Raw genomic sequence first — 54,912 nt, 5'->3', positions numbered from 1 at the left:
GCGCTGGAAGCGTTCGCGCATCGCCGCGTTGTGCTCGAAGCCGCCGGAGCCGACGATCACGCCCCGGCGGGCACGGACCAGGCCGGGGGCGCCGTCGCGGGTGACGACCGCTCCGGTGACCGTGCCGTTCTCGACGTGCAGGTCGGTGAGGGGCGTGTTCAGCCACACCGGCACCCCGGCCGACCGCAGTCCGGCGCGCAGCCCGGCCGCCAGCGACTGACCCATGGTCAGCGGCTTCTCACCGCGCAGCGCCGCCGCCGTGCCCCGGGCCAGGCACTGTGCCGCCACGGCCGCGCCCTTGGCGTTCACGGCGGCCAGGGTGACCCACTTGTAGTCGGCGCTGAAGACGACCATCCCGGCGGGCACGTCCATGTACGGCGGGTTCAGCCGGGCCAGCTCGGGGCCCAGGATGCGGCCGTCGAGCTGGTCGGGCTCGATGGAGCGGCCGTTCGGCAGGCCGCCGGGCAGCTCCGGGTAGTAGTCGCTGTAGCCCTCCATCCAGCGGAAGCGCAGGGGGCTGTGGGCCATGACGTAGGAGAGCGTGGCCGGGCCGTGGGCGAGGAAGGCGCGCTGCCGGTCGGCGGGGACGTCCGGGCCGACGACTGCCGAAAGGTAGGCGGCGGCCTTCGCGGGGGTGTCGGGGACGCCGGCCGCCAGGAGCACCGGGTTGTTGGGGATCCAGATCCCGGCGCCGGAGCGGGCGGCCGAGCCGCCGAAGGTCGGGGCCTTCTCCAGGACGACGCAGCTCAGCCCCTGCCCCGCGGCGGTCAGAGCGGCGGTCATCCCGGCCGCGCCGGAGCCGATGACGACGACGTCGTACGTGCCGAGCGGGGGTAAGTCGGCGGCCCGGGCGCCCTGTTGCACTCCGGCGGCGACCGCGAGCCCGGCACCGGCGGCTCCGGCCAGCACTCGTCTTCGGGAAGGAGCCCGCGAAGGAGACCGGGAAGGGGAACCAGCGGGTGGTGCGGCGTTCGTGTCAGTGGTCATGACGGCTCCAGCGCGACAGACGGGGGTGGGGAATGTCGCGCGGGCACCCCGCGAAGTCAAGAGCCAGACCTGGAAGTCAGGAGACCGACCTACTCGAGGCCGATGGCCGCGCAGTCCGCCTTGTACTTCGAGGTGCAGATGTCCTTCACCGTGTAGACGCCGTCCGTGATCACCGTCTCCTTGATGTTGTCCTTGGTGAGGGCGACCACCGGCACCAGCATCGCCGGGACGTTCTTCGCCGTGGGGCTGTCGACCGTCTCCCGGGTCAGCGCGGCGAACTCGATCTGACGGCCCTGGACCTTGGCCACCGCGATCTTCGCGGCGTTGGTCGCCTCCAGCAGGAAGGACTTGTAGACGGTCATGTACTGCTCCCCCGACACGACCCGCTGCACCGCGTCCAGGTTGGCGTCCTGCCCGGTCACCGGCGGCATCTTGGTGGCGCCGGCCTCCTTCATCGCCTCGATGACAGCACCCGCCATGCCGTCGTTGGCGGAGTAGACGGCGGCGATGTTGTTCAGTCCGTAGGCCTGGATGGCCTTCTCCATGTTCGCCTTGGCGATGGAGGGCTTCCACTCCTTGGTGTCGTACTGCTTGACGATGTCCACCTGGCCCTGGAGCTCGCTCAGCGCGCCGTCCTTGAACCGGGCCGTGTTGGGGTCGCCGGGGTCGCCGTTCATCATGACGACCTTGTCGTTCTGGGACTTCTCGCCGAGCTCGCTCATGATGGCGCGGCCCTGCACCTGCCCGACGAGTTCGTTGTCGTGGGAGACGTAGGCGTCGATCGGGCCCTCGGCGAGCCGGTCGTAGGCGATGACCGGGATGCCGGCGTCCTTGGCCTTCCGCACGTCCGAGGCGATCTTCTTGGAGTTCAGAGCGTCCACCAGGATGACGTCGACCTTGTCGTCGATCATCTTCTGGAACTGCGCGCTCTGTCTGGACACGCTCGCCTCGGCGTTGGCGTAGCGGACCTTGCCCTTTTTCTCCGTGAGGGACGCGACCTCGTCCCTGATCAGGGGGTAGTCGAACTTCTCGAAGCGAGCCGTGTCCCGGTCGGGCAGCAGCAGGCCCACGGTGATGTCGTTGCCCTTCTGCACGGCGGTGTCGTCACTCCCGTCGTCGCCGCACGCGGTGAGGGACAGAGCCGATACGGAGACCGCCAGGGCTATGGCGACAGGGCGCCCAGCGGTCCGACGGGTGTTACGCGCTTTCACTGGTGGTGCCTTCCGATGAGGGGGAGCATCGCGACGGGATTGCTCGAAAGCCAAAGGGGAGACGGCGTGCGGCGTCAAGAAAATCGTGTGAAGACATCGCAAAGGCCCGCCTCACGCCCGGCCGCCTCAGCGTGCGTACAGCCCCTCGACTTCCGCCGTGAACGCGCGCAGTACCGCATGGCGGCGGAGCTTCATCGAGGGGGTCAGATGGCCCGCCTCCTCGGTGAAGTCCTCGGGGAGGATGGCGAAGGCGCGGATGGATTCCGGGCGGGAGACCATCTTGTTGGCCTCGTCGACGGCGCGTTGGAGGACGGCGCGCAGATCCTCGTCGTCGACGAGGAGTGTGGCCGGTACGGGGTGTTTGCCGTTCATCTGGCGCCAGTGGGTGATGCCGTCCGGGTCGAGCGTGATCAGGGCCGAGACGAAGGGCCGGCCGTCGCCCAGGACGAGGCACTGGGAGATCAGCGGGTGGGAGCGCAGCCAGTTCTCCAGGGGGGCCGGGGCGACGCTCTTGCCGCCCGCGGTGATCAGCAGTTCCTTCTTGCGGCCGGTGATCGTGAGGTAGCCCTCGTCGTCCAGTTCGCCGATGTCGCCGGTGGCGAGCCAGCCGTCGGGGGCGGCGGGGACGACGCCGCCGGCCTGGGGGTCCCAGTAGCCGCGCAGCACATGGTCGCCTGCGAGGAGGATCTCGCCGTCGGCGGCGATACGGACGCGGGTGCCGGGCAGCGGCCAGCCGACCGTGCCCAGGCGCGGTTTGAGGGGTGGGGTGACGGTCGAGGCGCCGGTGGTCTCGGTCAGGCCGTAGCCCTCGAAGATCTCGATGCCGGCTCCGGCGTAGAACGCGGCGAGGCGGCGGCCGAGCGGTGAGCCGCCGCAGATCGCGTAGCGGACCCGGCCGCCCATGGCGTTGCGGATGCGGCGGAAGACCAGGGGGTCGTAGAAGACCCGGGCGGTCCTCAGGGCGCGGGAGGGGCCCGGGCCGGTGCCCGTCTGCTGGGCCTCCATCGCCTCGCCGTAGCGTCGCGCCACCGAGACCGCGCGGTCGAACGACGTCACCCGGCCGCCGGCCTCGGCCTTGGCGCGGGCCGAGTTGAAGACCTTCTCCAGCATGTACGGGATGGCCAGCAGACAGGTCGGCCTAAAGCTCGCCAGGTCCGGCAGCAGGCGGTCCGCCTTGATGCTCGGAGCGTGGCCCAGCCGTACGCGGGCGCGGATGCAGGCGATCGCGACCATGCGGCCGAAGACGTGGGACATGGGCAGGAACAGCAGGACCGAGGCCTCTTCGCTGGTCTTCGTCTTGAAGACGGGGTAGAGGAGCTCGATCGCGTTGTCCACCTCGGCGAAGAAGTTGCCGTGGGTGAGCGCGCAGCCCTTGGGGCGGCCGGTGGTGCCCGAGGTGTAGACGAGGGTGGCGAGCGTGTCGGGGCCGAGCATGCCGCGCCGCACCTCCACCTCCTGGTCGGACAGGTGCGCCCCGGCCTCCGCGAGCCGGTCCACGTGGCCCTTCTCGACGACCCACATGTGGTGCAGGTCCGGCAGGCGTTCGCGCTCGGGGCCGAGGGCGGCGGCCTGCCCGGCGGTCTCGGTGACCAGGGCGACCGCGCCCGAGTCCTGGAGGATCCAGCGGGCCTGGAAGACGGAGGACGTGGGATAGATGGGCACGGTGACCAGTCCGGCCGACCAGGCGGCGAAGTCCAGGACCGTCCACTCGTAGATCGTGCGGGCCATCACGGCGACCCGGTCGCCCGGCATCAGGCCCTCGGCGATCAGCCCCTTCGCCACGGCGAGCACCTGGGCGGCGAACTCGGCCGCCGTGACGTCGCTCCAGTTCCCCTCGGCGTCCTTGCGGCTGAGCGCCACGGCACCCGGCTCCGCGCTCGCGTTGTCGAACGGCAGGTCGGCGAGCGACCCGTGCGTCCACGGCGGCGCCAGCGGCGGTACGGCGGCCTCCCGCACCACCCCGTCCAGCCGCCGTGTCTCGGGTTCGACCAGGACCGGCCCTCCGTACACGTCGTCGCCGTAGGCGGAGGAGGGATACGCAGTGGACACGGGCGGCTCCTGGGGCGTGCAGCTGGAAACTGCTTGCTGCATGACGTACGTGCCTCGCACGCCGAGGCGCTCAACCGGCTGAACCCGCAGAAAGGGGTTACTGCCGGTAGGAACGGGATCGTACGGCCCTCACGTGGCGGGTTTGTGCGGGTTCGGGGATGGTCCGGAGCCGGGCCTGTGCAATCTCGGGGGTTACGTGAGGGACTTTCAGTTTCGGCACGTCCCGCGCTCTCACGCCCTCTCCAGGATCGCCGTCACCCCCTGCCCGCCCGCCGCGCACACCGAGATCAGTCCGCGTGCGGGCGCGTCCCGTTCGGCGAGGAGCCTGGCCAGCGTGGCCACGATCCGGGCGCCGGTGGCGGCGAAGGGGTGACCGGTCGCGAGGGACGAGCCGGCGACGTTCAGCCGGTCGCGGTCCACCGTGCCCAGACCCCGTTTCTCCCAGGCGGCGAGTGTCGCCAGCACCTGGGAGGCGAACGCCTCATGGATCTCGATCAGTTGGAAATCGGCCAGATTCAGTCCGGCCCGCTCCAGCATGCGCGGGACCGCGTACGCCGGTGCCATGAGCAGGCCGTCCTCGCCGCCCGCGACATCGCCGCCCGCGAAGTCCACGGCAGCCGTCTCGTACGCGCTCAGGTACGCCAGCGGTGTCAGGCCGCGCTCCCGGGCCCACTCCTCGCTCGCCAGCAGGACGGTGGCGGCCCCGTCCGTCAGCGGGGTCGAGTTCCCGGGCGTCATGGTCGGGTCGGGGTGGCCGAGGCCGAACACCGGCCTCAGGGCGGCGAGTTTCTCCGCGGTCGAGCCGGGGCGCAGGTTCTGGTCGCGGGCGAGGCCCCGGAAGGGGATCACCAGGTCCTGGAAGAAGCCGCGTTCGTACGCCGCCGCCAGCCGCTGGTGGCTCGCCGCGGCCAGTTCGTCCTGGGCCTCACGGTCGATGCCCCAGGCCCGGGCGGTGACGGCGGCGTGTTCACCCATGGACAGGCCGGTGCGGGGCTCGGCGTTGCGCGGGATGTCGGGGACGAGGTGGGCGGGGCGCACCTTCGCCAGGGCCTTCAGGCGGGCGCCCGCCGACTTCGCGCGCCTGGCCTCCAGCAGGATGCGGCGCAGGGTGTCGTTGACACCGAGGGGCGCGTCGCTGGCCGTGTCGGAGCCGCCCGCGACCGCCGACTCCGTCTGGCCGAGGGCGATCTTGTTGGCGGCGGCGATGACGGCCTGGAGTCCGGTGCCGCAGGCCTGCTGGACGTCGTAGGCCGGGGTGCGCGGGTGCAGGGCCGAGCCGAGGACCGTCTCGCGGGCGAGGTTGAAGTCGCGGCTGTGCTTGAGGACGGCGCCGGCGACGAACTCGCCCACCGCGCCGGGCCCCTGGAGTCCGTACCGCTCGACGAGGCCGTCGAGGGCGGCGGTGAGCATCTGCTGGTTCGAGGCGGTGGCGAAGGGGCCGTCGGAGCGGGCGAAGGGGATGCGTGCTCCGCCGATGATCGCCACGCGCCGTACCGACGGCGCGATCCGCTGAGGGCTCATCTCGACCTGCTCCTCGCCTGTGACGTAGCATTACCTCCGGTAACCTTACTCCAGAGTAAGGAACAGGGAGCATTCTCCGGCAGCTGGGAGTTGGAATGGCCGACCGCTATCTGCGCTTCACCGGTACCGCGCCCGGCCGTTTCCTCACCCTCCGCCTCGGCCTGCCCCAGCCCGCGGCGCTGACCCGCTGGTCTCCCGAACGCCCGGCCCTGGACGGCGGCCTGCGTCACCTCACCGCCGGCCGGTCCGGCCTCGGCCTCGCACCGGTCCTCGCCCGTACGGGAATCGCCCCGGCCGGCCCCGACCGGGCCGCCGCCGTCGTCCTGGACGCGAGCGGGGTGCGGGACGTCGAGGGACTGGCAGAGGTGCACGCGGCTCTGCATCCGGCCGTACGGTCGGTCGCGGCGAGCGGGCGCGTGGTCGTGCTCGGCGCGCCGCTCGACCCGGCCGACCATCACCAGGCAGCCGCCCAGCAGGCCCTGGAGGGTTTCACGCGCTCCCTCGGCAAGGAGATCGGCCGGGGCAGGACCGTGAACCTGGTCCGGCTGACGGACGCGTCCGCCGCGGAGTCCACCCTGCGTTTCCTGCTGTCGCCCAAGTCCGCGTACGTCAGCGGGCAGGTGATCGAGGTGGGCACGCCCCAGGAGTCCGGGGAACCACAGGCGGCGCCGGACGGGGACCGTCCCCTGACCGGCCGGACCGCCCTGGTCACCGGTGCCGCGCGCGGTATCGGTGCGGCCGTCGCCGAGACGCTCGCCAGGGACGGCGCCCGGGTCGTCGTCCTCGATGTGCCGGGGGCCGAGCAGGACGCCCGGCGCGTCGCCGACCGGCTCGGCGGCACCGCCCTGCTCCTCGACATCACGGCCGCCGACGCGGGCACGCGGATCGCCGAGGCCCTGCCCGACGGCCTGGATCTGCTCATCCACAACGCGGGCATCACCCGCGACCGGCGGCTGGTGAACATGCCGGCCGAGCGCTGGATCTCGGTCCTGGAGGTGAACCTGGCGAGCGTGCTGCGCACGACGGACGCGCTGCTGAAGGCCGGGACGCTGAAGCGGGGCGGCCGGATCGTGGCGACGGCCTCGATCGCGGGCCTCGCCGGCAACGCGGGGCAGACCAACTACGGGGCGAGCAAGGCGGGCGTCGTCGGCCTGGTCCGCTCCCTCGCGCCACGCGCGCTCGCTGAGCACGGGGTGACGGTCAACGCGGTCGCGCCGGGCTTCATCGAGACGAAGATGACGGCCGCCGTCCCGCTGTTCATACGCGAGGCGGGCCGCCGGATGAACTCCCTGGCCCAGGGCGGTCTTCCGGCCGATGTCGCCGAGACCACGGCCTGGCTCGCGCACCCGGGCTCGGGCGCGGTCAACGGCCAGATCGTGCGCGTCTGCGGCCAGAGCCTGCTGGGGGCGTGATGGCCGACGCCGCGCTCGTCCTCACCGGCTCCCCCTCCCTCGCACCGCTCCTGGCCCGCGGCGCCCTGCTGTCCCCCTTCAAACGGCCCGCCCCCGACGCGGAGTTCCCCCGCACCCGGCTGGTGCTGCCCGGCCTGCGGGTCGACCTCGCGCGGCTGGCTGCGTACGAACGGGTCTGCGGGTTCCCGACCGGGGAGGACGCGCTGCCGCTGACGTATCCGCACGTGCTCGGATTCCCCCTGGCCATGCGGCTGATGAGCGGCCGGGACTTCCCGCTGCCGCTGCTGGGCCTGGTCCACACGTCGATCACGGTCACCCGGCACCGGGGGATGCCGGCGACCGGCGGGTACGAACTCGCCGTGCGGGTCGGCGGGCTGGCACCGCACCGGCGCGGCACGCAGGCCACGGTCGTCACAGAGGTGCGGGAAGGCGGGGACGTCGTCTGGGAGTCGAGCAGCACGTACCTCGCCCGGCATCGCACGCGACGGCCCGCCGAGGCTCTCGGGGCTCCCGGGGCTCCCGGGGCTCTCGAGGAGGAGGCGCGCAAGCCGCTCCCCGTCGTCGCCGAGTGGCGGCTGGCCGAGGACGTCGGGCGTCGCTACGGCGCCGCCTCCGGAGACCGCAACCCGATCCACCTCCACCCCCTCACCGCCCGCCTCTTCGGCTTCCCCCGGGCCATCGCCCACGGCATGTGGACCCTCGCCCGCTGCCTCGCCGCACACGGTACGCCGGACTCCTGCCACGTACGGGCGGCCTTCAGAGCACCGGTCCTGCTGCCGGGGACGGTGACGTACGCGGCGGAGGACGGCCGCTTCGAACTGCGGGGCGGGGACGAGCGGGTGCATGTGGCGGGGGATGTCTACCCGGCCTGAGCGTCCGTCTGCTCTCCCTCCCCCTTCTCCCCCGGCGGTGACCACGGTCTCCCCGCCATGAGGTCGCCCAGGCCCGCCCACGCGAAGTTCATCATCGTGGCCGCGGCCTGGCGGGCGGTGATGCCGGGGGTGGCGTTGGCCCAGGCGGCGAGGGATTCGGCGGCGCCGACCAGCGCCTCGGCGAGGCCGGCGACCTCGCGCTCCGGCAGGTCGGGGTCGTGGTGGGCCTCACGGGCACCGGTGAGGATCAGCTGCGTCACGAACGCGACGATCTCCTCGCGCATCGCGGTGACCTCGGCGGCGAACGGCTCGCCGTGCGTCCGGGCCTGGAGGTGCAGGACCGACCAGGCGTCGGGGTTGCGCGCGGTGTGCGCGAAGAACGCCCCGAGCCCTTCCCACAGTTGCCGGTCGGAGGGCAGATCGGGCCGGACCCCGGCCCGCACCGCCGCCACGAGGGCCTTGGCCTCGCGGCGGATGCAGGCGGTGAAGAGGTCTTCCTTGGAGTTCAGGTACAGATAGACCAACGGCTTGGACACGCCCGCGAGTTCGGCTATCTCGTCCATCGACGCGGCCATGTAGCCCCGCTGGCCGAAGATCCGCACGGCGGCGTCCAGCATCTGCTGTTCGCGGACCGCACGCGGCATCCGCTTGGTCTTCACGGCACCCATACGGCTTAGCGTACGGTCCCCCTGGCCTGCCCTCGGTCGTCGACCGAAGCGGACCGGCCAGGGGACGTCACTTCGTCACGCCGCGGCAGGCACCGTGTCGCGCTCCGCGTCCCGCGACTTGTCCCACGGGTCGTCCAGGGAGGAGCCGTCCGCCGTGGCGTAGGCCTCGCGGTCGAGCAGGTTCTCCCGGGCGGAGACCAGGACCGGGATGAGGGCCTGGCCGGCGACGTTGGTCGCGGTGCGGATCATGTCGAGGATCGGGTCGATCGCGAGAAGCAGACCGACGCCCTCCATCGGCAGGCCGAGGGTGGACAGGGTCAGGGTCAGCATGACCGTCGCGCCGGTGAGGCCGGCCGTGGCGGCGGAGCCGACCACCGAGACGAACGCGATCAGCAGGTAGTCGCCGACACCCAGCTGGATGTCGAAGATCTGGGCGACGAAGATCGCGGCGATCGCGGGGTAGATCGCGGCGCAGCCGTCCATCTTGGTCGTCGCGCCGAACGGCACCGCGAAGGACGCGTACTCCTTCGGCACGCCGAGCCGCTCGGTGACCTTCTGCGTCAGCGGCATCGTGCCCACGGACGAGCGGGAGACGAAGGCCAGCTGGATCGCGGGCCAGGCGCCCTTGAAGAACTGGATCGGGTTGGCCTTGGCGACGGTCGCGAGCAGCGCCGGGTAGACGCCGAACAGCACGATGAGGCAGCCGACGTAGATGTCGACCGTGAACGTCGCGTACTTGCCGATCAGGTCCCAGCCGTACGTGGCGATGGCGTTGCCGATGAGGCCGACCGTACCGAGCGGGGCGAGCCGGATGACCCACCACAGCGCCTTCTGGAGCAGCTCCAGGACGGACTCGCTCAGGTTGAGGATCGGCTGGGCCTTCTCGCCGAGCTGGAGGGCGGCGATACCGGCGACGGCGGCCATGAAGACGATCTGCAGGACGTTCAGTTCGGTGAACGGCGTGATCACGTCCGTCGGCACGATGCCGGTCAGGAAGTCGATCCAGGAGCCGGTCTGGTCGGGCTTCGCGCCGTCCTTGGGCGTGAGGCCGGTACCGGCGCCGGGGTTGGTGACCAGGCCGATGATCAGGCCGATGCTCACCGCGATCAGCGAGGTGACCATGAACCACAGAAGGGTGCGCGAGGCCAGGCGGGCCGCGTTGTTGACCTTCCGCAGGTTGGTGATCGAGACCAGGATCGCGAAGAAGACGAGCGGCGCGACGGCGAGCTTCAGCAGGCCGATGAAGGTGTCGCCGACCTTCTCCAGGGTCGTGGTCAGCCAGGACAGGTCCTGGTCGCGGGCGAGCCAGCCGAGCAGCACGCCCAGGACGAGACCGGCGAGTATCTGGGCCCAGAAGGGCACCTTGAAGGACTTCGTGTTTGAGGACACGGACTGACTCCGTTGGGGGACGCGTAGGGGGAGCTGACGTGGGAGACGACGGGGGTTGGCGTTACGTCAGAGAAGACAGTTGGCGGACGCGCACCGACAGAGATCCACGTGCAGCCGCGCGACCAGCGCAAGCCTCCGGAGCGGAACGCTCCGGGGCTGAAGTGGCACGACTGCTGAGTTCATCACCGCAACACCTTAACACCTGAACTTTGAGGACCCCAAAGCCTCGCTTTGACAGGCAGAAACGCGCGGGCACCCATACAAGGCAAAGCGCCCCGTTTCCGAGCATGTACGGAAACGGGGCGCTGCGCGCGTGTGAGGAACCTTACGAGGCCTGACCCTGCGCCCGGCTCGTGTCGTCGGCCGAGTCCTCCTGGCTGCGACTGGCCTCCATGTTGGCCTTCATCCGGTCGACCCGCTGCACGACCTGCACGGAGGCGCGGTCCCGCTCCTTGCGCAGCACGACGAAACTGATGGGCGCGGAGAGCAGCAGGGCGAGCGTCACGATCCACAGGCCGTTGCTGTCGCCGAGGCCGCGCGGGGCGAGGCCGGAGTAGACGAGGCCCCAGACGACCACGAGGCAGCCCACGAAGATCCCGAGGCGCATCAGTGTGTAGCGGAGCATCTCAATCCACTCTTCCGATTCCAAAAAGGGCCAGGTTCAGTGAAGCACGCCCGGCGGCCGATCTTTCAGGGGGGTCAGTGCAGCGGCAGGAGCATGATCACGTCGTCCCGGTCGTCGCCCGGCGCGACCCGGATGGCACCCGGGATGCGGCCGACCTCCTTGTAGCCACAGGACTCGTAGAACCGCTCAAGACCGAGCCCGCCCCTGCAGGTCAGCCGGATCGCCCCGATGCCGTCGAGCCCCCGGGCCGCCTCCGCGGCCGCGCCCAGCAGGTCACGGCCGTAGCCCTTCCCCTGGTGCCGCGGATGCACCATCACCGTGTACAGCCACAGCCAGTGCGTCATCAGGTGGTGCGTGTTGAGCGTCAGGAACGCCGTAGCCGCGACCCGCCCCTCCTCGTCGGACCCGACGAGCAGCCTGACCTTGCCCTCGGCCATCGACGCCAAGTGCGTGAGCAGCCAGGGCCGGACGTCCTCCCGCGTCACGGGCGGCACGAACCCGACGGCTCCCCCGGCGTTGGAGACGTCGGCCCACAGGTCGAGAATGCCGTCTCGCAGCTCGGGGGTGACGGCGGGGTCGAGCGTGAAGGTAAGGGGCATGCCCGGATTGTAGCTATTACGATAGTGCTCGCGCCGCCACTTCCAGGTCCGACACCAGCCCCCGGTACGCGGCCTCCCGGTCGTCCGCCCGCAGCACCGCCGACGGATGCACCGTGGGCACCAGCCGCTCCGCCCTCCCGTGGATCTCCTCCTCCAGCACGGCGCCCCGTACCCGCGTGACCCGGAACGAGGACCCGAGCAGCGCCTTCCCGGCGGTGGCGCCCAGGACGACGATCAGCTCCGGCTCCACGACCGCGAGCTCCGCCGCTGGCCAGGGCCCGCACGCGGTCGTCTCCCGCAGTGTCGGCGCCTTGTGAATACGCCGCTTCCGGGGCTCGGCCCGCGTGAACTTGAAGTGCTTGACCGCGTTGGTGACATACGCCTCGGCAGGGTCGATCCCGGCCTCCTCGAGCGCACGGTCCAGGAGATGACCGGCAGGCCCGACGAACGGCTTCCCCTGCCGGTCCTCCTGGTCGCCGGGCTGCTCACCGACGAGCATCACGCGGGCGTTCTTGTCCCCGGCACCGAAGACGGTCTGGGTGGCATCCCTGTGCAAGGGACAGCCCCGGCACTCGGCAGCGGCCCGACGCAGAGCGGGCAGCCCACCGCGACCGGGAAGGAACGGCTCAGCGGTATAGGCGTCCTCAGGCGCCCGGGTCCTCACCATGCCCCCCGGGTACCCCCCTCAGGGGCGCGGGGAACTGCGCGACCAGCCCCCACGCACCCGCACCCAAACGATCAAACCCTCATCGGCTGAGGCGACTCCCGGCGCTCCGGGTCAGCCCCCTCGTACTCACGAATGATCTCGTACCGCGTATTCCGCTCCACCGGCCGGAACCCGGCATCGCGAATCAGATCCAGCAGATCCTCACGCGTCAGCTTGTTCGGCGTCCCGAAGTTGTCCGCGTCATGCGTGATCTTGTACTCGACCACAGACCCGTCCATGTCATCGGCGCCGTGCTGAAGGGCGAGCTGCGCGGTCTGCACCCCGTGCATCACCCAGAAGACCTTGACGTGCGGCACGTTGTCGAACAGCAGTCGCGACACGGCGAAGGTCTTCAGCGCCTCGGCCCCCGTCGCCATCTGCGTCCGCGCCTGTAGGCGATTGCGGACCTTGCCGTCCTTCACGTCGACGAAGTCGTGCTGGTAGCGCAGCGGGATGAAGACCTGGAAGCCGCCGGTCTCGTCCTGCAGCTCACGCAGCCGCAGCACGTGGTCCACGCGGTGCCGCGGCTCCTCGATGTGGCCGTAGAGCATGGTCGCCGGGGTCTTCAGACCCTTCTCGTGGGCGAGCCGGTGGATGCGCGACCAGTCCTCCCAGTGGGTGCGGTGGTCGACGATGTGCTGCCGGACCTCCCAGTCGAAGATCTCGGCACCGCCGCCGGTCAGCGACTCCAGCCCCGCGTCGATCAGCTCGTCCAGGATCTCGGAGGCACTCATCCCCGAGATGGTCTCGAAGTGGTGGATCTCGGTCGCCGTGAAGGCCTTCAGCGAGACGTGCGGCAGGGCCGCCTTCAGCTCCCGCAGCGAGCGCGGGTAGTACCGCCACGGCAGGTTCGGGTGCAGCCCGTTGACGATGTGCAGTTCGGTGAGGTTCTCGCCCTCCATCGCCTTGGCGAGCTTGACGGCCTCCTCGATGCGCATCGTGTACGCGTCCTTCTCCCCCGGCTTGCGCTGGAAGGAGCAGTACGCGCAGGAGGCCGTGCACACGTTGGTCATGTTCAGGTGACGGTTGACGTTAAAGTGCACGACGTCGCCGTTCTTGCGGGTGCGCACCTCGTGCGCGAGGCCGCCGAGCCAGGCCAGGTCGTCCGACTCGTACAGCGCGATGCCGTCCTCACGGGTCAGACGGACTCCCGCCCTGACCTTCTCCTCCAGCTCGCGCTTGAGCCCGAGATCCATGCCCACACCTTTCTACGAAGACGACCCAACCGTACGGCTACCGCTCTACTCCTCTTCGGGCAGCTCCCCGACCCGGTTCTCCCACTTGGTGGAGAGCACGATGGTCGTACGCGTGCGCGAGACGCCCTCGATTCCGCTGAGCCGCCGGATCATCTTCTCCAGGCCGTCCACGTTCGCCGCCCGCACCTTGAGCATGTACGAGTCGTCGCCCGCGATGAACCAGCAGTCCTCGATCTCCGAGAGGTCCTTCAGCCGCTGCGCCACGTCCTCGTGGTCGGTGGCGTCGGAGAGCGAGATGCCGACGAGGGCGGTGACGCCGAGGCCGAGCGAGGCGGCGTCGACCGTGGCCCGGTAGCCGGTGATGACACCGGCCGCCTCCAGCCGGTTGATGCGGTCGGTGACACTGGGTCCCGACAGACCGACGAGGCGTCCCAGCTCCGCGTAAGAGGCCCGGCCGTTCTCCCTCAGGGCCTGGATGAGCTGCCTGTCCACCGCGTCCATTGCGATCGAAGCCTTCCGCTGAAGTTGTCTGTGGGTCCGATGAGGTTCGGGGTCGTGCTCAGCCGGCGCGATGTGATCCGCCGCCGAGCTCACCTTGCCAACGGCGGTAGAGCCGGTGCGGCACGCCCGCCGCGTCGAGGACGCGTCCGGCGACGAAGTCCACCAGGTCCTGGATGTGCGTCGCGCCCGCGTAGAAGGCGGGTGAGGCCGGTACGACGTGCGCGCCCGCGTCGTCGAGGGTGACCAGGTGCCGCAGGGTCTGGCCGTTCAGCGGGGTCTCGCGTACGGCCACGACGAGGGGGCGGCCCTCCTTCAGGGTCACGCTCGCCGCCCGCTGCAGCAGGTCCTTCGACAGCCCGAGCGCGACACCTGCCACGCTCGCCGTCGAGGCGGGCACGATGAGCATGCCCTTGGTGGGGTACGACCCCGAGGAGGGCCCGGCGGCCAGGTCGCCGGCGCTCCAGTGCCGTACGGCGTCGAGCTCGACGGCGAAGGTCTCGGGCTTGCCGTCGGCGCCCCGGGACAGCCATTCCCGCAGGTCGTCCCGCCAGTGGGCGTCCCGGAAGGAGATCCCGGTCTCATCCAGCAGGGTGAGCCGGGAGGCCCGGGAGACCACGAGATCGACGCTCTCGCCGGCCGCGAGGAGAGCCCGCAGCACGGCAGCGGCATACGGGGTGCCGGAGGCCCCGGACACCCCTACGATCCAAGGCGTACGCGGCGTCTCGCCTGGCTTGACTGGGTTCACAACACCGAGCCTATCGGGCGTCACAGGGTGGGAACCGGTGCAGGGGTGCGGGCCGTTACCCGGAGGGGATGAGCGAGCGCTGGGGGTCGCCATGTCGGGTGTCGGAGCGAGGTGGTCGAGCGGCGACCGCGCGCTGGCCGCGGGCAAGCTGATGCTGGCCTGGGTGGCGCTGCTGTGGCTGCTGGAAGTGGTGGACGTGGCGACGGGCCACGCGCTGGACGGCTTCGGCGTCACGCCACGCGAGCCGTCCGAGCTGATCGACGTCGTCCCCTCGGCGTTCATCCACTTCGGCTTCGCCCATCTGGTGGCGAACACCCTGCCGCTGCTGGTCCTGGGCTTCCTGGCCGCGCTCTCGGGTCTGCGCCGTTTCCTCCTGGTGGCGGCGCTGATCATCCTGGTCGACGGCCTGGGCGTCTGGCTGATATCCCCGCCCCACACCAACACCGCGGGAGCCTCCGGCCTGATCTTCGGCCTCTTCGGCTTCCTGCTGGTGAGCGGCTTCGTCGAGCGCCGCCCTTGGGGTGTCCTGGCCGGCGTGGTGATCGCCGCGATCTGGGGCGGCTCGATCCTGGCGGGCCTGGCCCCGACTCAGACGGGCGTCAGCTGGCAGGGTCATCTGCTGGGCCTGCTGGCGGGCGTGACGGCGGCGTTCCTCTTCCGCCGCCGTCACGCTCCGCCCGAGCTCATACGGTGAGGCCGCGCACCAGCAGATCCAGCAACGCACACACGAACAGGGCGATCCCGATAAAGCCGTTGACGCTGAAGAAGGCGCGGTTCACACGGGACAGGTCGTGCGGTCGGACGATCGAGTGCTCGTACAGGAACGCGGCCGCGACGATCAGCAGGCCCAGCCAGAAGAAGGCACCGGCACCGGTGGCCAGGGCGTACCAGACGAACAGGGCCGTCGTCAGGGCGTGGCAGACCCGCGCTCCCCACACGGCCGCCGGGATGCCGAAGCGGGCCGGGACGGACATGACGCCGATCTCGCGGTCGGTCTCCACGTCCTGGCAGGCGTAGATCAGGTCGAAGCCGCCGATCCAGATGCCGACGGCGAAGCCGAGCACGACCGCGTCCCAGGACCAGGTGCCGGTGACGGCGAGCCAGCCGCCGACCGGGCCCATCGCCTGGGCGAGGCCGAGGATGGCCTGCGGGAAGTTCGTGAACCGCTTGCCGTAGGGGTAGACCACCATCGGGATCACCGCGATGGGGGCCAGGGCCAGGCAGAGGGGGTTGAGCAGGGCCGCCGCGCCCAGGAAGACGACCAGGGCGATCAGGGCCCCGGTCCAGGCGTGGCGTACCGACATCGCGCCGGTCACCAACTCCCGCTTCGCCGTACGCGGGTTACGGGCGTCGATCTCCCGGTCGATGATCCGGTTGACCGCCATGGCGAACGTACGCAGCCCCACCATGCAGACGGTGACCAGCAGCAGCCGCCCCCAGTGGATGTTCCGGTCCATCTGGAACATCGCGGTGAGCGCGGCGATGTAGGCGAAGGGCAGCGCGAAGACCGAGTGCTCGATCATCACCAGCCGCAGGAACGCCTTCGCACGGCCCGGCTGGGGGATCGCGGCGGATGCGGAGCTCACAGCCCGTACTCCTTCCACCTGCGGTCCACCTTCGCCGCCGTCTCCGGGTCGGACTCCACCATGTCGGGCCAGCCGCCGTCGCGGGTGTAGCCCTCCTCGGGCCACTTCTTCGTCGCGTCGATGCCCGCCTTGCCGCCCCAGAACTGCTGGTAGGAGGCGTGGTCGAGATGGTCGACGGGACCCTCGACGATCGACAGGTCACGGGCGTAGTCCGTGTTGCCGAGGGCCCGCCAGGCAACCTCGTGCAGATCGTGGACGTCGCAGTCGGAGTCGACGACCACGATCAGCTTGGTCAGCGACATCATGTGCGCGCCCCAGACGGCGTGCATGACCTTCTGCGCGTGCTTCGGGTACTTCTTGTCGATCGAGACGATCGCGCAGTTGTGGAAGCCGCCCGACTCCGGCAGGTGGTAGTCCACGATGTCCGGGATGATGATCTTCAGCAGCGGGAGGAAGAAGCGTTCCGTCGCGCGGCCCAGGGGTCCGTCCTCCGTCGGGGGACGGCCTACGACGATCGACTGGAGCAGCGGCCGCTTCCGCATCGTCACACAGTCGATCTTCAGCGCGGGGAAGGGCTCCTGCGGGGTGTAGAAGCCGGTGTGGTCGCCGAAGGGGCCCTCGGGCAGCATCTCGCCCGGCTCCAGCCAGCCCTCGATGACGACCTCCGCCTGCGCCGGCACCTGGAGCGGCACGGTCTTGCAGTCGACCATCTCGATCCGCTTGCCCGCGAGGAACCCGGCGAACAGGTACTCGTCGATGTCCCCGGGCAGCGGCGCCGTGGACGCGTACGTCACGGCGGGCGGACAGCCGAAGGCGATCGCGACGGGCAGCCGCTCACCCCTCCTCGCCGCCACCTGGTAGTGGTTGCGGCTGTCCTTGTGGATCTGCCAGTGCATGCCGATGGTGCGCTTGTCGTGGCGCTGGAGGCGATACAGCCCGAGGTTGCGGACGCCGCTCTCCGGGTCCTTGGTGTGGGTGAGCCCCAGGTTGAAGAAGGAGCCGCCGTCCTTCGGCCAGGTGAACAGGGCGGGGAGCTGGTCCAGGTCGACGTCGTCGCCGGTGAGGACGACCTCCTGCACCGGCCCGTCCTTGACCTTCTTCGGCGGGACGTGGGTCATCGAGCCGAGCTTTCCGAAGGCCTCGCGCACGCCGACGAACCCGTGCGGCAGCTCGGGCTTCAGCAGCCCGCCGATCCGCTCGGAGATCTCGTCGTACGACTTCAGCCCCAGCGCCTTCAGCAGCCGCCGGTCCGTGCCGAACACGTTCATCGCGAGCGGCATGCTCGACCCGCGCACGTCCTCGAAGAGCAGCGCGGGCCCGCCGGCCTTCTGCACCCGGTCGACGATCTCCCCGATCTCCAGATACGGGTCCACCTCGGCCTTGATGCGCTTGAGGTCGCCCTCGCGCTCCAGCGTCCTGAGCAGGGAGCGAAGATCGTCGTAAGCCATGCGGTCCAGTATCCCCGAGCCGCTAACCTGGCCCTGAACCGCCCACCCGCTTTCGCTGAGAGGCCGCATGCTCCGGGTACTGATGTTCCTCGTGCCGCTGGCGCTGAGCGTGTACGCGTTCATCGACTGCATCAGCACCAAGGACGGCGACATCCGTCACATGCCCAAGCCGCTTTGGGCCCTGCTCGTGCTGGTGTTCCCGCTCGTCGGTTCGATCTCCTGGCTCATCGCCGGCAAGAAGCGCACGCCTCCGGCGGCGCGTCCCCGGCAGTGGGTGGCACCCGACGACAACCCCGACTTCCTCAAGTCCCTCGACGAGGACCCGAAAAGGGACGACGACCCCAAGCGCGACGAGCCCTGATCCTCAGGACTCGCGCTTGCCCGTGAGAAGGAACTGCACGTCGCGGCAGAACTTGTCGAAAGAGGAGGCCGCACGGCGAGCTTCGTCAAGGTCGAAGAGAGTGGCGAACGACGGCTGGTGAGCGGTCTCCTGGTAAGTGGAGCCGCGCGGCATGCGCCGTGAGAGCCATTCCTTGGCGCCACGGACTGCCTCCGGCTGGGGCGGCGAGGCCAGGGTTCCCGGCAGACCGGCCTTCCCCGCAAGCCCAGCGGCACCGGCGAGGAACCATGCTTCGAATTCCCGGACCGCCGCGACCGCCACGACCGGCATATGCGCGTGAGTGGCCTGCGCGTGGCTGCGCAGACGTTCGGCCAGTTCCACGGCGCAGTCGTCGTCGGCGTCCAACAGGACCATCACGCCCGTCGGGGACGGCATACGCGTCGTGACGATGGTCAAGGCGTGCTCCAGCACGTCGCGTCGGAGCATCCGGTCCCGAGGGACGCGGAAAGGACGCTGGATCTCCGCATACGCACCAGGCACAAGGTAGGGAACGAGTCGGTGCAGCAGTGCTTGGAGGGATCTTTCCTCGCCGTGGCCTTCGACGATGGAAGCGATCACCGGGTACGGGCTGCTCACCGCTTCTCCCTCTGATCGCGCGGTGCGGAGGCCGGTTCCGGGCGCAGTTCCCCGCTGCGCAGAAGTTCGGACAGCGTCAGCACACCGTCGGCCAGGAGCCGGCGCCCGGACTCGTCGACAGGGCCGATCACGGTTCCGGCACCCTCGTCGCGGGCCACCAGCAGATGCGCCGGATCGGCCGCAGCGTTGTCCAGCAGGTCAGCGCTCTGGGTCGTGACCATGACCTGGGTGTTGCGTGCGGCTGCGGCCAGGGCGTCGTACAGGGCGCCCAGCATCGGCGGGTGCAGGGAGATCTCAGGTTCCTCGATGGCGACGAGAGGGATGTCGCCAGTGAGTGCGAGCGGCTGGAACAGGGCGGCAAGAACCCCGGCGAGGCGCAGGGTTCCCTCCGACAGCGCCCGTCGGTCCACCTTGGCCACTTCTCCTTGGCCGCCCAGAAAACGGCCCACGACGAACGCCAGATCCGCCTCGCGCACCTCCACACCGTCCAGCCCCACCGCGTTGTCAATCATGGTGGCGACATAGCCGTCGAGGGTCTCCTTGACCCAGGGATGTTCTCTGGACAGCGCGTCCAGCACCCGGGGCAGGTGCTCGCCGTTCTCACCGAGCGGGCCGCTGCTCCGACCGCGGGGGGTGTCGTCCACCGCACGGAGGGCGGGCGTCAGAAGTTCGTAGAAGCGTGTACGGACAAGGCTCTCGTAGACCGCTCGTCCCTCGCGGCTGGTCCGGGCCGCATGTGGCAGGAGGATGTCGTCCCTCCAGGCGACCGGGTGCTCACCTGCCACCTCCGGGAGGAAGGAGTCCCCGTGGTGGCTCCCGTCGACGCGAAGCTCTTCCCTGCGCAGCACCGGCGCGAAATCATCGCTGCCCGGGCGGACACCGACTTCCACGTCATACACGGCGTTGAACGCGGGACTCTTCTTGGAAGCTGGGATGCTCAGATCCAGTCGGATACGGAAGGAGTCGGGCTGTCGACCTGAGGCGTCCCGGTGCAGTACCTCTTCAAGGCCACCTCGTGGCTCCAGAGCCCGTCCCGGCGAGGTCAGCAGGGCGTCCCGGACGAAACGAACAGCGTCAAGGAAGTTCGACTTTCCCGCGGCGTTCGGCCCCGCCAGAACCGTCAACGGACCGACCGGCACATCGCAGGACGCGATGGAGCGGTAGTTCTCCACTCGCACGCGTGTCAGGAACACTGGTCCGCGCTCCTGCTCATAGTGCTCCATGGTCCGCAACCCTATCCAGCCGACCCATGGGCCTCCCGATGCCGGACCCTGACACGACCATGTCTTTCGGTCGGCTCAGCAAGCATCGCCCCGGACGACCCCAAGCGCGACGAGCCCTGATCCGAGCCGCTCTCACCGCAGCGCCTTGATGCGCGCGGCGGTGAGGGCCTTGTCGAAGACGCGTACGTCTCTGATCGCGCCGGGGAAGAAGTCGCTGGGGCGCCCGTCGAAGGTCGCGCGGCCGATCATCAGGCCGCCGGGCGCGGGCAGCGGCCGGGTGTCACGGGTCACCGCCTGCTGCACGCCGTCGACGTAGAGCCGCAGCTTGCGTCCGGGCCCGTCACAGACGCCCACCAGGTGCGTCCAGGTGTTCACCGGGGGCACGGAGTACCCCACGGCTCGCTGTCCGGGCCGGGCGAAGGCCCAGCGCTTCTCCTCGCTGGAGTACTGAAGGTAGAAGCCGCTGGCGTCACCGGCCTCCTGGCTGACGGCGGTGGCGAAAGTGCCCGGCTCGGTGGCCAGCCGCACCCAGGCCGCGACCGTGAAGCTGCGCCCCGCACCGGTCCTCAGCACCGGCACCTCGGTGACGATCTGGCTGCCGCTCCCGTCGAACTCGGCGGCCCCGACGCCACCCGCCCGCCACTTGACCCCGCTCGCGGTGCCGTCATTGTCACCGGCGGTGTCCCGGGCGAGCGCCCCTGACGCCTCGTCGAGCGGCCAGACGCCGATGGGCGGAGCGGGCGAGGCCTTGGCGGGCGGCTGCGCGGCCGGGCTGTCGCCCCCGGACCGGTTGAACCAGACACCGGCCCCGACACCGAGCGCCGCGACCGCCCCCGCGCCGGACAGCAGGAACGCGCGGCGGCTACGGCCGGCAGGTGCCGGAGCGGGAACGGGAGCGACCTGTGTGGCCTGACGCACCGGCTGGGGCGGGGCAGCCTGACGCGTATGCCCGGGCGGGCCGGACACCCGGGTGCGGTCGGTGCTGCTCGCCCCCGGCGTGATGCGCGGCAGCGCCATCGTGCTCTCGGCGCCGGCCGGGCCGATCCGGGCGAGGATGTCGCGCGGCGTGGGACGGTCGGCGGGGTCCTTCGCCAGACACGCGGCGATCAGGGCCCGCAGCGCCGGGTCCCCGACAGCCGAGACGTCTGGCTCGTTGTGCACGACCCGGTAGAGCAGGGCGGGCGTGGGCCCGGCGCCGAACGGGTTGCCGCCGGTCGCCGTGAAGGCCAGGACCGCGCCCAGGCAGAAGATGTCGGTGGCAGGCGTGATCTCGTCGCCGCTGACCTGCTCCGGCGCCATGAACCCGGGCGAGCCCGCCATGTGCCCCGTCCCCGTGAGCGAGTCGCCCTCGACACTGCGCACGATCCCGAAGTCGATGACACGCGGCCCGTCCTGAGCGAGCAGCACGTTGGACGGCTTGAGGTCACGGTGGACCAGGTTCACCGAGTGGATCGACACGAGCGCCTCGGCGAGCCCCGCCGCGAGACGCCGTACGGCGTCGGTCCCGAAGGGGCCCTGCTCCACGACCGCCTGCTCCAGCGACGGCCCCGCGATGTAACTGGTGACCAACCAGGGCAGCGGCGCGTCCGGGTCGGCATCGATGACAGGAGCGGTGAACGCTCCGCTGACCAGCCGCGCCGCCTCCACCTCCCGGCGGAACCGGGACCTGAACTCCGGCCTGCGCACCAGCTCGGCGTGCACGACCTTGACGGCGACGTCCCGCCCACCCGGTGAACGCCCCAGGTAGACCCGGCCCATTCCACCGGCGCCCAGTCGCCGCAGCAGCTGGTAGTCGCCTATGGAGCGCGGGTCCTCCGGCCTCAGCGAAGACACGAAGTGAACGCCGCCCAGGCTTCATGGGAGACCAACAGCACGGCTCTGTCAGGGGCTTTGCTGTCGCGGACCGGGACGGTGTTGGGGAAACCGGGGGCTATTTCTATGCAGTTGCCGCCGTTGGCGTCGCTGTAGGTGCTCTTGATCCACATCGCCGCGTTGAGTTCGGTCCTGTTCATGCTCGTACCTCTCCATCGCGTCGCCAATCAGAGCGGCGGACTCAGGAGCTGAGGGGGCGTCCGCCCTGAGCACATCATAGGTCTGGCTATGGAGTGCGAAGAGGGCCGGATCGTCGTTGAAATGTCCGCGATCCAGCGATTCCGAGTAGACCCACTCGTGCCCGTCGGGCAACTTGATCAGCGACATAGAACCGCTTGGCCGGGCGAGACCGAGACGACCGGCGGGGGCGACTTGGATGCGGACGTTGGGGAGTCGCCCGACGCGGAGCATGTGCGCGCACTGCTCCCTCATGAGGGCGGAACCGCCGACCACGTTGCGCAGGCAGCTTTCGTCAAGGACGACGAGGTAGAGCGGGCCGTCCGTCGCCAGGAAGCGTTGCTGCCGACTCAGTCGGGCTCGAACCCGTTCCTCCAGCTCTGCGCCGCTCACCAGGCGGGAGAACAGCGACCGTGCGTAATCCGCTGTCTGCAACAAGCCCGGGATCACCCGCTCCTGGTACTCCCGTAACGCAACAGCCACCTCGTCCATCTCAGCCCGCCGCCGGAACCAGTCAGGATGCTCCACCTGCGGATACCAGTCGATCCGGCCCCACAACCGCAGCAACACCCCACCCGTGCCCAGAAGCTCGTCGCAGGTCTTCGCGAAACCGTCCGTCGGAACCCTCGTCCCCGCCTCCACACGCGCCACGTGCGAGCGGTCGCACGGAATACGCCCCGCCAAGCCCTCCTGCGTGAGCAACGCCGCCTCGCGGAAATGCTTGAGCACCTCCCCGAACACCGCCGCCGTACTCACCCCCGACCCCGCGCTGCCGTTACGTCGGCTCACGGCTCCCCCTCCGTGACAGTGCGCCACCCGCACGCCCGAAACATTGATCCGGCCCATTCCCCTGCGCGACGCTCGATACACCCAGAGTTACGGAGGAGCACGAAATGGAACCGGGAACGCTCGTCTACGACCCCCACACGCACAAGGTCGGCGAGTACCAGGACAAGACCGGCCCGTACGTGATGCTGCGCCCGGTCGGCGGCGGCCGCGAGTGGCAGGCCGATCCCGCACGGCTCCGTGTGGCCACCCCGGAGGAACGGATCAGCGCGGGCGTACGCGCGGCCAACGACCGTTCCAGGGAGGGGATCACGTTCGACCCGAGCCGGCCCCCCGTTGCGGTGGCCGGGTGCGCGACGTGCGAGGAACTCGCCGCCCGGCGGGCCAGGGCACGGGCGGCGTTCGACGGCAGTGCGGTGACGGACGCGAACGTACTGCTGCGCCAGCACCAAGGCAGGGAGCACGGCGGGGAATCGACGGGGCGCAGGCTCTTCCGGTACGTCCCGTACACGATCGTCCAGGACGCCTCCGCCCTGCCCGAGTACCAGGCGTACTGCGTCTCCGGCGACGACTCGGACTGCGGGGCGAGCTCAGGGCCCTGCACGGCACCCGCCGAGGTCGAGGAGTGGCAGCGCAGGCACACCCAGGAGACCCGGCACCCGCGCTACCGCCGCAGCTTCGCGGACTACGCGGTGCTGGAGAGGCGCGCCTACTGAACTCCCAGAACCCCCGTGAGTACGAGCACTCCACACAACGCCAAGCCGGATCCGATCACCACGGGCATGGCCCTGGCCATGGCGGGCTGTTCACGGTTGGCTCTGCCGAACACGTTCTGATTCCGCATCGATCGCCTGGCGAGAGCCTGACTTCCGAACACCAAAATGATTCCGATGACTATCGCGCCAATACCCACCAGGGTGCGCTCATCCATCAGTTCCTCCCATCGCGCTTGCTTCCCGGCCGCCAGGCCGGCGACTCACCTCTTCCGCAGCAGCCGTACAGCGATGATCACAGCGAAGAGGACCGCGACACCGATGAGGAAGTAGAGCAGAGGCCCGGTGACCGGCTGCTTGCCCTCCGCTGCGAGGGTCGTGATGTCCATTCCTTTGTCCTTTCACCGGAGGCCGTGGGCGGCCGCTGGCCGCCCACGGCTGAGGTTTGTCAGAACTGGACCTGCAGACCGCCGGAGCACTTGGGGGTCGAGGCCCTCGGGCCGCCCAGGCCACCGGTCAGCGCGAAGTCGCCGCCCTGGGCCAGTTGGCCGCCGATGCTGCCGAAGCCTGCTTGGCACTTGCCATAGGCCGAAGGACCGGCACTCGCGTCGCCCGTGCTTCCCTCGTATCCGCCGGAGACGCCGGGGGATCCCACGCCGATGTTGAAGAAGCCCCCTCCTTCGCCCTGGTCATCCTCGGCATAGCCGCCGCCGAGGCATACCCCGGCACAGATTTCGCCGCCGATCTGCCATGCGGCCAGCCCCGAGGGATCGATGCGGTTGACGGGGTCGCCTTCGGCGTAGAGGTAGGGGTTCTTCTCCTGACCGGAGGGGTCGGGGCTGGTGAAGCGGCCGATGTTGGGGTCGTAGTAGCGGGCCGAGAAGTGGTACAGGCCGGTCGTGTCCTGGTAGCCGCCGGCGAACCGGTAGGGCTGGGGGACCTTCTCGGTGGTGGTGCCGCGCTCGACGCCGCGGGGGCTGTAGCTGTAGGTGTTCACCCTGGTGCCGGCCTCGTCGGCGAGCGCGACGACGGACCCGGCCGCGTCGGTGAGGTAGTAGTACGACTTGCCCCCGGTCGTCATGGAGTTCAAGGTGCCCCCGGGTTCCCGGTTGAATCCCATGTCCACGCCCGCACTGGTCTTGGCGGACAGGCCGAGCGGGCCGTTGTGGAAGAGGGTGTCGCCGAGCTTGATGCGTTCGCTCTGGTCGGTGGAGCCGTACTGTCCGGCGTAGGTCTTGCCGCCGACGGTGATCGCCGTCATCTGGCTGTAGTCGGACCACTGTTCGTTGGTGCGAGTGCCTTCGAGGGTGGAGGCGCCGGCGGTCTCGTTGCCGATCTTGTCGTAGGACCAGTTGGTGCTGGAGCCGTTCTTGGCGGTGATCTGCTGGGCGTCGTTGATGGTGTAGGTGGTGCCACGAGGGCAGCCGGGGTCGACGCCCTGGGAGGTGAGGTTGCCGGCCTGGTCGTAGCAGTACTGCCAGGAAGAGTTCAGCGTGGTGCCCTTTTCCTCCTTGGCGTAGGAGAAGCGGCCGGCGCCGTCGTAGGTGTAGGTGGTCTTCAGGCCGGTGACGGCGTCGGTGCGGGTGCGGATCTTGGCCCCGTCCGTACCGGCGTTGCTGTAGGAGTAGGCGAGGTCGACCAGGGTGCCCTTGGGCGAGGTCGCCTTGATCTTCTCCGGACGGCTGGATTTGTCCGGAGTGACCTCGTGGACCGTGCCGCCGGGGTAGGTCGTCGTGGTCCGGAAGTCGTTGGCGTTGTATGTGTACGTGGTGGTCTTTCCGGTCGGGTCCTTCAGCGAGGAGAGTTTGTTGACCTCGTTCCAGGTGTAGTCCGTGACGCCGGCCGGGTCCTCGTAGGTGTCGACGTTGCCGGCCGGGGTGTAGGTGAGCCTGGTCTGCGAGCCGTTCTGCAGCGTGCGGATCGTCTCCCTGGACAGCGGGTCGAACTCGTACTTGGTCACGCCGGTGCCGTCGTCACGCTGTCTGAGGTTGCCGTCGCCGTCGTAGTGATAGCGCACGGTGGCGTTCGTAGAGGACACCAGGACGACGCGGTCACGACCGTCGTACTGATACACCGTTTTGATGCCGCGCCCGTCGGTGACCGTCTCCGGCCGGCCCAGCGCGTCGTAGGTGTAGGTGGTGGTGCCCAGCGGGGCGGGCGGGGTGACCTTCGACAGGTTGCCCTTGGTGTCGTAGAGGAACGACGTGGACACCGACTTGGTCGCCGACATGGTGGTCGTGACCTTGCAGATCTGGCCCTCGAAGCCGTTGCAGGTCGGTGTGGCGGGGTTGTGGTCGAAGGTCTGCCTGCCGCCGCCGGTGCCTGTGACGGCGACGGACTTGGTGTTGCCGACGGTGTCGTAGGTGTAGTTGGTCTTCTCGCCGTCGGCGCTGGTGAACAGGCCCGGCAGGTCCGCGCCGGCGATGGTCCGGTACCCGGTCAGCGACGCGTTGGCGCCGGTGGGCAGCTTCGCGGAGGTGGGATTGTTGCGGGAGTCCCAGCCGTACTCGGCGACGTTCCCGGCCGCGCCGCCGACGCCCATGGCGTCCTCGGCGGTGTCGATGTTGTGGTTGGCGTCGAACGTCCGCTTCCGGGAGTGGTTGAGGGCGTCGATGACCTTGGTGACACCGCCGTCGGCGTTGTGCTCGTACTTCGTGGCGTGCTGCTCGGGGTCGGTGAGCGTCGTCGTCCCCGCCCCGGACGGGTCGCTGTTCGAGTACGCGTAGGTGTACGTGGGGCCGGTGTGGCCGGAACCGTTGAAGTCGGTGGCCCGCAGCATGGAGCGCACGCGGTTCTGGTCGTCGTAGGTGAAGACCGTGACCCGCCCCTCCGGCGTAGTGATCTTCGTCAGGCGGCGGGAGGAGTCGTAGTCGAAGAGGGTGGACTTGCCCTCGGTGTCCGTGGTCTTGGCCAGGTCTCCCGCGGCGTCCAGGTCGAAGACGGCGGTTCGGCCGGTGTGGTCCTTGGCCTGCCACTGGTTCGCGAACGTCTTGACCAGGTCGATCCACCGGCCGGAGCGGGTCTCGGTCAGCTTGAAGCCCTTGTGCTCTGCTCCCTCGTCGTGTTGGTCGACGGTGACGGAGCCCTTGTTCTTGTCCGTGACCTTGGTCAGCGTGCCGTGCTCGTCGTAGATGTCCTTCGAGCCGGACTTGCGGTCGGTCAGCGTGTAGGTGCCGTCCGTGTTCTTCTTCAGGTCCTTCGAGTAGCCCTTGGGCGTGGTGAACGTGCCGTCGGCGTTCCCGGTGAAGCGGACGGTGGCGCCGGTAGCGTCGTAGAGGACGACCTCGTCAGTGAAGAGCTGCAGGTAGCGCTCGTACTCCTGCCACCACCGCTGGGACACCTTCCCCCAGGGCGCGTCGAAGGAGTTGTACGTCCGTGCCAGGCGCAACTTCTGCCCAACGCCGGCGATCTCGAAGTCGGTCGCGGCCAGCATCAGGTTGCCGGTCGAGAGGTTGATCCGGGCCACCAGTGCGTCGGTGATCCGGAAGTCGGAGATCTGATGCCAGGGCACCGCGCCCTGATCTTCGGGCACGTACACCGCCGCGGCGGCGTCGCCCTCCGCCGAACGCGGCGGTGCCACCGACGACTTGGGGACATCACCGGTGCGGGCACGTTCCCTCTGCTCGGCCCGCCAAGCGGCCTGCTCGTTCGTCGGTGCGGCCTCCGCCTCGCCGGGCACGGGCTTGGTCGTGCCGACCTTGACCGGCGGCGTCTCGAAGTCGGTCTTCTTGCCCCACACCGACGTCGGCCCCGGATCGGCCGGCGCCGGCGCGGCCAACGCCGGTACGGCCGGGGCGATCAGGGACAGCGTCGCAAGGGCCCCTACGAGTCCGTGACGCGAGAATCTCCGGGCACGCCGAAAGGGCGTGCTTCCAGCACGTGAGCGCATCAGCTTCCCCCACAGGAAGTCAGACAGACAGTCAGAACCGGTGCCCCAAACGGTCACCTCGGCCACACAAGCTGTCATAAGAAGCACACAAACCGACGGGTCGTGCCCCGCAACACCCGTCTCATACGGGCCGGAATCAGACGCACCCCTTCGGCGGGTCGAATGCGGACACTACGACGTCATCCGCCCCGCCGATGGGGGAATTATCCATTCCGTCATCATTTCTGGCGGTCATGCTGACCGAAAACCATGCGGCACGACGTCACTCCGCCATGCGGACCCCGGGTGCGCCCTGCGACATCAGCTGTCCGCCGCTCGAACCGCCCTGCGGCCCCAGTTCGACCAGCCAGTCGGAGGCGTGGATGACGTCGAGGTTGTGCTCGATGGTGACGACGGAGTGTCCGGCGTCGACAAGGCGTTGGAGGACGGAGAGGAGGCGGGCGGTGTCGGCGGCGTGCAGGCCGGTGGTGGGCTCGTCCAGGAGGTAGAGGGTGCGGCCGGTGGCGCGACGGCCCAGCTCCTTGGCCAGGTTGAGGCGTTGCGCCTCGCCGCCGGAGAGGGTGGTGGCGGGCTGGCCCAGGGGGAGGTAGCCGAGGCCCACGTCCACCATGCGCTGGAGCCTGGAGGCGATCACCGGGACGCCCGCGAAGACCGTCAGCGCCTCGTCCACCGTCGCCGCGAGGAGCTCGGCGATGTCGTGGCCCTCGTAGCGCACGGCCAGCACCTCGGGCCGGAAGCGGCGCCCCTTGCAGGTGGGGCAGCGCACCTCCACGGCCGGGAGGAAGTGCATGCGGACGGTGAGCAGGCCGGCGCCCTCGCAGCGTTCGCAGCGGCCCCCGGGGACGTTGAAGGAGAAGTGGCCGGGAGTGAGGGCACCCTTGGAGTGGGCCGCGTAGGTCTCCCGGACAGGAGTGAAGACGTCGGAGTACGTCGCCGCGTTGGAGCGCGGGACCCTGCCGATCGGCTCCTGGTCGATGAGGACCGCCTTGGACAGGTTCTCCCAGCCGTCGATGCCGTCATGCTCGCCAGGCTGCTCCCCGGCCCCGTGGAAGTGGCGGCGGGCGGCCCGGCCCAGGACGCCCAGGATCAGCGTCGACTTGCCCGAGCCGGACGGGCCGGTGACCGTGACCAGACGGCCGAGCGGAATCCGGGCGGTGACGTTCTTGAGGTTGTGCGCCCTGGCGCCGTGGATCACCAGTGCCTCGTCGGCGTCCGCGCGGCCCCGCGACGCCGGGGCGGGCAGCCGGCCCGACAGGTACGCCCCGGTCGTCGAACCCTCGGTGCGCGCCACCTCCGCCGGTGTGCCCTGGGCGACGATCCGCCCTCCGTCGCGTCCCGCCCCCGGGCCGACGTCCACCACCCAGTCCGCCGCCCGGAGCACCTCCAGGTCGTGCTCGATGACCAGCACCGTGTTGCCCAGGTCGCGCAGCCCGCGCAGGACACGGACCAGCCGCTCGGTGTCGGACGGGTGCAGTCCGATCGTCGGCTCGTCGAGGACGTAGAGGACACCGGTGAGGCCCGAGCCGAGCAGGGCGGCGAGGCGCAGTCGCTGGGTCTCCCCGGCGGAGAGGCTGGGTGTGGCCTGGCCGAGGGTGAGGTAGCCGACTCCGACGTCCACCAGGCGACGCACCCGCTCCTCCAGGTCGGCGACGACCGGTTCCACGAGCAGCCACTCGTCCCCGCCCGACCGCTCCCGCAGACCGGCCAGCCAGGTGCCGAGGTCGGTCAGGGGAAGCCGGGCGGCCTCGACGATGGTGTGTCCGTGCACGGTCACCGCCCGGCTCTCCGGCCGCAGCCGGGTCCCGCCGCACTCCCCGCAGGGCTGTTTCAGCAGGCCCTGCTGTTCGGCCCGTTCGCGGTACTCGGGGTCGTCGGCACGGTCGTTGTAGCGCCGCAGCAGCGCCGTCGCGACCCCTTCGAAGCGGCCCCCCGACACGGTCGCCGGCGGTTCGGTGTCCGGGAAGTGCCGTCGGAACTCGGGGCTTTCGACGCCGTGGAGCAGCAGGTCCCTCGGGATGTCGCCCAGTTCGTCGACCGGTGTGTCCGCGTCGAAGGTGAAGCCGTAGTGGCCGGCGGCGGCCCGCAGCACAGGGAGGCTCCACTCGGTGTACTTCGTGTTCCAGCCCTTCACCGCGCCCTGGGCGACCGGCTTCCCGCCTTCGACCAGGCGCCGTATGTCGGGCCGGATCACCTCGCCGAGGCCTGTGCAGGCCGGGCAGGCGCCCGCGGGCTTGTTGAAGGAGAAGGAGCCCATCACGAGTTCGGGCACGGGCGTGCCGCAGTGCGGGCAGGGCCGCTGCTCCGCCTCGGCCTCCTCGTCGCCCTCGGCGTCCTCGGCGTACGACGGCGGGATGTCCTTCCCGCAGTCCGGGCACGGCCGTACCCCGATGCGCGACCACAGCAGCCGCAGATACGTGAACACCTCCGTGACCGTACCGACCGTGGAGCGGGGGCTGCGGTTGGTGTGGTGCTGGTCGACGCTGATGGACGGGGACAGGCCGGTGATCGAGTCGACGGCGGGCCTGCTGACGAAGCCGGTGACCATGCCCAGCGACTCCAGGTACTGCCGCTGGCCCTCGCGGTGGAGGGTGTCGAAGGCGAGGGTGGACTTGCCGGAACCGGACAGGCCGGTCAGGACGACCAGCTTGTTCTTCGGGAGGGAGAGGGAGACATTCCTGAGGTTGTGGAGCCGGGCGCCGGTCACACGAATGAAGGAGTCCATTCCTTCAAGTCTTCCATTGAAGTGCGGTGTTGAGACTTTTGAGCGGCCCACCGCCGTACGCTCTGCCGTAACCTTCAAATCGATGACGAACGAACGCCGTCTCCGGCCCGTCGACCTCGCCCGGTCGGCCGGTGTCTCGACGCAGCAGATCCGCAACTACGAGGACGCCGGTGTGCTCCCGCCGGCCGCCCGGACCGCGTCCGGCTACCGCGCCTTCACCGAGGTGCACCGCGCCGCGCTGCTGGCGTACCGGACGCTGATGCGGGGGTACGGGCCGGTCGCGGCGACGCGGATCATGCGGACCCTGCACGAGGGCGACGTCCCGGGCGCGCTCGCGCTGGTCGATGCCGCGCATGCCGCCCTGCACGAGGAGCGCGTCGCGCTGAGGGCCGCGAGCGAGGCCCTGGAGCTGCTGGCGGCCGAGCCGCCCGCCCCGCTCCCCCGGTCCGGCGGGCTGCGCATCGGGGAGGTGGCCGCGCTACTGGGCGTTCGGACCTCCGCGCTGCGGGTGTGGGAGGGGGCCGGGCTGCTCATGCCCCGGCGTGAGCGCGCCACGGGATACCGGCTCTACGAACCGGCCGACGTGCGGGACGCCCGGCTCGTGCAGACCCTGCGCCGCAGTCACTATCTGTTCGACCAGATCCGGCCGGTGCTGGAGGGGTTGCGGAGAGAGGGCAGCAGCGATGCCCTGCGCGCGGCCGTCGCGGCTCGCGGGCAGGCCCTGACGGCTCGGACCAGGGTGATGATCGAGGGCTCGGGGGCCCTCCACGATTACCTCGCGTCAACCGAGCGCACCGGTAAGGGCTCGTAACGCCGTTCGAGATGCCATCCGTTCCATTGAAATGTGGCGAAACCCGGTGTCGCCGAGGGCAAGTTCGGCATTCCTTTGGTCGGGTCTATCCCACCTGCGAACGGAGACGCCCTGTGCGAATGACTGACATCCAGCGTTGCGAGGTGCGACCTGGGCGACTCGTCGAATGGACACTCAGTCCGGCGACCGTCGCGACGGCGAAGGCGCTGCCGGAGGACTCCAGGCCGCCGGCGTACATCCAGGAGTCGCACCTCCGGACGGCGCGGTCCGTGCGCGAGGACGGGCTGTTCGTGCCGACCTGGCTGGGCGCGGCGTTCGACATCCCGGGGCGGGCCGATCTGGACGCGCTGGGCGAGGCGCTGCGCGGCTGGACCCTGCGGCACGAGACCCTGCGCAGCGGCTTCCGCTGGGCGGGCGGTCCCGGTGACTCGATCCGCCGCTTCACGCTCGACGCCTCCTCGGTGTCCCTGCACCGCGAGGAGGCCGGCGACTTCACCGACCCGGCGGCCCTGGCCCAGCACCTCCAGGACCGCTTCGACACCACGGCGGACGCCCTGCGCTGGCCCAACCTCATCTATACGGCGGTGGTCCGGGACGACTCCACCAGCGTCTACATGGCGTTCGACCACAGCAATGTCGACGCCTACTCCATCCACCGCATCCCCGCCGAGATCCACGAGTTGTACGAGGCGGCCCGCGGCGGCGGCGAGGTGGCGGCGGCCCCCGAGCCGGAACCGGTGGGCAGCTACGTCGACTTCTGCGAGGCCGAGCGTGCGGACGCCGACCGCATCGACGCGGACCACGACATCGTCGCCCGCTGGCGGGAGTTCATCCGCCGCTGCGACGGACGGCTGCCGAGCTTCCCGATCGACCTCGGGCTGGATCCCGAGGGCGGGCTGCCCACGCAGAAGTTCATGCGCGAGATGCTGGTGGACGCGGACGCCGCCGCCGCGTTCGAAGCGTACTGCCGGCCGTACGGCGGGAGCCTCGTCGGGGTTCTCGCGGCCAGCGCTCTGATCGTCCACGAGATCGGCGGCGAGCCCGTCTACCGCACGGTCGTGCCGTTCCACACCCGGGTGAAGTCCCAGTGGTCGCAGTCCGTCGGCTGGTACGTGGGCGGCGCCCCGATCGAGATCCCCATGTCCGAGGCCCCCGACTTCCCGAGCGCCCTGCGCACCGTACGCGCCGCCCTCCAGGCCAACCGACGGCTCGCGCGCATCCCCCTCGCCCGGGTCCTGCACCTCCTCGGCGCCGACTTCCGCCCCACCTCCCCCGACCTGTACTCGATCGTCTCCTTCGTCGACACCCGCGCCATCCCCGGCTCCGACCACTGGAGGGACCAGAACGCGTACGGGCTGCTCCGGGTGTCCTACGGCGACCAGGTGTGCGCCTGGATCACCCGGCTCCACGAGGGGTTGTGGTTCGCCGGCCGCTACCCGGACACGGACATCGCCCACAAGAACCTGCGGCTGTACGCGGAGCGGTTGCGGGACGTCATCACGAGTACCGCCGGCCCGCGTTAGGAGACGCGGCTGGAGACGGCGAAGGCCGGTTCCCGTGACGTGGAGTCGCGGGAACCGGCCTTCGGTGTCGTCGGGGGCGGGGCTTACACGCCCGCGTAGGAGTGCTTGCCCGAGACGAAGATGTTCACGCCGTAGTAGTTGAACAGCCAGCAGCCGAAGGCGAGGAGGGCCAGGTAGGCGGCCTTGCGGCCCTTCCAGCCGGCGGTGGCGCGGGCGTGCAGGTAGCAGGCATAGGCGACCCAGGTGATGAAGGACCAGGTCTCCTTGGGGTCCCAGCCCCAGTAACGGCCCCAGGCGTCGCCGGCCCAGATGGCGCCCGCGATGATCGTGAACGTCCACAGCGGGAAGACGGCGGCGTTGACGCGGTAGGAGAACTTGTCGAGCGAGGCCGAGGAGGGCAGCCGCTCCAGGACGGACGTCGCGAAGGTGCCGGGCGTGCCGCCGCTCGCGAGCTTGCTCTCGTAGGAGTCCTTGAAGAGGTACAGGAGCGTGGCGACCGCGGCCACGTAGAAGGTCGCGCCGCAGAAGATCGCGGTCGAGACGTGGATGTAGAGCCAGTACGAGTGCAGCGCCGGGACGAGCTGGTCGCTGGCCGTGTAGAGGACCGTGACGGCCAGGCCCAGGTCGAGCAGGACCGTGGTGATCAGGAACAGGCCGAGCCAGCGGACGTTCTTCTTCAGTGCCAGCAGGCCGAGGTACACGCCGACCGCGACCGTGGAGAAGGTGATGTTGAACTCGTACATGTTGCCCCACGGCGCCCGCTCCACCGAGAGGGCGCGGGTGAGGACGCCGCCGAACTCGACCAGGAAGGCGAGCACGGTGAGGGAGATGGCGATCCGGCCGTACAGGTCGCCCTGTTCGTCCCCGCCGGCCGCGCCGGGCCCGTCCGGCACGTCCCGCTGACCGGAGGCGGCCCGCACGGTGACCTTCGGCCGCTCCAGGACGGCGGTGCCGCCGGCCTGGTTCACGGTGACGGCCGGGGCCGCCTTCGTCCCGGCCTGGCCCGTGAGCGCGGCGGCGGTGCGGGCCACCTTGCTGCGGCTGCCGAAGATCCACTCGGCGATGTGGGCGAGGAAGGCCAGGGTGTAGACGGCCATCGACGAGTAGATCAGCACATTGCTGATACTCGCGAGATTTTCGTTGGTGGCGGCGGCGAGAGTCACTTCTCAGCCCCTTCGGCAGGTACGGGGGTGTCGGTGCCCGGCTCCTGATCGGCGTCGGGGGAATCTGCGGGGTCGTCGGGGGCGGGCGCGCCCGGGGCCTGGTCGTAGAGGATCCCGGCGAGGTCGCCGAGTTCCTCGGGGACCTTGGCGGACTCGCTGCGGCCGAGGCCGGCCATCTCGACGACGGTGACGCCGTCGGCGCCGCGGACCGCGCGCACCCAGACGCGGCGGCGCTGGATGAACAGGGAAGCGGCGAGGCCGCCGATCGCGGCGATCGCCCCGGTGAGGGCCCAGCCGCCGCCGGGCTCCTGGACGACCTGGAAGCCGGCCCACTCCTTGACGGTCTTGCCGAAGGTGACCGAACCGGCGCCGTTCGGGAGGGTCATGGAGTCGCCGGGCCGCAGCAGCCTCTTGAACAGCTTGCCCTTGGAGTCCTTGAACTCCTTCATGTTGGTCTTGTCCATCTGGTACACGCTCTGCGGGATGCCCGAGTCGGCCCCCAGGTCGCCGTGGTAGGCGGACAGCGCGAGCAGCGGGGAGTCCAGCGCGGGGAACTGCGACAGCATCGTGCCGCTGGCGTGACCGCCGTAGGTCGGCACGAAGAACGCGTTGAAGCCGAGCTGTTCCTTCTTGCCCTGGGCGTTGCGGTAGCCGTCGAGGACCTTGACGACGCCGGAGGAGGTGACGTTGGCGTCCAGCGGCAGCAGCGGTACGGCGTCGTCGTAGACGACCTTGCCCGTGGCGTCCCGGACGGTGATGACGGGGGCGTAGCCGTGGCTGACGAGGTAGACCTTGGAGTCGCCGAGCTCCAGGGGGTGGTTGACCTGGACGGTGGTGTTCTCGTCCTTGCCGTAGGGGCCGTCGCTGTAGGTGAGGTCGGCCTTGTAGACGCGCGGGGTGCCCTTGTTGGGGCCGGTGCGCTCGTAGGTGCCGACGAAGTCCTTGAGGTTGAAGCTGAACGGCACCAGGTCGTCCGACGAGAAGAGGTTGCCGGACTTGAAGTCGTCGTACTGCGTGAGCGTGTTGGAGAAGCCGGCGCCCTCGACGACCAGCTTGTTGCCCTCGGACTTGTACAGCTGGCCCCAGGCGAAGGCGACCAGCATCACGATGAGGGCGATGTGGAAGACGAGGTTGCCCAGCTCGCGGACGTAGCCCTTCTCGGCGGCTACGGCGTCACCGGCGAGGTGGGCGCGGAAGCGGCGCTTCTTGAGCAGGGCCAGGGCGGCGTCGTGGACCTGCCCGGGTTCGGCCGTGGTGCGCCACGTGGTGTGGGCGGGCAGCCGGTTCAGGCGCTTGGGCGCGCCCGGGGGGCGGCCGCGCAGCTGGCCCACGAACTGCCAGGTGCGGGGCACGATGCAGCCGATGAGGGAGATGAACAGCAGGATGTAGATCGCGGAGAACCACACCGAGCCGTAGACGTGGAACAGGCCGAGCTTGTCGTAGATGTCGCCGAGGGTCTCGTGGCGCTCACGGAAGTCGGCGACCTTGGTCTCGTCCTGGCCCGACTGCGGGATGAGCGAGCCGGGGATCGCGCCGAGGGAGAGCAGCAGGAGCAGCAGCAGCGCGACCCGCATGGAGGTCAGCTGGCGCCAGAACCAGCGGGCCCAGCCGATGACGCCCATGGCGGGCAGGTTGGGGAGGTCTTCCTTGGGGGCGGTGGACAGCTGGGAGCCGGCGGCGCCCAGGTCCTGGTCCTCACCGGCGGGCGGGGCCGGGTCGGGGGCGGTGGTCTTGCTCATCGATCAGATCCCCACAGTGAAGCCGTCGGACCAGACCTGCATCTCCTGCACGATGCGGTCCCACGCGCCGGTCAGCAGCAGCAGACCGGTCACGATCATCATGGTGCCGCCGACCCGCATCACCCAGACGTAGTGGCGCTTGATCCAGCCGAAGGCTCCGAGGGCCTTGCGGAAGGCGACCGCGGCGAGCACGAACGGCACGCCCAGCCCCAGACAGTACGCGACGGTCAGGAGGGCGCCGCGTCCGGCGCTGCCCTGGTCGGAGGAGAGGGCCAGCACGGAGGCGAGGGTGGGGCCGATGCAGGGTGTCCAGCCGATCCCGAAGAGCGCTCCGAGCAGGGGGGCGCCGACCAGCCCGGCCACCGGCTTGCGGTGGAGGCGGAACTCGCGCTGGGTGAACCAGGGCATGAGGCCCATGAAGAAGACACCCATGAGGATCATGAGGACGCCGAGCACCTTGGACAGGACGTCCTTGTGCTCCTGGAGCGTGTCGCCGAAGTAGCCGAACAGCGCCCCGGAGGAGACGAACACCGCGGTGAAGCCGAGCACGAAGAGGGAGGCGCCCGCGACCATCCGGCCGCGGCGGGCCTCGGCGAGGTCGGTGCCGGCGACCCCGGTGACGTAGGAGAGGTAGCCGGGGACGAGCGGCAGGACGCACGGCGAGAAGAAGGAGACGAGTCCGCCGAGCAGGGCGATCGGCAGGGCCACCAGCAGCGCGCCGTTGAGCACTGTGCCGTTGGGGTCGGTGATCGCGGCGAGGGTGGTGACGTCCGTCACGTCACTTCTCCGCGACGACGGGCTTGAGCATCTTCAGCAGGCGTTCCTCGCTGAGCGCGGACAGCGAGCGGGCCGCGATCTTCCCGTCCCGGTCGAGGACGAGGGTGGAGGGGATCGCCTGCGGGTTGAGCGTGCCCTTCTTGAAGCGCAGCAGCAGCTTGCCGGTCGGGTCGTAGAGGCTGGGGTAGGTGATGTCCCAGTCCTTCTCGAAGGCGAGGGCGGCGCCGGTGGAGGTGTCGCGGGTGTTGATGCCGACGAACTGCACGTCCTTGCCGGCGTAGGCCTTGGACACCTTCGCGAAGTACTTGGCCTCGGCGCGGCAGGGGTTGCACCAGGAGCCCCACACGTTGAGGACGACGACCTTGCCCTTGAAGTCGGCGACGTCGAGCGTCTTGCCGGCGATGGTCTTGCCGGACAGCTCGGGGGCCGGGGCGCGCTCGCCCTTGGCGGCGGTGGCGGTGCCGTCGGAGCCGGTGACGAAGTTGGTGTTGCCGCCGCCGCCGGAGGTGCCGCCCGAGCCGCACGCGGAGACGAGCAGGGCGGCCGCGGCGGCACCGGCGGTCAGGGCGGCGCGGCGGCGGACCCGGGGTGAGCGGGTGTTCCGGGTCGTGCGGGGCGTGCTGTTCGAGCCCAGGGGGGCGCGGCTGGCGGCACTCATGTGAAAAGTTTCGCATGCCCGTTCCGGGGCTCTCGCGCACCCCCCTTGCGGGCGGAAAACCGCATTTCAGGCAGCGTTTTTCGAGGGCGTCCCGGCCCCCTGCGGGGTCTTCTCGATGAACCCCTTCCAGCCACCGGCCGGTTGCTGCCCCACCTCGAGCGTACGGAGCCGGTCGAGCACCTCGGGCTTCTGGACGTCCAGCCAGTCGGTGAATTGCCGGAAGGAGACGAGACGCACATCGGCGCCCTTGTCCTTCTCGCGCGCGATGTGCTTGAAGGCCTCCTCCACGGCGTCCATGTAGATGCCGCCGTTCCACTGCTCGAAGTGGTTGCCGATGAAGAGGGGCGCGCGATTGGACTCGTAGGCCCGCTGGAAGCCTTGGATGTACGCCTGGGCCGACTGTTCCCGCCAGCCCGGGTAGTTGTGCGCGGGCGCCTTTGTGGTGCTTATGGACTGGTTTGCCAGCATGTTGTAGTCCATGGAGAGGACCTCGAAGCCCCGGCCGGGGAAAGGTATCTGCTGCAGGGGCAGGTCCCAGATCCCCTGCCGCTTCACGGGCCAGACCTGGCGGCCGCCGGGCGAGGAGGCGTCGTAGCGCCAGCCGAGCTCACGGGCGGTGGGCAGCAGGTTGTCCTGGCCGAGCAGACAGGGCGTACGTCCGCCGACGAGCTCCTTGTCGTAGTCGAACGGCAGCGACGGCAGGTCGGTCCACCCGGAGTTGGTGCGCCACTCCTTCACGAAGGACTTCGCCTGGTCGATCTCGCTGCGCCACTGCTGGGGCGTCCAGTTCTTGACCGAGCCGTGGGTCTCGCCGCAGAAGTGCCCGTTGAAGTGGGTGCCGATCTCGTGGCCCTCCAGCCAGGCCCGGCGGACGTTCTTCAGCGTGTCCTTGACGTGCGCGTCGGTGAGGTAGCCGATGTCGGAGGCGCCGCGCGGGTTGTTCGGCGGGTCGTAGAGGCGCTTCTTCGACTCGGGCAGCAGATACAGCCCGGACAGGAAGAAGGTCATGCTCGCGCCGTGCTCCTTGGCGAGATCCAGGAAGCGCGGGAAGAGGCCGTTGCCGACCTCGCCGGCGCCGTCCCAGGAGAACACGACGAACTGCGGCGGCGTCTGGCCGGGCTCCAGCGGCTCGGGCTTGCCCGGCTGGTGGGGCTGCTTGCCGGTGTAGGCGGTGGAGCCGTCGCCGATGGGGCGGGCGGTGGGCTTCGGACTGCCGGTTGCCTTGTCCGGGGAACCTCCGGCATGGCTCGACCCCTCTGACCCGGTGAGACCACCGCATCCGGCGAGCGAGGCGGCGGCGGCTCCCGCGCCGATTCCGAGCATTCCCCTACGGGTGAGAGCGCGCATGGCATCCCCGATTCGTCACGTCGTGCTGGTCACCCAGTCAGAGGACGTGACGAACGGGGAGGTTCCGCTGAAACTTGCAGATTCCGTAACAGGGCGATCGGAAGCCGATCAGAAGCGAACAGAAAGGGCTTGTGTGCTCCCTGGGTCGGACCCTCGGGCGGATCAGGCGCCGAACGCCTTGCCCTGCCCCTTCACCGGCTTGGCACCCGCGAGGAGATGCGCCGGAACGAGATCGCGGGCCGGCTCGGTGTAGCCGACGGAGACGATCCGGTCGCCCCGGAACGTGAAGGTCGTCAGCGAGGCGAGCGTGCACTGCCGCTTGCGCGGGTCGTGCCACAGCCGCCGCCGCTCCACGTACGACCGCACGATCCAGATCGGCAGCTGATGGCTGACCACGACCGCCTCGTGCCCCCGGGCCCGGTCCTTCGCCGTGCTCAGCGCGCTCATCATGCGGACGACCTGGTCGACGTACGGCTCGCCCCAGGACGGCCGCAGCGGGTTGACCAGGTGCTTCCAGTTGCCGGGCTTGCGCAGCGCGCCGTCGCCGACGCCGAACGTCTTCCCCTGGAAGATGTTGTCGGCCTCGATCAGCCGCTCGTCGGTGGCGAGGTCGAGGCCGTGCGCCTTGGCGATCGGCTCGGCCGTCTCCTGCGCCCGCTCCAGCGGGGAGGCGACGACGTGGGTGACATCGCGGTCCGAGAGGTGCTCGGCGACCCGGTCGGCCATCCGCCGGCCCAGCTCGGAGAGGTGGTAGCCGGGGAGACGGCCGTAGAGGATGCCGTCCGGGTTGGCGACCTCGCCGTGGCGCATGACGTGGACGACGGTGATGTCGGCGTTCGCGCCGTTGCCCTGGTCCTCGCCGTTGCTCTGGTCGCTCATCTCGTTCCGGTCGCTCATGCCGTGGCCTCCGCCGCCGCGCGGGCCGCCGCCGGGAGGGCGTCGGCGATGCGCTGCACGGCACGCTCGTCGTGCGCGGTGGACACGAACCAGGACTCGAAGGACGACGGCGGCAGATAGACGCCGTCGGCGAGCAGCGAGTGGAAGAAGGCGGTGAAGCGGAAGGACTCCTGCGCCTTGGCGTCCTCGTAGTTCCTGACCGGACGGTCGGTGAAGAACACGGAGAACATGTTGGAGGCGTTCTGCAGCGTGTGCGCGACGCCCTCCTTGGTCAGGGCGTCGGTGACGAGGCCCTGGATCTGCTTCGAGACGGCGTCGACCTTGGCGTAGGCGGCGTCGTCGAGCAGCCGCAGCTGGGCGAGGCCGGCGGCGGTGGCGATCGGGTTCCCGGACAGCGTGCCGGCCTGGTAGACGGGCCCGGCCGGAGCGAGATGCGCCATGACGTCCGCGCGTCCACCGAAGGCCGCGGCGGGGAAGCCGCCGCCCATGACCTTGCCGAAGGTCATCAGGTCGGGGACGACGCCGTCGACGCCGAACCACCCGGCGCGGCTGGTCCGGAAGCCGGTCATGACCTCGTCGGAGACGTAGAGGGCGCCGTTCTCGGAGCAGAGGTCCTTGAGCCCCTGGTTGAAGCCGTCCGCGGGCGGTACGACGCCCATGTTGCCCGGGGATGCCTCGGTGATCACGCAGGCGATCTCGCCGGGGTGGGCGGCGAAGGCCTCGCGTACGGCGTCGAGGTCGTTGTAGGGCAGGACGACGGTGTCGCCGGCCTGGGCGCCGGTGACGCCCGGCGTGTCGGGCAGCGCGAAGGTGGCGACGCCGCTGCCGGCCGCGGCGAGCAGCGAGTCGACGTGGCCGTGGTAGCACCCGGCGAACTTGATCACCTTGGTGCGCTGCGTGAACCCGCGCGCGAGCCGGATCGCCGACATGGTCGCCTCGGTCCCGCTGGACACGAGCCGGACCTGCTCCAGCGGTGCGACCCGGGCGACCATCTCCTCGGCGAGCGCGACCTCGCCCTCACCGGGCGTGCCGAAGGACGTACCGCGGGCGACGGCGTCCTGGACGGCGGCGATGACCTCGGGGTGCGAGTGCCCGAGGATCATGGGCCCCCAGGAGCACACGAGGTCGACGTACTCGCGTCCGTCGGCGTCCGTCAGATACGGGCCGGTGCCGGACACCATGAACCGCGGCGTGCCGCCGACGGCGCGGAAGGCCCGTACCGGTGAGTTCACACCGCCGGGCGTGACGGCCGCCGCACGGTCGAACAGAGCCTGCGAGGCCGGTGCTTCATACGGATATGCCAGTTCGCTCATGACCTGCGACTTCTCCGACCTTCTCCGACGCTGTCGGGCTCCGGGTACCAGTGACCTGTTCAGTGACCTGTTCAGGGTAGGCCAGGGGAGGTTACGGGGCGGACGACGAGTGTGACCGAACCCGCATCCAGCCCGCGATTCCCGGCCGTCTGCGAGACTGGACCTGATACACACAGATCAAACGGCCCAGGGTGGTCAGAGGCTGCGAAGATCCTGCGGACAGATGTTTCGGCGCACGTTTCGGCGGGCGGTCGCGGGGGAGGTCACTGACACGATGATCGGGTTGCGTGGCGGGGGCGGCGCGTCCTAGAAAAAGCAGTCGGGTGGAGATATGCATCGCGGTGGCGGACTGGGCGAGGGGACCGATGACCTGGGTCCTCGACGTGCCAGGCGGGGCAAGCACCGGCGCGAGGCGGAGGACACCCAGGAAACTCGTCAGACGCAGGGTCCGCAGAGTGAACCGGAGCGGCCCGACGGACGTACTGAACATCGGCTGGACGATCTTCGGGCAGAACGTCGGGGTGAGCGTCGCGTGGATGAATTTCAGGCTGAACACCGGGTGGACGATCTTCGTGCGGGGAGCAGGAATGGTGGCCGGGTGGGGGTGACGTACAAGTACTTCGGCGCACCCGACGGTGCGACCGCTGCCCGCGTCCCGATCTCGATGCGCCCCGAGGAACTCGGCGGCGACGAGCTCGGCATGAACGGCATGTTCACCAAGATCAAGCCGGAGACCATGGCGGCGATGGTCCTCACGGGCATCGAGGGCATCCCCCTGCACAAGGTCCCGCCCCTGGAACTGGTCGTCCTGCACCCCGACTACGCCGTGGTCAAACTCCCCATGACCGTCGTCGACCCCCTCCGGGGCATCGGCGAGGAGGCGGTGGGCGCGGCGGCCTTCATCTGGTCGACGGTCCCGGACCGGGGTGGGCCGCGGGACGCGTTCAATGTGTACCAACTGCTGCACGAGTGGCAGGACTTCTCGCATCGGCTGCATGAGGCGGGGCATCAGCCGTATTGCTTGGTGTGGCCCTGAGCAGGGGTTTCGTGGGTTTCGGGCGGGGTTTTCGGACCCCGCCTTTGTCATGGCGGGAGGATGGCCTTCAGGCCGCCAGGGCGCATTGGTCTCTCTGGAGGCACTGATGTGTCCTGGGCGACGGGCGGCTCGCGGTCGTCCTTCCCTCGGCTTCCGTGAAGGTCTCGGGCGGCGATATCGCCTCTGCTCGTGCCCGAGGTGGGGCAGTTCGCCCCGCCCGCGCGGGTCGGGTTCCAGGTGCACTTCGTGGAACACGAGCCACACATGACGGCGATCGGCGGGCGGCTCCTGGCGGACGCCGGACCGGACGCCGACGTCATGGTGATCGACGTGGCGGTGATGGACGGGGACTGGCGCCAGGAGGTCCGGACCCAGGTCATGGAACGCCTCCTGGCGGCGATGGCCGCTGCCTGCGGGCTTGCCGAGCCGTCGCCCGCTTGGTGGGTCAACTTCCGTGTCATCGACGAGGGAAGCTGGGGCTCACGCGGCGGAGTGCTGTCCGTCTCCCCCCCTCGACACCGGCGGGTTCACCGAGGAGAAGGCCAAAGCCATCCGCGCCCGCCTCGGCGCCTGAGCGGACTCATACCGAAGCCCCGGCGATCAACGGCCGGGGACTCGGGTGTCGGTGTGTCGAAAGGGAGGAAGGCATGAATCAGCCCGGGGGCGGCGGTGCAGGAGTACCGTCATCCCGGCCGCGCGAAGGGTTCCGGCATGAGTTCGCCGCTCCGGCGCCCTCGTCCGTGCCGGGCACGCCCCGAATTCAGGGGTGGATCACCAGGCCATCTCACCGTGACGGTCGCGGAAGGTTCCGGTCGGCCCGTCCGGCCCGATGGTGGCGAGTTCGACGATCGCGTCGGTGCCCTCGGTCACGGTCTGCGGGCCGCTGTGCCCGTTGAAGTCGGTCGCTGTGTAGCCCGGGTCGGCCGCGTTCACTTTCACATCCGGCCAGGACTTCGCGTACTGCGTGGACAGCATGGTCACCGCGGCCTTCGACGCCGTGTAGAGCGGGGCGAGGTTCCTCGACTCGACGCGCTCGGCGTCGTGGGTGGCCGCGAACGATCCCATGCCGCTCGACACATTGACGATGACCGGGTGCGCGGACTTGCGCAGCAGCGGCAGGAACGCGTGCGTGACCCGGACGATCCCCACGACATTGACCTCGAACACCTCGCCGGCATCAGCGGCTGTGATCTGGTCGGCGGGGTTGTGCGTCCCGAACATACCTGCGTTGTTGATCAGGACGTCGATGCCGCCCTCTCGAGCCTCGACATGGGCGGCGGCAGCGGCCACCGATGCGTCGTCGGTCACGTCGATCTGTACGAAACGGGCCCCGAGTGCGTCGGCGGCCGCCTGGCCGCGCTCCGGATCACGAGCGCCGATGAGGACGGTGTGGCCGGCCTCGATCAAGCGGCGGGCGGTCTCGTACCCGAGGGACTTGTTGGCTCCTGTGATGAATGTGGTCGTCATGCGTCCACTCTCGGCCCGTGGCGAGAGGCCAGCCAGTACTCTCCGTGACGGTAGGACAGCCAGTACCAGGCACGACGACGGCCCGGCGGACACAATGGCCGAGTGGACGAGACCCTGGGCACGGCACTGCACCGCTGGCGCGACCGCCTCTCTCCCGCCGACGTCGGACTGACCGCACGGCCCGGACGACGTGCGGTGGGGCTGCGCCGCGAGGAACTGGCCGAACTCGCCGGGCTGTCGGTCGACTACGTGGTCCGCCTGGAACAGGGACGCGCCAAAAGCCCTTCGGCACAGGTCGTGGCGAGCCTGACCAGGGCACTGCAACTGCAGCCCATGGAGCGCGATCACGCCTACCGGCTGGCCGGCCTCCTGCCTCCCCAGGAGGGGACGATCTCCACGCATGTTCCGGCCGGGGTCCAACGGATGCTGGCCCGCCTCGGGGATTTCCCTGTGGGCGTGTTCAGCGCCGACTGGACCTTGCTGTCCTGGACCCCCGCGTGGTCAGCCCTGATGGGCGACCCGAGCGCACGGACACTCGACGATCGCAACCTGGCACGGGCGGTCTTCGCCACAGGGCCCAGCCGGCTCGCGTCCTGGCCCGTGCTCCAGGACGACGACGCCCTGAGACCCGCCCTCGTCGCCGACCTGCGCACAGCTCTCGTCGACTACCCCCGCGACCGCGGCCTGACCAACCTCGTAGAGGAACTGCGTTGCACCAGCGCGGAGTTCGCCCGGCTGTGGGACGAGGGCACGGTCGGCCCGCACGTCTCGGCCCGCAAGACCGTGGTACATCCCCAGGTGGGTGAGGTGATCTGCGACTGCGACGTGCTCACCGTCCCAGGCTGCGACATCCGCCTCGTCGTCTACACGGTGGCCGCGGGTTCCACCGACGCGGAGAAGCTGGAGTTCCTACGAGTCACCAACGACGTCCGCGCCTACGGCCCCGCGCCGCCGGGGCCCGGCCTGTTCTCCACGCCGTGACGATCGGGCCAGCCGGATCAACGGCCAGCGCCAAGCCCTGTCCATGACGCCCTCCATGCCGACCGCTCCCCAGGTCAGCCACTCACGCACCATGTCCGGGTCCGTGGTCGACGGGCACAGCGCCCACGGCGCCGACAGCCGCCGCGCGACACCGACTCCAGCGCTGCCCGGCGCCGCCGATACGGCCAGGTCCTCGTGTCCGTGCCGGACAGCCTGAGCAGGCCGAAGACGACGAAGTGGGCGCTACAGCGCAAACGTCCGACCAGGTGGCTGCCCCAGGCGGCGGCGCGTGCCACGGCCGTGAGGGGGCTGTCCGCGACGACCGACGAAGACCGCGCACAGCGAGGCCGCCACCTGATCCGGCTACGCCGGGACCGGGATCAGCGAGTGAGTCGTTTGATCTGCCGCAGAGCGGGGGCGGTTTCGACGTACTGCACGCCCGGCAGCGAGCCGAGGTGCTCAGCCAGGTAGCGGTAGAGGTCTCCGGTGTTGCGGGTGATGGCGGTGGCGACCATGTTGTGCGGCCCCGTGACCGCCGCGGCGAAGCTGATCGGCGTGTGGGTGGCGAGGGCGGTGCCCACCTCCTCCAACCGGGCGGGGTCCACACGAAGCCAGAGATAGGACATGAGGCGGTAGCCGAGCCGACGCGGCGGGAACTCGGTACAGATCAGCACGACGCCCTCGGCCACCAGGCGGTCAACCCGTCGTTTCGCGGTGGAGTTCGTGAGTCCCGTGGTCGCGGCGAGCTGCGGGTAGGTCGCCCTGGCGTCCTCGCCCAGCCCGGCGATGAGCGCGTGGTCGGCCTCGTCGAGATCCGCGAGTTCGGCGTCCGGTTCCCCGGTGCGCGGCGCTGGAGGTGCCAAGGCGGCGTGCTGCTCGGGGCGAGGGGGTTCCGCTTGGTGGCCCAGACAGGGGGATCACCGTCGTAGACGTGCAGCAGGCAGTGAGCGTTGATCGCGGTGACGCGGTTCATCCGGTGCAGGCTCGGGAGCAGCGGCGCGTCGTTTTCCTCGGTGGCCGGCGCGGTGATTCCGCAGGCGAGCAGCAGCCGTTCGCGGACTCTCCGGTGTACGTGGTCATGGTCGAGGGACTTCGAAGTTGATCGACCCTCGTGTCAGCTCGCCGTGACAGAACCTGGCCCGCTCGCGCTGTCGAGCCGGCCGCGGAGGGTCGCGGCGAAGTCCTCGGCTCGCTCCAGCTGGGTGCGCAGGTCCTCCACACGCCGCTGCGCGGCCTGTTCGAAACCGTGCAGGCGATCCAGGAGTTCCTCCCGCTCGGTGGTGAGCAGTTCGTCGCCGGAGTCGAGGCGGTCGGTCGCCGTGAGCAGCTCGCGCATCTCGTCCAGCGTGAAACCGAGCGGCTTCATCCGGCGGATGACCATCAGCCGCTCGACATCCCGCTCGGTGTAGAGACGGAAGCCGCCCTGGGAGCGGGCCGAGGGGACGACGAGTCCGGTCTCCTCGTAGTGCCGGATGGTGCGCAGGGACAGCTCGGTCCGCGCGGCGACCTCGCCGATCTGCATGTGCTTGCCGTCCACGTCCCTGCCCTGACCTCGTCTGAAGCATCCCCGCCGGTCTCTACTCTAACGTTAGGGTAGAGTTGCCCGCGGTACGGGTCGTCTGTGTCGCCCTCCGTCTCTTGGCGGTACGGGCTGCGGGGCCCGGCCGTTGCCGTGTCGGGGCCGATGCCGCCCCCGGCGAAGAATTTCGAGCTGGCGGGAGAGACGCGTGCGCGAGTCCGTGGCGCCCGGCGCCGCCGTCTGTCCGCCGTGACCCTTCGCCCCTGACCAGAGCTCCGACGCGCGTCAGTTCGCGTACCTCGGCTCTGTCCTCAAGACTTCCGGCCCCCTCAGCGGGCCGATCGCGGGATGCCCACCCGGCCTTCCGCACCGTCTTCCGCACGCCCCGGCCAGCCCAGGGGTGTGCCCGAGCACGACAGGTAACCGTTCCCTTGTCTTCCTCCGTACTGTCTCCCGCCGCGCGGCTGCGCGGCCTCAAGCCCGACTGGCTGCGTGATCCGAAGGTCTGGCGCACCGAGGTACTGGGCGGGCTCGTGGTCGCCCTCGCCCTGATCCCGGAGGCGATCTCCTTCTCCGTCATCGCCGGAGTCGACCCGGCGATCGGCCTGTTCGCCTCCTTCACCATGGCCGTGACCATCGCGATCGTCGGCGGACGACGGGCGATGATCTCCGCGGCCACCGGTGCCGTCGCCCTCGTGATCGCTCCGCTGAACCGCGAACACGGTTTCGGCTACCTCGTCGCCGCCGTGATCCTGGCCGGCGTCTTCCAGATCGTCCTCGGCGCGCTCGGCGTGGCCAAGCTGATGCGGTTCGTGCCGCGCAGCGTGATGGTCGGCTTCGTCAACTCCCTCGCCATCCTCATCTTCATGGCGCAGGTGCCGGAGATGACGGACGTGCCCTGGCCGGTCTACCCGCTGATCGCGGCCGGGCTGGCACTGATGGTGTTCTTCCCGAAGGTCACCACCGTGGTCCCGGCACCGCTGGTGTCGATCGTGATCCTGACCGTCATCACGATCGCGGCCGGGATCGCCGTGCCGACCGTCGGCGACAAGGGCGAGCTGCCGTCCTCCCTCCCCGTGCCGGGGCTGCCGGACGTGCCGTTCACCCTGGACACCCTGACGACCGTCGCGCCGTACGCGCTCGCCATGGCCCTCGTCGGCCTGATGGAGTCGCTGATGACGGCCAAGCTGGTCGACGACATCACCGACACCCGTTCCTCGAAGACCCGCGAGTCCGTCGGGCAGGGCATCGCCAACATCGTCACCGGGTTCTTCGGCGGCATGGGCGGCTGCGCCATGATCGGCCAGACAATGATCAATGTGCGGGTGTCCGGCGCCCGTACCCGCCTGTCGACGTTCCTGGCGGGCGCGTTCCTGATGGTGCTGTGCATCGTCTTCGGGCCGATCGTCTCCGACATCCCGATGGCCGCCCTGGTGGCGGTGATGGTCATGGTGTCCTTCGCGACCTTCGACTGGCACTCCGTCGCGCCGAAGACGCTGAAGCGCATGCCCGCCGGGGAGATCACCGTCATGGTGGTCACCGTCGTCTGCGTGGTCGCCACCCACAACCTCGCCATCGGCGTCGTCGTCGGCTCGATCACCGCGATGGTCATCTTCGCCAAGCGGGTAGCCCACCTCGCCGAAGTCACCGCTGTCACCGACCGCGAGGGCACCACGGTCGTCTACCGGGTCACCGGCGAGCTGTTCTTCGCCTCCTCCAACGACCTTGTCGGTCAGTTCGACTACGCCACCGACCCTGACAAGGTCGTCGTCGACCTGTCCGCCGCGCACGTCTGGGACGCCTCCTCCGTGGCCGCCCTGGACGCCGTCGAGACGAAGTACGCCCAGCGCGGCAAGACCGTCGAGATCATCGGACTGAATGAGCCCAGCGCCCACCTCCACGGGACGCTCAGCGGCGAACTCTCCGGCGGTCACTGAACCTCTTGGGCTCCGCCCTCGTCCTGTGGTGAAAGGGCCCCCTGGTGAAAGGGGCCCGTGGCGAAAGGGGCCCGTGGCGAAAGGGGCCCGTGGCGAAAGGACCCCTCGGTGAAGGGGCCCCTCAAGCGATCGCGTAGTCACGGAGGGCCGGTTCGAGAAGGTCGAACGCGAGGGCCGCTTCCCTCGCGACCGTCTCGGCGATCTCGTCGTTGGTGTGCCCGGCCAGGGTCAGGTCCTGGATGCGCTGGAACAGGACGCGGTGCGCGGCGCCGAGCAGCCCGGCGACCGTGCGGACGGTGATGTCGTCCGGCCGCGCACCGACGGTCTCGGCGAGGGCCTCGGCCAGCGCCTGCTCGCGCCGGTCGTGCAGGTTGCGCAGGCACGCCGACAAGGTGGGGCTGTCGGTGATCATGCGGGAGAAGTCCGGGCCGGCGAATCCGGCGACCGGGTCCTGCGCCGCGACAGCGGCCTCGAAAGCACGGCGAAGCGCCGCGAGGGCGGACTCCCCGGAGCGGCGTGACGTCACGACGCGCGCCAGCGTGGCGCTGAACTCGTCCTGATGGTCGAGGGCCAAGTCCTCCTTGCGCGCGAAGTAGTTGGTCACCGTCTTCTTCGCGACGCGGGAGGCCGCCGCGATCTCGGCGATGGTGGTGTTCTCGAAGCCCTGCTCGATGAAGAGCCGTGTCGCATGGTCGGAGATCAGCTGTCGCGTCTCCTGCTTCTTCGTCTCCCGCAGGCCCAGCGGGGCGGTGACGCCGGCTGTGGTGGCACTCGCTGCGGCGTTCGTCGTCGTCTCCATGAGGCGAATCTTAGCTCCGTAGTAAAAATATGTTTACAGCGTGGATCGCATGGAAGTAATGTTACTACCGACGCAAGATCAGTCTTGAAGGGCACCGCCCCCACCCCGCAGCCCGGAAAAGGAACCGCTCTTGAGGATCACCGCCTCCACCCTCTCCCTCACGGTCGAAGACATCGCGGCCTCCCACCGCTTCTTCACCGAGCACCTCGGCTACCGGGAACAGGCCGCGGCCGAGGGATTCGCCTCCCTCACCCATGACGATGCCGCCGTCGACATCGTCCTGCTCCGGCGGGGCATCGACGTCCTGCCGCCCGACCAGCGCGACCGGCACGCCGGCGGACTGATCCTCGCCTTCACCGTCACCGGCCTCGAAGCCGAGGAGAGACGACTGCGCTCCGAAGGCGTCGACATCACGATGCCTCTGCGCGAAGAGCCATGGGGGGAACGCCTGTTCCAGGTCACCGACCCCAACGGGATCATCGTCCAGTTCGTCGAATGGATCACCCCGGACCACTCCTGATCCCCTGGCGCCGTACGAACTGATCACGCAGACCCGGAAGAGGGAGCACCGCATGCGAAAGCTCGTGTACTACATCGCCACCACGCTGGACGGTTTCATCGCGGGCCCGGACGGCGCCGACCCCACGGGCCCTGACGGCTTCTGGCCGATCCCCGAGGACTACATCCAGCACCTTGTGACGGAGTACCCGGAGACCCTGCCCGTCCACGCCCGGGCGGCGCTGTCCGTCACCGCGCGAGGCACTCACTTCGACACCGTCCTGGAAGGACGGCGCAGCTACGAGATCGGCCTCAAGGCCGGCATCACCGATGCCTACCCCCACCTGCGTCACCTGGTCTTCTCCCGGACCCTCGCCGAGAGCCCGGACCCGGCCGTCGAACTCGTCGCCGGCGACCCCGTGGACAAGGTGCGACAGTTGAAGCAGGAGGACGGCAAGGACATCTGGCTGCTGGGCGGCGCGGAGCTGGCCGGCGCCCTGTACGGCGAGATCGACCAGCTCGTCTTCAAGATGACACCGCTGACCATCGGTGCCGGAATCCCCGTCTTCTCCCACAAGGCCGCCTTCGATCCGCGCGGCTGGGAGCTCACCGGCCACACGGTGCTCGACAGCGGTGCGGCCTTCGTCACCTATGCGCGCGCCACCGGGAACTGAAGCCGTCCCTCAAGACCCGGCCGACCGGGGGTGCCGTGCGCCGGCACCCCCGAGTCACCCCGGGTCGGCACGCCGTCAGGAGTGGACGATACGGCGTACGTTCTCCACGGCCCCGCAGCCTTCCTTCAGCCGGCGCTCCCGTTCCGTCAGGAACGCCCCGCCCAGCTCCTCCCGGCGGTCCATGGCGACGTTCTCGCGTGCTCCGTTGAGGATGGTGCGTTCTTCCTCGTCGGTGTGGTGGGTGATGACCTTCACGAGGTCTTCCAGCTTCTCGTCCCACTCGGCGGAGCCGACCTCGCCGACCTCGAGGAGGTCGAGGAGCGCCTCGTTGCCCTCCTCGTGCTCCTCCTCGCCGTGCTCGAGCTCGTCGTCGTCGATCTTGTTGTAGCGCTTGAGGGCGGGGTAGACCTCCGCCTCCTCCGCCAGCGCGTGCGCGATCAGCAGGTCGGCGAACTCCCGCAGGGCGGCTGCCCGGTCCGCTTCGACGCTGCGCATCAGGTGGAAGAGCTCCTCCATCCTTCTGTGGTCCTGGAGGATGAGTTCGACGACGTCTCGTGTCTCGGCCATGGGGCGGGCACCACTTCCGTACGAGGGAACCTTGCCGGACCCGACTACCCTCGCCCGCCGTGTTCAGCCGCGCAGTGGCTCCGTCAGCCGGGCCAGCAGGCCGGCGACCAGGGCCGTCCGGGCGGGCACCGTGTCGGGGTGGATGAACTCGCCCTTGGCGTGGGCGCCGTCGCCGATCGCACCCATGCCGCACAGGACCGGCAGGGCCCCCGGTCGACCATGTCGACGAGGTACGGAAGGACCTCGCCGGTGGGGCTTCTGCCCGGGCACTCGATCACCAGGTCGACGCGTCGACCGCCCCGCACACTTTCGGAACGCCATGCGACCTGCCGCTTTCCGTGCGGCCTGGCGGATGGCCGCGAGTGCTGACCATGCGCCGTCCGCGCACCCTCGATAAAATCTGAACAATAGGTAAAACCCGTCCAAAAAGCCTCGCGGGGGAGACTGATGGATTCCTCCGATGGTTCCTCGTCCGCCGGACCTCCGCTGAGCGCCGCTGAGCGGGAAGAGTACGAGCGGCTGCGCAAGGCGGCCTCCGGTCACCACCGCCGCCTGCGCTGCTCGGCGACCTCCGTACTGCTGATCCTGACTTTCGTCCTGGCGCCGCTGGCCGTCATCGCCGCCTGGGTGGACTCGCAGGTCGCCGACACCGACCGGTATGTCCAGACCGTCGCTCCGATCGCCACGGAGCCCTCCGTCCAGAACACCGTGACCGACCGGCTGACCAAGCGCGTGGTCGACAACGTCGATGTCGCCGCCTTCACCGCCGCCATAGGGCGGACGTTGCAGCGGGAGGGCGCCCCGCCCCGGGTCGTCCAGGGCGCCGACGCGCTGACCGGACCGCTGAAGAGCGCGCTCACCTCGGCCGTCCACAGCATCGTGCTCAGGGTGGTGACCAGCGACCAGTTCGCCGAGGTGTGGGACGACGCCAACCGGCGGGCGCACGCCGCCGTGGTCAAGGTCCTGACCGGCGAGGGCGGCAGCGCCGTCCAGGCCGGTGACGACAGCATCGACCTGAACATCGGCACCGTCGTCGACAACGTCAAACAGAGGCTGGTGGACGCCGGCTTCGACCAGGCCTCGAAGATCCCCGACGTCGACAAGAGCATCACCCTGTTCCAGACCGACAAGCTCAACGAGGCCCAGGGCGCCATGCGGCTGCTGAACATCCTCGGCGTCTGGCTCCCCGTCCTGGTCCTGGTCCTGGCGGCACTCGCCGTCTGGAGCGGGCCCGCGCACCGCGTCGCCCTGATGACCACGGCCATCGGCGTCGGGGTCATGATGATCGTGCTGCTCGTCGGCCTCGCCGTGATGCGGCAGATCTATCTGGACTCGGTCGCCACGACCGCCCTGCCGCAGGACACCGCGGCCGGCATCTACGACACCTTCCTGCGCTTCCTCAAGAACAGCACGGTCACGGTCCTGGTCATCGCGGTGATCACCGCGCTGGCCGCCTACCTGTACGGGCCGGGACGCGGTGCCCGGTGGGTCAGAGGCGCGGCGGCGGGCGGGACCGGGGCGACGGGCCGGGCCATGGCGCGCAACGGAATGCGCACCGGGAGCCCCGGCCACTGGCTGGACGCGCACCGCAAGTGGACCACCGGCATCGCCATCGCCGGCGGGGCGCTCGCCCTGGTGCTGTGGAACTACCCCACGCCCGGGTCCGTGGCGCTCGTCCTCGGCATCGTCGTCCTCGTACTGATCCTCCTCGGAATCCTCGCCGCGGCCTCCGGCGCGGCGCAGTCGAGCCGTACGTCGCACCAACCGTCAGGGAAAGGAGCCTGAGATGGCTGAACAAGGGACAGGGGCGAGCGGCGTCGCCGCTCTCGCCGAGGCGAACGCGCCCGTGTTCGAGACACTCGTCCAGATGACGCTCGACACGTTCGAGCGGTCCGGGCTGGACGAGGAGACATACCTGCTGGCTCGTATCGCGGCTCTGGTGGCCATGGACGCCTCCGCTCCCTCCTACCTCCTCAACATCGGCACCGCCGCGGACGTCGGCGTGCCGCTGGAGAAGATCCAGGGGACGCTCGTGGCGATCGCCCCCGTGGTGGGCAGCGCCCGCGTGGTGTCCGCCGCGCGCGCCATCGGCGAAGCGTTCGGTCTTGACCTTCCCGGAGAGGAGGAGCGGTGATGGACGGCTATGTGAACCTGGCCTACGACTACCCGGTCCTCGGGCCTTCTGGACGATCATGTGGATCTTCCTCTGGGTCATGTGGATCTTCCTGCTCTTCCGCGTCATCGTCGACATCTTCCGCGACGATGCCCTGAGCGGCTGGGCCAAGACGGGATGGCTGGTCTTCACCGTCGTCCTCCCCTTCCTGGGCGTCTTCGTCTATGTCGTCGCCAGGGGCAAGGGCATGGGCAAGCGTGAACAGGACCACGTCAAGGCCCGGATGGACGAGACGGACCGCTACATCCGGGAGGCCGTCGGCGCCACCGGCCCTGCCAGCGAGGCGGAGCAACTCGAGAAGCTCTCGCAGGTCCGGGCTCGCGGCGACATCACCGACGAGGAGTTCCGCCAGGCCAAGGAGAAGGTCCTCCACCCGTGACCGCACGCCGCCCTGGCGGGTGAGCAACGGTGAGCGGCAGCGTGTGGGCGGGGGCGGCCGTCGTCGCCGTGACGGCGGGGTACGCCCTCTTCTCCCGGCGGCTGGCCACGACCGCCGTGTCGGCGCCGATGGTGTTCACCGGCTGCGGGATCGCCATCGGCCCGATCGGGCTCGGGCTGCTCGACCTGGAGCAGGACGCGGGGCCCGTGCTCACCCTCGTCGAAGCCGCCCTGACGCTGGTCCTGTTCACCGACGCGATGGCCGTACGGGCACGGGCTCTGCGCCTCGGCGGATTCCTCCCGGGCCGCCTGCTGGGAATCGGGCTGCCGTTGACCATCGGGGCGGGCTGGCTGCTGGCGTGGCCGCTGCTGCCGGGGCTGACCCTGTGGGAACTGGCGCTGCTCGGTGCGGTTCTCGCGCCGACCGACGCCGCTCTCGGCAAGACGGCGGTCGCCGATCGGCGTGTCCCCGCGCTGGTGCGCGGCGGCCTGAACGTCGAATCCGGGCTCAACGACGGGATGGTGCTGCCCTTCTTCGTGGTCTTCCTCGCGGCTCTGCCCGGAACCATGGCCTCGGAGGAGGGCGCCTCCGGGGTCTTCTGGCGCGCTCTCGTGCTCAGTACCGCATGGGGCCTGGCTGTGGGAGGGCTCGGTGGGTGGCTGTCGTGCCGGTCGCATGCGAGGGGCTGGATCAGTGGTGACTGGCGGCAGACCTTCGTCCTGGCCGTGGCCGCGGGCGCGTACACCGTGGCCGTCGCCTTCGACGGGAGCGGCTTCATCGCGGCCTGGGTGGCGGGGTTCGCCTTCGGTGTGGCCCTGCGGCGGAGCGGAGCGGCGGAGGGGCGGGGGGAGGCAGCCGCGGCGGCACCGTCCCGGGAACCGGCTGAGGCGCCCGGGAAGGCACCGGCTCAGGAACCGGCTGAGGCGCCCGGGAAGGCACCGGCTCAGGAACCGGCTGAGGCGCCCGGGAAGGCACCGGCTCAGGAACCGGCTGAGGCGCCCGGGAAGGCACCGGCTCAGGAACCGGCTGGGGCGCCCGGGAAGGCACCGGCTCAGGAACCGGACGCCGTCGACGACTCCGCCGGTCTCGCCGAACATCTCGCCGACCTGCTCGCCTCGTTGAGCTTCCTGGTCTTCGGCGCCGTCCTGCTCGGGCCGACGCTGGACGATCTCGACTGGCGGATCATCGTCTACGCCGTGCTGAGCCTCACCGTGGTGCGGATGCTGCCGGTCGCCCTCTCCCTGGCCAGGACCGGCCTGGCCCTTCCCACCGTCGCCTACATCGGCTGGTTCGGGCCGCGCGGCCTCGCCTCCGTCGTGTTCGGGCTTCTCCTGGTGGAGGAACACGTCCCGGGCGTTCAGCTCCTCGGCCGGGTGATCGCGGCCACCGTCGCGCTCAGCATCCTCCTGCACGGCATGTCGGCGGTGGTCCTCGCGAAGCGGTACGGCACCTGGTACGGGAAGGCCGCCGCCCGGCGACCGCGTCTGCGGGAGGACCTGCCCGGGGACGGAGAGACCGGCACGCCCCTCGACACGGTAGGGAGACAGCGTAAGAAGGGCTGACGAAACCATCACGTCTCTGGACTAGGTCTTTCGTACCGGTTCACAAGGGCCGGAGGTCCGATTCGCCGTGCCCGGCACGGCGGTTAGCGTCCGGGCATGCGTATAGGACTGCTTGGCACCGGCAACGTCGCCCGCGCACTCGCCCACGGCTGGAGCGCCACGGGGCATGACGTCCTCCTCGGCTCACGCCGGCCTGAGGAACGGACGGACCTCGGGCTCCCCGTGGGGAGTCCGAGCGAAGCGGCCGCTCACGCGGAGGTACTGGTCAACGCCACTCCGGGGACCGTCTCCGTGGAGCTGCTGCGTTCGATCGGGGCTCCGGCGCTGGCCGGCATCCCGCTGATCGATGTCGGGGTCGGTCTCTCCGACGACTTCGTCGAGCTCTCGCACCCCAACAGCAGTCTGGGGGAACAGATCCAGGACGCGTTCCCCCTGACCCCCGTCGTGAAGACGCTGTGCACCATGGACTCCACGGTGATGACCGCCCCGGGCGATCTGGACGGCCCGAGCACCGTCTTCCTCTCCGGCGACGACGCCGAGGCGAAACGGACCGCGGGCAGGCTGCTCAACGACCTCGGCTGGCCCACGTCGTCGCAGCTCGACATCGGCGGTATCCGCACCGCTCGCGGGCAGGAGCACTTCGCCCTGCTCTTCATGGGCATCGCGGGCGGGCTGGGCTCTCACACGTTCAACATCAGCGTGGTCGCCCGCCCCTCTGCCTGACGTGAGCTCAGTCTTCGACGCACTTGGGGTACTTCGAGCCCCGGTTGCAGTCGTGGTAGTCGTACTTGCTGACCCTGAACCTCGTCTCGTCACCGGCCTTGGCCGGATCAACGACCAGGTAGAACTTCTTCCCGTCCTTGACCTTCTCGGTGACCTTGCCCTCCGGGCCCTTGTCGAAGTCCTGCGCGCATCCGGCGAGGCCGAGGACACTGACTGCCACGAAAACGGTGGCGAGGCGACGCATGTCGTGCTCCGATCATCTGAAAACGCGGCTCAGTGTAGGGGTGAGCGCCCGTCAGTTCATGATCGGGAATGTTCCCGGGTGTGGATGGGGAAGGTCTGTGGAGGGCAGTGTGCGCCGTGCGGACAACTCCCTTGCGTCACCGTCATTCTGAGGGAGAGTCATCCGCTACCGCCACCGGCGCCGTCGTGGACCGGGGGATCACATGCGTCGGCAGGATCAGGTGCCGACCGTGTCCGCCCTCGGCGTCGCCGA

At 69.8% G+C, this 54,912-nt stretch carries 55 protein-coding genes and 1 pseudogene (2 of these 56 running past the window's edge); 18 read left to right on the top strand and 38 right to left on the bottom strand.

The annotated features are described in order from the left end of the window. From kstD to ACQEV8_RS25570, 4 genes are all read right to left on the bottom strand, one after another. Positions 1-987, bottom strand: partial view of a 3-oxosteroid 1-dehydrogenase gene (gene kstD / locus ACQEV8_RS25585; RefSeq protein WP_432964407.1) — the 5' portion only. Its footprint begins 810 nt before the window's first position; only the first 987 of its 1,797 coding nucleotides appear in the window; it begins with the start codon at positions 985-987; its stop codon lies off the left edge, out of view. A gap of 89 nt (positions 988-1,076) precedes the next feature. Further along, a complete protein-coding gene (locus tag ACQEV8_RS25580) occupies positions 1,077-2,198 on the bottom strand; it encodes a sugar ABC transporter substrate-binding protein (RefSeq protein ID WP_432964404.1) in 1,122 nt (373 codons plus the stop codon). Between the two features lie 126 nt (positions 2,199-2,324). Further along, entirely contained in the window at positions 2,325-4,247 is a 1,923-nt protein-coding gene (locus tag ACQEV8_RS25575; RefSeq protein ID WP_432964401.1) for an AMP-dependent synthetase/ligase, read from the bottom strand. A 231-nt stretch (positions 4,248-4,478) separates the two neighbouring features. After that, entirely contained in the window at positions 4,479-5,768 is a 1,290-nt protein-coding gene (locus ACQEV8_RS25570) for an acetyl-CoA C-acetyltransferase (RefSeq protein ID WP_432964398.1), read from the bottom strand. 95 nt (positions 5,769-5,863) lie between these two features. On the opposite strand from ACQEV8_RS25570, the gene ACQEV8_RS25565 reads away from it, so the two are divergent. Together ACQEV8_RS25565 and ACQEV8_RS25560 are read left to right on the top strand one after the other, a co-directional pair. Continuing rightward, complete coding sequence (locus tag ACQEV8_RS25565; RefSeq protein WP_432964395.1) at positions 5,864-7,180, top strand: 3-oxoacyl-ACP reductase; 1,317 nt, start codon at positions 5,864-5,866, stop codon at positions 7,178-7,180. Then, positions 7,180-8,052 (top strand): MaoC family dehydratase, encoded by an 873-nt coding sequence (locus ACQEV8_RS25560; RefSeq protein ID WP_432964392.1) that lies wholly within the window; start codon positions 7,180-7,182, stop codon positions 8,050-8,052. The genes ACQEV8_RS25565 and ACQEV8_RS25560 overlap by 1 nt, the downstream gene beginning before the upstream one ends. On the opposite strand, the gene ACQEV8_RS25555 is transcribed toward ACQEV8_RS25560, so the two are convergent. The 9 genes from ACQEV8_RS25555 to ACQEV8_RS25515 form a co-directional block, all read right to left on the bottom strand. Continuing rightward, positions 8,040-8,720 carry a TetR/AcrR family transcriptional regulator gene (locus ACQEV8_RS25555; RefSeq protein ID WP_432964389.1) on the bottom strand — a complete coding sequence of 227 codons (681 nt, stop codon included), beginning with the start codon at positions 8,718-8,720 and terminating at the stop codon, positions 8,040-8,042. The genes ACQEV8_RS25560 and ACQEV8_RS25555 overlap by 13 nt on opposite strands. 75 nt (positions 8,721-8,795) lie before the next feature. Beyond that, complete coding sequence (locus ACQEV8_RS25550) at positions 8,796-10,109, bottom strand: dicarboxylate/amino acid:cation symporter (protein ID WP_432964386.1); 1,314 nt, start codon at positions 10,107-10,109, stop codon at positions 8,796-8,798. A 66-nt stretch (positions 10,110-10,175) separates the two neighbouring features. Beyond that, the gene (locus ACQEV8_RS25545; protein ID WP_432964383.1) at positions 10,176-10,292 is read right to left on the bottom strand and encodes a putative leader peptide; all 117 of its coding nucleotides are present in this window, start codon (positions 10,290-10,292) and stop codon (positions 10,176-10,178) included. A gap of 142 nt (positions 10,293-10,434) precedes the next feature. Further along, entirely contained in the window at positions 10,435-10,734 is a 300-nt protein-coding gene (locus tag ACQEV8_RS25540) for a DUF4229 domain-containing protein (protein ID WP_432964380.1), read from the bottom strand. Positions 10,735-10,808: 74 nt separating this feature from the next. Further along, on the bottom strand, positions 10,809-11,333 hold the full coding sequence (locus tag ACQEV8_RS25535; RefSeq protein WP_432964377.1) for an N-acetyltransferase family protein: 525 nt from the start codon (positions 11,331-11,333) through the stop codon (positions 10,809-10,811). A 16-nt stretch (positions 11,334-11,349) separates the two neighbouring features. Beyond that, positions 11,350-12,000, bottom strand: coding sequence for a UdgX family uracil-DNA binding protein (locus ACQEV8_RS25530; protein WP_432964374.1), 651 nt, complete (start codon positions 11,998-12,000; stop codon positions 11,350-11,352). A gap of 71 nt (positions 12,001-12,071) precedes the next feature. Further along, positions 12,072-13,235: an aminofutalosine synthase MqnE gene (gene mqnE / locus ACQEV8_RS25525; RefSeq protein WP_328411770.1), complete on the bottom strand. Its 1,164-nt coding sequence runs from the start codon at positions 13,233-13,235 to the stop codon at positions 12,072-12,074. A 45-nt stretch (positions 13,236-13,280) separates the two neighbouring features. Continuing rightward, positions 13,281-13,736: an Lrp/AsnC family transcriptional regulator gene (locus ACQEV8_RS25520; protein ID WP_221756910.1), complete on the bottom strand. Its 456-nt coding sequence runs from the start codon at positions 13,734-13,736 to the stop codon at positions 13,281-13,283. 58 nt (positions 13,737-13,794) lie between these two features. Continuing rightward, positions 13,795-14,481 (bottom strand): UbiX family flavin prenyltransferase, encoded by a 687-nt coding sequence (locus ACQEV8_RS25515; RefSeq protein ID WP_432964369.1) that lies wholly within the window; start codon positions 14,479-14,481, stop codon positions 13,795-13,797. 91 nt (positions 14,482-14,572) lie between these two features. Between ACQEV8_RS25515 and ACQEV8_RS25510 the strand changes: the two genes are divergently transcribed. Further along, on the top strand, positions 14,573-15,175 hold the full coding sequence (locus ACQEV8_RS25510) for a rhomboid family intramembrane serine protease (protein WP_432964366.1): 603 nt from the start codon (positions 14,573-14,575) through the stop codon (positions 15,173-15,175). Here the strand turns inward: ACQEV8_RS25510 and mqnP are convergent. Both mqnP and ACQEV8_RS25500 read right to left on the bottom strand, forming a co-directional pair. After that, entirely contained in the window at positions 15,165-16,067 is a 903-nt protein-coding gene (mqnP, locus tag ACQEV8_RS25505; RefSeq protein ID WP_432964363.1) for a menaquinone biosynthesis prenyltransferase MqnP, read from the bottom strand. The genes ACQEV8_RS25510 and mqnP overlap by 11 nt on opposite strands. Next, entirely contained in the window at positions 16,064-17,515 is a 1,452-nt protein-coding gene (locus tag ACQEV8_RS25500; protein WP_432964360.1) for a menaquinone biosynthesis decarboxylase, read from the bottom strand. The genes mqnP and ACQEV8_RS25500 overlap by 4 nt, the downstream gene beginning before the upstream one ends. Before the next feature lie 67 nt (positions 17,516-17,582). Here ACQEV8_RS25500 and ACQEV8_RS25495 point away from each other — a divergent pair, with 67 nt between their 5' ends. Next, positions 17,583-17,876, top strand: coding sequence for a PLD nuclease N-terminal domain-containing protein (locus ACQEV8_RS25495; RefSeq protein ID WP_432964357.1), 294 nt, complete (start codon positions 17,583-17,585; stop codon positions 17,874-17,876). 3 nt (positions 17,877-17,879) lie between these two features. On the opposite strand, the gene ACQEV8_RS25490 is transcribed toward ACQEV8_RS25495, so the two are convergent. From ACQEV8_RS25490 to ACQEV8_RS25470, 5 genes are all read right to left on the bottom strand, one after another. Further along, positions 17,880-18,491: a DUF4276 family protein gene (locus ACQEV8_RS25490; RefSeq protein ID WP_432964354.1), complete on the bottom strand. Its 612-nt coding sequence runs from the start codon at positions 18,489-18,491 to the stop codon at positions 17,880-17,882. Then, positions 18,488-19,714, bottom strand: coding sequence for an AAA family ATPase (locus ACQEV8_RS25485; protein ID WP_432964351.1), 1,227 nt, complete (start codon positions 19,712-19,714; stop codon positions 18,488-18,490). Before ACQEV8_RS25485 ends, ACQEV8_RS25490 begins: the two co-directional genes overlap by 4 nt. A 132-nt stretch (positions 19,715-19,846) precedes the next feature. Then, positions 19,847-21,547, bottom strand: a complete 1,701-nt coding sequence (locus tag ACQEV8_RS25480; protein ID WP_432964348.1) for a protein kinase domain-containing protein — start codon at positions 21,545-21,547, stop codon at positions 19,847-19,849. After that, a complete protein-coding gene (locus tag ACQEV8_RS25475) occupies positions 21,535-21,648 on the bottom strand; it encodes a DUF397 domain-containing protein (RefSeq protein WP_432972984.1) in 114 nt (37 codons plus the stop codon). The genes ACQEV8_RS25480 and ACQEV8_RS25475 overlap by 13 nt, the downstream gene beginning before the upstream one ends. Then, a complete protein-coding gene (locus ACQEV8_RS25470; RefSeq protein WP_432964345.1) occupies positions 21,596-22,552 on the bottom strand; it encodes a helix-turn-helix domain-containing protein in 957 nt (318 codons plus the stop codon). The genes ACQEV8_RS25475 and ACQEV8_RS25470 overlap by 53 nt, the downstream gene beginning before the upstream one ends. Positions 22,553-22,656: 104 nt before the next feature. On the opposite strand from ACQEV8_RS25470, the gene ACQEV8_RS25465 reads away from it, so the two are divergent. Continuing rightward, positions 22,657-23,265, top strand: coding sequence for a hypothetical protein (locus tag ACQEV8_RS25465; protein ID WP_432964342.1), 609 nt, complete (start codon positions 22,657-22,659; stop codon positions 23,263-23,265). Positions 23,266-23,525: 260 nt separating this feature from the next. Here ACQEV8_RS25465 and ACQEV8_RS25460 read toward each other — a convergent pair whose 3' ends face one another. The 3 genes from ACQEV8_RS25460 to uvrA all read right to left on the bottom strand — a co-directional run bounded on the left by ACQEV8_RS25460 (position 23,526) and on the right by uvrA (position 29,873). Beyond that, positions 23,526-23,651 (bottom strand): hypothetical protein, encoded by a 126-nt coding sequence (locus ACQEV8_RS25460; RefSeq protein WP_432964339.1) that lies wholly within the window; start codon positions 23,649-23,651, stop codon positions 23,526-23,528. Positions 23,652-23,710: 59 nt separating this feature from the next. After that, positions 23,711-27,040: an RHS repeat-associated core domain-containing protein gene (locus ACQEV8_RS25455; RefSeq protein ID WP_432964336.1), complete on the bottom strand. Its 3,330-nt coding sequence runs from the start codon at positions 27,038-27,040 to the stop codon at positions 23,711-23,713. Positions 27,041-27,413: 373 nt separating this feature from the next. Beyond that, positions 27,414-29,873 carry an excinuclease ABC subunit UvrA gene (gene uvrA / locus ACQEV8_RS25450; RefSeq protein WP_432964333.1) on the bottom strand — a complete coding sequence of 820 codons (2,460 nt, stop codon included), beginning with the start codon at positions 29,871-29,873 and terminating at the stop codon, positions 27,414-27,416. Positions 29,874-29,955: 82 nt separating this feature from the next. On the opposite strand from uvrA, the gene ACQEV8_RS25445 reads away from it, so the two are divergent. Then, positions 29,956-30,684 carry a MerR family transcriptional regulator gene (locus ACQEV8_RS25445; protein ID WP_432964330.1) on the top strand — a complete coding sequence of 243 codons (729 nt, stop codon included), beginning with the start codon at positions 29,956-29,958 and terminating at the stop codon, positions 30,682-30,684. A 113-nt stretch (positions 30,685-30,797) separates the two neighbouring features. Then, the gene (locus ACQEV8_RS25440; protein WP_432964327.1) at positions 30,798-32,207 is read left to right on the top strand and encodes a condensation domain-containing protein; all 1,410 of its coding nucleotides are present in this window, start codon (positions 30,798-30,800) and stop codon (positions 32,205-32,207) included. Between the two features lie 83 nt (positions 32,208-32,290). Here ACQEV8_RS25440 and ccsB read toward each other — a convergent pair whose 3' ends face one another. The 7 genes from ccsB to hemL all read right to left on the bottom strand — a co-directional run bounded on the left by ccsB (position 32,291) and on the right by hemL (position 40,101). After that, positions 32,291-33,370 (bottom strand): c-type cytochrome biogenesis protein CcsB, encoded by a 1,080-nt coding sequence (gene ccsB / locus ACQEV8_RS25435; protein WP_432964324.1) that lies wholly within the window; start codon positions 33,368-33,370, stop codon positions 32,291-32,293. Further along, complete coding sequence (gene resB, locus ACQEV8_RS25430) at positions 33,367-35,109, bottom strand: cytochrome c biogenesis protein ResB (protein WP_432964321.1); 1,743 nt, start codon at positions 35,107-35,109, stop codon at positions 33,367-33,369. The genes ccsB and resB overlap by 4 nt, the downstream gene beginning before the upstream one ends. A gap of 3 nt (positions 35,110-35,112) precedes the next feature. Then, positions 35,113-35,886: a cytochrome c biogenesis CcdA family protein gene (locus ACQEV8_RS25425; RefSeq protein ID WP_432964318.1), complete on the bottom strand. Its 774-nt coding sequence runs from the start codon at positions 35,884-35,886 to the stop codon at positions 35,113-35,115. Between the two features lies 1 nt (position 35,887). Then, positions 35,888-36,544 (bottom strand): TlpA family protein disulfide reductase, encoded by a 657-nt coding sequence (locus ACQEV8_RS25420; protein WP_432964315.1) that lies wholly within the window; start codon positions 36,542-36,544, stop codon positions 35,888-35,890. A 66-nt stretch (positions 36,545-36,610) separates the two neighbouring features. Then, positions 36,611-37,867, bottom strand: a complete 1,257-nt coding sequence (locus tag ACQEV8_RS25415; RefSeq protein ID WP_432964312.1) for a polysaccharide deacetylase family protein — start codon at positions 37,865-37,867, stop codon at positions 36,611-36,613. A gap of 186 nt (positions 37,868-38,053) precedes the next feature. Then, positions 38,054-38,770 (bottom strand): histidine phosphatase family protein, encoded by a 717-nt coding sequence (locus tag ACQEV8_RS25410; protein WP_432972981.1) that lies wholly within the window; start codon positions 38,768-38,770, stop codon positions 38,054-38,056. Positions 38,771-38,784: 14 nt separating this feature from the next. After that, on the bottom strand, positions 38,785-40,101 hold the full coding sequence (hemL, locus tag ACQEV8_RS25405) for a glutamate-1-semialdehyde 2,1-aminomutase (protein ID WP_432964309.1): 1,317 nt from the start codon (positions 40,099-40,101) through the stop codon (positions 38,785-38,787). A gap of 598 nt (positions 40,102-40,699) precedes the next feature. Here hemL and ACQEV8_RS25400 point away from each other — a divergent pair. After that, positions 40,700-41,137, top strand: coding sequence for a hypothetical protein (locus ACQEV8_RS25400; protein WP_149512092.1), 438 nt, complete (start codon positions 40,700-40,702; stop codon positions 41,135-41,137). A 771-nt stretch (positions 41,138-41,908) separates the two neighbouring features. On the opposite strand, the gene ACQEV8_RS25395 is transcribed toward ACQEV8_RS25400, so the two are convergent. Beyond that, complete coding sequence (locus tag ACQEV8_RS25395) at positions 41,909-42,604, bottom strand: SDR family NAD(P)-dependent oxidoreductase (protein ID WP_432964305.1); 696 nt, start codon at positions 42,602-42,604, stop codon at positions 41,909-41,911. A gap of 102 nt (positions 42,605-42,706) precedes the next feature. Between ACQEV8_RS25395 and ACQEV8_RS25390 the strand changes: the two genes are divergently transcribed. Further along, positions 42,707-43,585 carry a helix-turn-helix transcriptional regulator gene (locus tag ACQEV8_RS25390; protein WP_432964302.1) on the top strand — a complete coding sequence of 293 codons (879 nt, stop codon included), beginning with the start codon at positions 42,707-42,709 and terminating at the stop codon, positions 43,583-43,585. 380 nt (positions 43,586-43,965) lie between these two features. Here ACQEV8_RS25390 and ACQEV8_RS25385 read toward each other — a convergent pair whose 3' ends face one another. Beyond that, positions 43,966-44,448, bottom strand: a complete 483-nt coding sequence (locus tag ACQEV8_RS25385) for an Lrp/AsnC family transcriptional regulator (protein ID WP_432964300.1) — start codon at positions 44,446-44,448, stop codon at positions 43,966-43,968. Positions 44,449-44,516: 68 nt separating this feature from the next. On the opposite strand from ACQEV8_RS25385, the gene ACQEV8_RS25380 reads away from it, so the two are divergent. After that, a complete protein-coding gene (locus ACQEV8_RS25380; protein ID WP_432964297.1) occupies positions 44,517-44,687 on the top strand; it encodes a hypothetical protein in 171 nt (56 codons plus the stop codon). 12 nt (positions 44,688-44,699) lie between these two features. On the opposite strand, the gene ACQEV8_RS25375 is transcribed toward ACQEV8_RS25380, so the two are convergent. Continuing rightward, positions 44,700-45,122, bottom strand: a complete 423-nt coding sequence (locus ACQEV8_RS25375) for a MerR family transcriptional regulator (protein WP_432964294.1) — start codon at positions 45,120-45,122, stop codon at positions 44,700-44,702. Between the two features lie 413 nt (positions 45,123-45,535). Here ACQEV8_RS25375 and ACQEV8_RS25370 point away from each other — a divergent pair, with 413 nt between their 5' ends. After that, positions 45,536-47,041, top strand: a complete 1,506-nt coding sequence (locus ACQEV8_RS25370; protein WP_432964291.1) for a SulP family inorganic anion transporter — start codon at positions 45,536-45,538, stop codon at positions 47,039-47,041. A 121-nt stretch (positions 47,042-47,162) separates the two neighbouring features. Here ACQEV8_RS25370 and ACQEV8_RS25365 read toward each other — a convergent pair whose 3' ends face one another. Further along, complete coding sequence (locus tag ACQEV8_RS25365) at positions 47,163-47,840, bottom strand: TetR/AcrR family transcriptional regulator (protein WP_432964288.1); 678 nt, start codon at positions 47,838-47,840, stop codon at positions 47,163-47,165. A 130-nt stretch (positions 47,841-47,970) separates the two neighbouring features. On the opposite strand from ACQEV8_RS25365, the gene ACQEV8_RS25360 reads away from it, so the two are divergent. Together ACQEV8_RS25360 and ACQEV8_RS25355 are read left to right on the top strand one after the other, a co-directional pair. Continuing rightward, on the top strand, positions 47,971-48,360 hold the full coding sequence (locus ACQEV8_RS25360) for a VOC family protein (protein ID WP_432964285.1): 390 nt from the start codon (positions 47,971-47,973) through the stop codon (positions 48,358-48,360). 52 nt (positions 48,361-48,412) lie between these two features. Continuing rightward, positions 48,413-49,012 carry a dihydrofolate reductase family protein gene (locus tag ACQEV8_RS25355; RefSeq protein WP_432964282.1) on the top strand — a complete coding sequence of 200 codons (600 nt, stop codon included), beginning with the start codon at positions 48,413-48,415 and terminating at the stop codon, positions 49,010-49,012. A gap of 75 nt (positions 49,013-49,087) precedes the next feature. Here ACQEV8_RS25355 and ACQEV8_RS25350 read toward each other — a convergent pair whose 3' ends face one another. After that, positions 49,088-49,579: a hemerythrin domain-containing protein gene (locus ACQEV8_RS25350; protein WP_432964279.1), complete on the bottom strand. Its 492-nt coding sequence runs from the start codon at positions 49,577-49,579 to the stop codon at positions 49,088-49,090. Positions 49,580-49,642: 63 nt separating this feature from the next. Then, a pseudogene (locus ACQEV8_RS25345) lies at positions 49,643-49,783 on the bottom strand (M20 family peptidase); the annotation flags it as partial. Positions 49,784-50,026: 243 nt separating this feature from the next. Between ACQEV8_RS25345 and ACQEV8_RS25340 the strand changes: the two are divergent. From ACQEV8_RS25340 to ACQEV8_RS25320, 5 genes are all read left to right on the top strand, one after another. Continuing rightward, entirely contained in the window at positions 50,027-51,364 is a 1,338-nt protein-coding gene (locus ACQEV8_RS25340) for a hypothetical protein (RefSeq protein ID WP_432964276.1), read from the top strand. 1 nt (position 51,365) lies between these two features. Next, positions 51,366-51,713 (top strand): carboxymuconolactone decarboxylase family protein, encoded by a 348-nt coding sequence (locus ACQEV8_RS25335; protein ID WP_432964273.1) that lies wholly within the window; start codon positions 51,366-51,368, stop codon positions 51,711-51,713. Between the two features lie 58 nt (positions 51,714-51,771). Beyond that, the gene (locus ACQEV8_RS25330; RefSeq protein ID WP_432964270.1) at positions 51,772-52,131 is read left to right on the top strand and encodes an SHOCT domain-containing protein; all 360 of its coding nucleotides are present in this window, start codon (positions 51,772-51,774) and stop codon (positions 52,129-52,131) included. A 29-nt stretch (positions 52,132-52,160) separates the two neighbouring features. After that, complete coding sequence (locus ACQEV8_RS25325; RefSeq protein ID WP_432964267.1) at positions 52,161-53,693, top strand: cation:proton antiporter domain-containing protein; 1,533 nt, start codon at positions 52,161-52,163, stop codon at positions 53,691-53,693. 96 nt (positions 53,694-53,789) lie between these two features. Further along, positions 53,790-54,416, top strand: coding sequence for an NADPH-dependent F420 reductase (locus ACQEV8_RS25320; protein ID WP_432964264.1), 627 nt, complete (start codon positions 53,790-53,792; stop codon positions 54,414-54,416). Positions 54,417-54,423: 7 nt separating this feature from the next. On the opposite strand, the gene ACQEV8_RS25315 is transcribed toward ACQEV8_RS25320, so the two are convergent. Further along, on the bottom strand, positions 54,424-54,660 hold the full coding sequence (locus tag ACQEV8_RS25315; protein ID WP_432964261.1) for a hypothetical protein: 237 nt from the start codon (positions 54,658-54,660) through the stop codon (positions 54,424-54,426). A gap of 142 nt (positions 54,661-54,802) precedes the next feature. Further along, a protein-coding gene (locus ACQEV8_RS25310; protein ID WP_432972978.1) for a LacI family DNA-binding transcriptional regulator crosses the window boundary here: on the bottom strand, positions 54,803-54,912 show its final stretch. The gene runs 910 nt beyond the window's last position; the window shows 110 of its 1,020 coding nt (coding positions 911-1,020); its start codon lies off the right edge, out of view — the gene reads right to left on this strand; its stop codon occupies positions 54,803-54,805.

The sequence above is a fragment of the Streptomyces sp. CA-179760 genome, from assembly GCF_050937045.1.
Lineage (GTDB): Bacteria > Actinomycetota > Actinomycetes > Streptomycetales > Streptomycetaceae > Streptomyces.
This window is presented reverse-complemented; position numbering and strand designations above follow the sequence as displayed.

Bases quoted from the DNA above. Each gene is read 5' to 3' on its own strand.
- ACQEV8_RS25570 (WP_432964398.1), bottom strand. From the start codon at position 5,768: ATGAGCCCTCAGCGGATCGCGCCGTCGGTACGGCGCGTGGCGATCATC.
- ACQEV8_RS25565 (WP_432964395.1), top strand. From the start codon at position 5,864: ATGGCCGACCGCTATCTGCGCTTCACCGGTACCGCGCCCGGCCGTTTC.
- ACQEV8_RS25560 (WP_432964392.1), top strand. From the start codon at position 7,180: ATGGCCGACGCCGCGCTCGTCCTCACCGGCTCCCCCTCCCTCGCACCG.
- ACQEV8_RS25555 (WP_432964389.1), bottom strand. From the start codon at position 8,720: ATGGGTGCCGTGAAGACCAAGCGGATGCCGCGTGCGGTCCGCGAACAG.
- ACQEV8_RS25545 (WP_432964383.1), bottom strand. From the start codon at position 10,292: ATGAACTCAGCAGTCGTGCCACTTCAGCCCCGGAGCGTTCCGCTCCGG.
- ACQEV8_RS25540 (WP_432964380.1), bottom strand. From the start codon at position 10,734: ATGCTCCGCTACACACTGATGCGCCTCGGGATCTTCGTGGGCTGCCTC.
- ACQEV8_RS25535 (WP_432964377.1), bottom strand. From the start codon at position 11,333: ATGCCCCTTACCTTCACGCTCGACCCCGCCGTCACCCCCGAGCTGCGA.
- ACQEV8_RS25530 (WP_432964374.1), bottom strand. From the start codon at position 12,000: ATGGTGAGGACCCGGGCGCCTGAGGACGCCTATACCGCTGAGCCGTTC.
- mqnE (WP_328411770.1), bottom strand. From the start codon at position 13,235: ATGGATCTCGGGCTCAAGCGCGAGCTGGAGGAGAAGGTCAGGGCGGGA.
- ACQEV8_RS25520 (WP_221756910.1), bottom strand. From the start codon at position 13,736: ATGGACGCGGTGGACAGGCAGCTCATCCAGGCCCTGAGGGAGAACGGC.
- ACQEV8_RS25510 (WP_432964366.1), top strand. From the start codon at position 14,573: ATGTCGGGTGTCGGAGCGAGGTGGTCGAGCGGCGACCGCGCGCTGGCC.
- ACQEV8_RS25500 (WP_432964360.1), bottom strand. From the start codon at position 17,515: ATGGCTTACGACGATCTTCGCTCCCTGCTCAGGACGCTGGAGCGCGAG.
- ACQEV8_RS25495 (WP_432964357.1), top strand. From the start codon at position 17,583: ATGCTCCGGGTACTGATGTTCCTCGTGCCGCTGGCGCTGAGCGTGTAC.
- ACQEV8_RS25485 (WP_432964351.1), bottom strand. From the start codon at position 19,714: ATGGAGCACTATGAGCAGGAGCGCGGACCAGTGTTCCTGACACGCGTG.
- ACQEV8_RS25465 (WP_432964342.1), top strand. From the start codon at position 22,657: ATGGAACCGGGAACGCTCGTCTACGACCCCCACACGCACAAGGTCGGC.
- ACQEV8_RS25460 (WP_432964339.1), bottom strand. From the start codon at position 23,651: ATGGACATCACGACCCTCGCAGCGGAGGGCAAGCAGCCGGTCACCGGG.
- uvrA (WP_432964333.1), bottom strand. From the start codon at position 29,873: ATGGACTCCTTCATTCGTGTGACCGGCGCCCGGCTCCACAACCTCAGG.
- ACQEV8_RS25445 (WP_432964330.1), top strand. From the start codon at position 29,956: ATGACGAACGAACGCCGTCTCCGGCCCGTCGACCTCGCCCGGTCGGCC.
- resB (WP_432964321.1), bottom strand. From the start codon at position 35,109: ATGAGCAAGACCACCGCCCCCGACCCGGCCCCGCCCGCCGGTGAGGAC.
- ACQEV8_RS25420 (WP_432964315.1), bottom strand. From the start codon at position 36,544: ATGAGTGCCGCCAGCCGCGCCCCCCTGGGCTCGAACAGCACGCCCCGC.
- ACQEV8_RS25415 (WP_432964312.1), bottom strand. From the start codon at position 37,867: ATGCTCGGAATCGGCGCGGGAGCCGCCGCCGCCTCGCTCGCCGGATGC.
- ACQEV8_RS25410 (WP_432972981.1), bottom strand. From the start codon at position 38,770: ATGAGCGACCAGAGCAACGGCGAGGACCAGGGCAACGGCGCGAACGCC.
- hemL (WP_432964309.1), bottom strand. From the start codon at position 40,101: ATGAGCGAACTGGCATATCCGTATGAAGCACCGGCCTCGCAGGCTCTG.
- ACQEV8_RS25395 (WP_432964305.1), bottom strand. From the start codon at position 42,604: ATGACGACCACATTCATCACAGGAGCCAACAAGTCCCTCGGGTACGAG.
- ACQEV8_RS25365 (WP_432964288.1), bottom strand. From the start codon at position 47,840: ATGGAGACGACGACGAACGCCGCAGCGAGTGCCACCACAGCCGGCGTC.
- ACQEV8_RS25355 (WP_432964282.1), top strand. From the start codon at position 48,413: ATGCGAAAGCTCGTGTACTACATCGCCACCACGCTGGACGGTTTCATC.
- ACQEV8_RS25350 (WP_432964279.1), bottom strand. From the start codon at position 49,579: ATGGCCGAGACACGAGACGTCGTCGAACTCATCCTCCAGGACCACAGA.
- ACQEV8_RS25340 (WP_432964276.1), top strand. From the start codon at position 50,027: ATGGATTCCTCCGATGGTTCCTCGTCCGCCGGACCTCCGCTGAGCGCC.
- ACQEV8_RS25335 (WP_432964273.1), top strand. From the start codon at position 51,366: ATGGCTGAACAAGGGACAGGGGCGAGCGGCGTCGCCGCTCTCGCCGAG.
- ACQEV8_RS25330 (WP_432964270.1), top strand. From the start codon at position 51,772: ATGTGGATCTTCCTCTGGGTCATGTGGATCTTCCTGCTCTTCCGCGTC.
- ACQEV8_RS25320 (WP_432964264.1), top strand. From the start codon at position 53,790: ATGCGTATAGGACTGCTTGGCACCGGCAACGTCGCCCGCGCACTCGCC.
- ACQEV8_RS25315 (WP_432964261.1), bottom strand. From the start codon at position 54,660: ATGCGTCGCCTCGCCACCGTTTTCGTGGCAGTCAGTGTCCTCGGCCTC.